The sequence below is a fragment of the Streptomyces capparidis genome (genome assembly GCF_054782095.1).
The window spans coordinates 1-56103 of the sequence record NZ_BAAGTD010000008.1 but is presented as its reverse complement, the minus strand read 5'-3'; the positions used below and the strand labels follow the sequence as shown (position 1 = coordinate 56103).

Genomic DNA, 56103 nt, shown 5'->3' with positions numbered 1-56103 from the left:
TGCCGCGGGCGGGCCCCCGGGACGGCACCGCGGGCGGGCCGGCCGGGGGCGCCCGGGCGGGCCTCGATGCCCGCCCGCGCCGGCCCTCCTCCCGCGCCGCCGGAGCGCCGCCGGAGCGCCGCGGGCCGGTCGCCGTCCCGCGGTCGGCTCGTTCCCTTCCCCTTCCCTCCTCTCCACCCGGTGTTCACCGGTGCCCCAGCACCGCTCAACCGTCCCGCCGGTGTCCCGCCGCGTCGTGCGGCGCGCCACGGCGCGTGGAGTGGGAGGCCTCGCGCGCTACAGTCTGTATACGGAGGGGGCGTCTGTCCCGTCGCCCAGTTGGACCGGCCAGGGAGCCATCCGTGCTGATCACCCACGACACCCGGTGCGCACTCGACTGCGTGGTCGAGCTCCTGGGCACGGCTCCGGAGTGCAACGGGTCGGAGGGGCTGCCCGACGTGGCGGCGCTGCGGGGCTTCGTCGAGCGGCACCGGGTCAGCGACGTCGGTGAGCTCGGCGCGGGGGACCTGGCGGCGGTGCACGCGGCGCGCGAGCGGTTCACCGCGGTCTTCCGGGCGGGCTCGGACCGGGACGCCGCCGAGCTGCTGAACTCGATGGTGGCCGAGGCGGGCACCACTCCCCGGCTCACCGACCACGACGGCCACGACTGGCACATGCACTACTTCGCGCCGGGCTCGACCCTGGCCGAGCACCTGGCGGCGGACGGCGGGATGGCGCTGGCGCTGCTGATCGTCGCCGGGGAGCGGGAGCGGCTGCGCTTCTGCGACGCGCCGGACTGCCGCAGGGCGTTCGTGGACCTGTCCCGGAACCGGTCGCGCCGCTACTGCGACAGCCGCACCTGCGGCAACCGGCTGCACGTCGCCGCCTACCGGGCGCGGCGGCGCGAGGCGGCCGTGCCCGCGCCCGGGGGCCCGTCCGACTGATTCCGGCGGGCCCGCCGCCCGCGGCCCCGCGCGCCGCCCTCCCGGAATTCCGCCCTCCCCTCGGAAGGGGTAATTCCGCGCGCCCGGAAATGTTCCGGGATGAAACTCCGCGGGTGCGCGGAGCGCATACGGAAGGAATGGATGACGGCCGTCCGGAGCAAAACCGCTAATGACGTTTCATCAGACCACAGAATTCCGAACTGAGGACCGGTCAGTCGCGAAGCGGTTACGGCACCGGCCGGTCGGCGTATCGTCAGATACCCCGACGGCGCAGGATTTCCTCGATCTCCCGGAAATCGGACAGGCCGTCATCGGACGACGAGCCGCGGCCCTTGCGGCCCCCGCCGAGGGCGGACCTGCCGCCCGCAGCCGGCGCCGCGGGCGCCGTGCCCGGCTCCGGCAGCGCGGTGCCCTTGCCCCGCCGGCCGGCGACCCTGGCCACCACGAACAGCACCGCGGACAGCGCGAGGACCGCGAACCCGGTCCACACGGTCGGATCGAACACCAGGTCCTTCGCCCAGTCGGCGACCGCCTCGGCGACGTCCTGGCCGAGCGGGAGCAGCCCGCTCATCCACAGTCCGATGGGCAGCAGCGACCACGCGGCGATCCGCACGGCCCGCAGGAAGCGGCGCCGGTACACGTGCAGGAAGCAGATCGCGAGTCCGGCCCCGGACAGCGCCACGCACACCGTCAGCGTCAGCACGGCGACCACCTCGCCCTCTCGTTCGCCGTGGCCCCGGGCGAGCCGCCCCCGGAGCCGTCCCACCTGATCATCCGGTCTGTGGACATCGCGCCTCCCGCCCGGCCGCCTTCGTCCCCATCCTGCCTCGCGGTGCGGGCGGGATGCCAGGATCAGGCCGTTTACCGGGGAAATCTCAGGGGACGGCTCCTCCCTGGGCGCGAGGGCCGCGCCGGGAAGTGCCACACTGCACGGCATGAGTGATGTTCCGCCCCGCCGCGCCGCGCTCGACGTCTGGTGCGACTTGCAGTGCCCCGACTGCCGCTCCTGCCTGGAGGACCTCCGCGCGCTGCGCGCCCGCTACGGTGACGCCCTGGCCGTGGAGCTGCGGCACTTCCCGCTGGACAAGCACCAGTACGCCATCGCGGCGGCCCAGGCGGCCGAGGAGGCCATGGTCCAGGGCAAGGGCTGGCCGTACATCGAGGCGGTGCTCGACCGCGTCGAGGAGCTGGGCAGGAAGGGCGAGAAGCTGCTGGTGGAGATCGCCGGGGAGCTGGGCCTGGACGCGGCCGAGGTGGACACCGCGCTGATCGACGGACGGCACTTCCTGGTGGTGGACACCGACCTCGCCGAGGGCCGGGCGATCGGGGTGACCGGCACGCCGACCTATGTCATCGACGGGCAGCGGCTGGACGGCGGCAAGAGCCGGGAAGGGCTGCGCGAGCGGGTCGAGGAGATCGCCGACCGACTGCTCGGACGCGCGTAGCCCCGCGGGCGGGCGCCGCCTCACAGCAGGTTCTTGCCCAGGTGGTGCATGGTGACCTGGTAGCCGAGCGAGGTGTACAGGCGCCGGGCGGCGGTGTTGGCCGTGAAGACGTTGAGGCCGAGCTCGAACACCCCGGCCGCCCGGCACTCGGCCTCGGCGAGCCGCATCAGGGCGCGCCCGTGGCCCCGCCCGCGGTGCGGCGGCTCCACCTCGACGGAGAACACCCAGGCCTGCTGCGGCCGGTCGGGGCCGCGCAGCCCCACCCACAGGGTGCCGACGGGTTCGCCGTGCGCGCGCAGCACCCGCAGCACCGCGCCCGGGGTGTGCGGGCCCTGCGGCAGGGACGCGCGGTGGTCGGCGTCCGACTTGGCCCTGGCCTGCTCCTCGGTCATGCCCGCTGCGACCAGCTCGCGGATGTAGCCCTCCTGCTGCACCGCGAGCCACGCGTCGTACTCGGCGTCGGCGAGCGGGTGCACGGAGCAGCCGGGCGGCAGCGGGGGCGGCTCCGTGTGGTCCCAGCGCGACTCCAGCCAGCTCGCCATGGTGAGGCTGCGCTCGGTGTAGCCGAGGGCGGACGCCAGGCGCAGGGCCTGCTCCCCGCCCTCGGGCACGGCGATGTCCACCCGGTCGCAGCCCCACTGCCGCAGCACCTCCTCCGCGGCGAGCGCGGCCACGGTGCCCCGGCCGCGGCGGCGCTCCGGTTCGTCCACGCGCAGCCCGGACAGGCGGCCCGTCCGCACGCCGCCGCGTTCCCGGCAGGAGACGGTGATCTCGCCGACGGGGCGGCTGTTGACGCAGACGGCGAAGGTGCGGGCGCGGGTGCCGTCGGGCTCGTGCCGCTCCGGTCCGCCGGGTCGGAGTGTGGTGGTCATGTCCTGCTTCCCCCCGGTCCTCGCGTGGCTGTCCCTGGCCGGGGCGCCGGTCAGGGGTGGTGCGCCGCCGCGGCGGCCCGGGTCAGGGGTCGATGTCGGCGGCGGCGCGCTCGTCGAACACGGACATGGCCTTGGCGGTGACCGGTCCCGGGGCGCCCGGCAGGTCCCGGCCGTCGATCCGGTGCAGCGCCTGCACGTCGCGCAGGGTGGAGGTGAGCAGGATCTCGTCCGCCTCCGCCAGGACGTCGAGCGGCAGGTCGGCCTCCTCGGCGCCCGTCCACTCCAGCAGCAGTTGCCGGGTGATGCCGGCCAGGCAGCCGGACTCCAGCGGCGGGGTGAGCAGCCGCCCGCCGAGCACGACGAAGACGTTGGACCCGGTGCCCTCGCACAGCCGTCCCGCGGTGTTGCCGAACAGCGCCTCGGAGGCGCCGTGCTGCCGGGCGCGGGCCAGGGCGACGACGTTCTCGCCGTAGGAGGTGGTCTTCAGACCGGTGAGGGCGCCGCGCTCGTTGCGGGTCCAGGGCACGGTGACGGCGGCGGTGGTGTCGGGGCGGCGGGTGGTGCCGTCCACGGCGACGACGAGGGTGGGCGGGGCGTCGCCGCGCACCGAGCCGAGCGGGCCGAGGCCGCCGGTGAAGGTGATCCGCAGGCGGCCGAGCGGTACGGGTGCCGCGTCGAGGACCGCGGCGCAGGCCCGGCGGATCTCGTCCCGGTCCGGCTCGGGCAGGCCGAGGCCGCGGGCGGAGCGGGCGAGCCGGTCCAGGTGGCGGGTGAGCGCGAACGGCCTGCCGTGCACGGCCTTGACCGTCTCGAAGACACCGTCGCCGACCGTGAGCCCGTGGTCCAGCACGGACACCGTCGCGCTGTCGGCGTCCCGCAGTCCGCCGTCCACCCAGATCCTCACCGACCGCTCCCTCCTCGGCTCCCGGGACCCGCGGGGTCCGTCCCCGTGCCTGCCGCCCGTGGGGTCAGTACCCCTGTGCGGGACGACGCTACCGCCAGCAGGCGCTCGGCCTTCAGCGCGGTCTCGTCCCACTCCCGCTTCGGCTCCGAGCCCCAGGTGATGCCGGCGCCGGTGCCGAAGCGCAGGCGGGCGCCGCGCGGCCCGGAGCGGTCGATCCAGAAGGTGCGGATGCCGACGGCGAGCACGCCCTCGCGCCGGTCGGCGTCGACCCAGCCGACGCCGCCGCAGTAGGGGCCGCGGGGGGCGGTCTCCAGGTCGCGGATGATCCGCAGGGCGCTGGACTTGGGGGCGCCGGTGACCGAGCCGGGCGGGAAGGTGGCCGCGAGCAGCTCGGCCCACCCGGCGCCGGGGCGCAGCCGCCCGCGGACGGTGGAGACCAGGTGCACCAGACCGGGGTGGCGCTGCACGGCGCACAGCTCGGGGACGGTGACGGAGCCGGTGTCGCAGACGCGCCCGAGGTCGTTGCGGACCAGGTCGACGATCATGACGTTCTCGGCGCGGTCCTTGTCCAGCAGGTCCTCCGGGGTGCGCCCGGTGCCCTTGATGGGGCCGGAGCGGACGGTGTCCCCGGTGCGGCGCAGGTACAGCTCGGGTGAGGCGGTGGCCACCTCGACGCCGTGGCCGGGCAGGCGGACGGTGCCGGCGTAGGGGGCGGGGTTGCCGCGGGCGAGCACCGCGGTGAGGGCGTCCACGTCGGCGGCCGCGTCGGGCAGGGGCGCGGTCAGGACGCGGCAGAGGTTGGCCTGGTAGACCTCGCCCGCGGCGATGTGCTCGCGTATGCGGCGCACCCCGCGCGCATAGGCGGCCTCGTCCAGGGAGGAGGTCCAGGCCGCGGGGTCGGGGCCGGTCCAGGGGGCGCGGGCGGGGGCGGCGGGGCGGACGGTGCCGAAGCGCGCGCACAGCACCGGGCCCTCGAAGTCGGCGACGACGGCCCAGAAGCCGCGGGAGTCCAGGGCGGCCGGGTCGGTGGTCACGTCGCGCAGGTCGGTGGCGACGCGGCCGCCGAAGCGGGCCATGGGGGCGAGCTTGCTCACGGTGGTTCCTGGTGCAGGTGTGGTGGCCGGGGCCGGGGTCGCCCGGTGGTGCGAACGCGCGGCCGGTTCCCGCCACGTGGGGGTGATGCGAGTGTAGGTCGGCGCGGGGCGCGCCGGGCGGGCGCGGGGGCCGGGCGGAGCGCGTGGGCGGCGGTACGGGGAGCGGTACCTGAGCCGTACGCGGCGGAAACGGAATTTGAGCTGGCCGGGGAATCCGCTAGAGTTCAACACGTCGCCGGGACGGGCAAGCGCCCCGGAGGGTGACACAGGCGGACGTGGCTCAGTTGGTAGAGCATCACCTTGCCAAGGTGAGGGTCGCGGGTTCGAATCCCGTCGTCCGCTCGATGGGGGGCCGCTCGGCGCGAGCCGGGGGTCCCGCTCGGTGGAGTGGCCGAGAGGCGAGGCAACGGCCTGCAAAGCCGTCTACACGGGTTCAAATCCCGTCTCCACCTCTGCGGAGTCGGCGGCGCTGTTGCGGCGCTCCGGCTTCATGAGGGCGATTAGCTCAGTGGGAGAGCGCTACCTTGACACGGTAGAGGTCACTGGTTCAATCCCAGTATCGCCCACCGGGTCCCCTGCCATGGGGGCCCTGTGGTCGGCGGGGGCCGTGAGGCCGACGTCGCCGAGGACGATTAGCTCAGCGGGAGAGCGCTACCTTGACACGGTAGAGGTCACTGGTTCAATCCCAGTATCGTCCACAAGTGCGAGGGTGAAACGTGTCCGCGGAAAGCGCGGACGGTTTCGCCCTCGTTGTTTTTTGCTCGGCTTCGCCTCGCGGCGGGGGCTTCGCCACCCGCGGCCCCCCATGACGCCGGGGCGCAGGGGCCGCGGTGGCGCGGGAGATGCGGACCGGTCCCGGGCCGCCGGGTGCGGGCGCCGGGCCGTGGGGTCCGGCGCTCCCCGGAGGGGGCCGGACCCCGAAGTGGGGTGCTCAGGAGGAGAAGAGCATCCGGCCCAGGCTGCGCTGGTGGCCGTGGTGACCGCGGTGGCCGCCGTGCGGCGCGCCCCAGGCCGGGGCGCCGTGGACCGGGGCGCCGTGGACCGGGGCGCCGTGGGCCGGGTAGCTGGGCGGCGGGGCGGCGGCGGGAGGCGCCTGGGGGGTCCACTGCGACTCCAGGCGGGTCAGGGCCTCGAGCTCCCCGTAGTCCAGGAAGATCCCCCGGCAGTTGCCGCACTGCTCGATGTGCACACCGCTCCGGTTGTAGGTCTGCATCATCCCATGACACTTCGGGCACTGCACGCGACATCACTCCTCAGCGCATCGAACGCCGCCGGATTCGCCCGGTCGGCGGTACGCCTCACAATACGGTGGACCCGCGGGCCAGTCCGGCGATCCTCGCGCACGTGTCCACCAGGGTGAGATCCACGTCGTCGAGCGGCCGCCCCTCGCGCCCGGCCCTGGCCACGGCCAGGGCCGCGGTCTGCACCGTCAGGGCGCGTGCGGGCAGGTCGAGGGCGGTCCACGGGTCGCCGTCCGGCGGCACCGCGGGGCCGCCCGCGGCCCGGTAGGCGGCCAGGAAGCGGTGCCAGGCCACGGCGGGCAGCAGTCCCGTCGCGAACCAGGCGGCGGGGCGCGCCAGGTCCCACGACGGGTCGCCGAGCCCGAGGTCGTCCACGTCGATGAGCAGCCAGTGCCCGGCGGGGACGCGGACGAGCTGGCCCAGGTGGAAGTCCCCGTGCGTGAGCGCCGCCGCGGACGGCGCCGGCTCCTCGCCGCGCACCCACCCGGGCAGGCCCGCGGCGGCGGCGAGCACCTCGGACGCCGCGGGGGACGGGCCCGCCGCCCGCAGCCGCGTCAGCGCCCGCGCCACCTTGGCGGGGCCGCGCATCGGCGGGACCGGGCCCGGCAGCGCGTCCGGCGCCACCCGGTGCAGGTGGGCCAGCAGCCGGCCCGCCTCCTCCCAGGGGACGGCGTCCGGGGCGTCCTCGGCGACGGGTTCGCCGTACGGCCAGAGCGTGACCGGGCGGCCGCGCAGCGGGGGCCGCTGCCGCGGCAGGGGGGCGAGCAGGACTCCGCGCAGCGGCTCCGCGGCGGCAATCCGCAGCCGCGCCCGGAGCGCGGGAACGTCGGTGTCGGCGGCGTGCGCCTTGGCCACGAGGCGGCCGGCGCGGACCACGACCCCGTCGGGGCGGTCGGCCAGCACCGCGGCCCGGCCACCCGCCTCCCCCAGCTCCCGGGCCAGCTCGGCCGCCAGTTCACCGCTCATCACGTCACCGTACAAGGACGGCCCGGCACCTGTGTCCAGATGCCGGGCCGCCCGCCGTCCGTCGCACCCCCGTCCCCACGGGGCCTACCGGTTTCGCCGTGCCCGGTCCGCTCCACCGGGCTCGGGGGCGTCTGTCAGCGCCCCATCATCCCGGCGACGGACGACGCCTGAGTGACCACCTGTTCCCAGCCTCCGAACATGACGGCCATGAGCACCGCGAGCGGCAGGACCATCGCGGTCGCCACCAGTGGGTGCCGGGTGCCGGAGGAACTGTCACCGAACGCGGCGGCGGTCCTGCTCCGCGTTCGGTTCGCGGTCCGTCCGGTCATATCCGTCGGTTCTCCTTCTTTCCGTCTCGTGCGGTTTCAGTCCGCGCGGATCCGGCCTGGACGCGGCGGGCGGGAACCCGGGGGACGAGTGCCGCCCACCGCGTGGCCACAAGGCTAGGGCGGGCGCCGCGGGCGGCACGTCATGCCCTCGTACCGCTTCACGGCCTCCCGTGGGATGACCGGCGGGCCCCGCGCGTACTCCCCTGGGTGGAGACGGCGGCCCGGCTCCCGGGGATCTCCCCGAGAGGGCGCCCGACATGCCCGGATCCGGCCGGTGGCGGGGCGGACACCGGGACCGGTGGCGCCGGTGTCCGCCGGCGCGGCGCGCCACTCCTCGGTGTGGGCTCGGGGGCGTGGGTTCGAGGCTTGGCCAGGGCCTGTTATTCATATGACCCACCGATCGCCCGATGATCCGACTGATCGCCGCCTCGGGTCACCGTTTCGGGTGGCCCGGGGTGCGGCCCGGTCCCCCGTCCCGCGCCGCACCCCGCCCCCCGGGCCCGCCGGGGCGTCAGGCCGCCCCGGCCGCCTCCTCCTCGTCGGCCGGCCCGCCCGGGATCGGCTGCTCCACCAGCGCCAGCACCCGGTTCGCCATGAACCTCGCGGTCCGCACCACCGTGCCGCTGCGCGTGACTTCGCTCACCTCCACGACCCCTCTGCGCACCGCCGTCTCCACCCGGCGCCCCGCCTTGGTCGCCACCACCTCGTAGGTCCTCGTCGTGTCGCCGGCGTCCACCACTATCTCGACGCGGTCACCCTTCACTCCGTCAAACCCCCTTAGGCGACGGGCCGATGGGCACGGATCGGCCTGCCGGAAGCGGTTGCCCGTCCGGTGTGCCCAGCCCTTTCAGGATCCCACCCGGCACTGACAATCCCCGTGCCGAGCGGGCGTTGCGTATCAGCACACCGGGCGGAGCAGTCCGTAAGCTGTGGCTCGTCAGACGTACGGGCAGGAAGGGGCCTACCCAGCCGCAGGTGTGCCGGAGGCAGGGGGCGGGCCATGCCACCGGAGGTAGGGGACGGACATGGCGATGATGCGGCTCCGGCGCGAGGATCCGCGTGTCGTCGGCTCCTTCCGGCTGCACCGGCGCCTCGGGGCTGGCGGCATGGGCGTGGTGTACCTCGGCTCCGACCGGCGCGGGCAGCGGGTGGCGCTCAAGCTGATCCGCGCCGAGCTCGCCGAGGACCCGGAGTTCAGAACCAGGTTCGCCCGCGAGGTGTCGGCGGCCTCCCGGATCCGCGGCGGCTGCACCGCCCGCCTGGTGGCCGCGGACATCGACGCCGAGCGCCCGTGGCTGGCCACCCAGTACGTCCCCGGCCCCTCCCTGTACGACAAGGTGGGCGAGGACGGGCCGCTGCCCGCCGCAGAGGTGGCCGGCATCGGCGCGGCCCTGGCCGAGGGCCTGCTCGCCGTGCACGAGGCCGGGGTGGTGCACCGCGACCTGAAGCCGTCGAACATCCTGCTGTCCCCCAAGGGCCCGCGGATCATCGACTTCGGCATCGCCTGGGCGACCGGCGCCAGCACGCTCACCCACGTGGGCACCGCCGTGGGCTCGCCCGGGTTCCTCGCGCCCGAGCAGGTGCGCGGGGCCGCCGTCACCCCGGCGACGGACGTGTTCGCGCTCGGGGCGACGCTGGCGTACGCGGCAACCGCCGACTCGCCGTTCGGCCACGGCAGTTCCGAGGTCATGCTGTACCGGGTGGTGCACGAGGAGCCCGATCTGCGCCGGGTGCCGGAGTCCCTGGCGCTGGTGATCGCCTCCTGCCTGGCCAAGGACCCCAAGGAGCGGCCGAGCACCGCCTCACTGCACGAGCGGCTCAGCGAGATCCACGCGCGCGAGGCCCGGGGCCTTGACCCGGTGCGCGGCCTCCCGTCACCGCCGGAGCGCCCCACCGGGCGCCGGGCGGACGGGTACGCGCGCCAGCGCACCGAGGAGCGGCGCGCCACTCCCCCGCCGACGCGCGGCGCTTCCGGCCCCCGCACGGCGCCCGGCACCGTGCCGTCCCGCCCGTCCGCGCGCACCCCCGCCCCGAACCGCGGCACCGGCCAGGGCAGGCCGCGCGCCGGGCAGGAGCGGCGGCGGCCGGGGCCCGCCCGCCCGCGGGGCCGGAACAGCAGGATGATGCGCCAGCGCCTGGTGGTGTTCGTCACCGTCACCCTGCTCGCCGCGCTGGGGATCGCCCTGGCGCAGGGCTGCCAGGGCCCCGACGGGGGCAACGGCCTCGGGCCGCCCGCCTCGCCCGGCCGCACCCCCTCCCCCGAGGGCGGGTCCGCGCCGGCCAGCCCCGCGCCGCAGGGCAACGTGGCGCCGCCCGCCGAGGCCAGGCGCGCCGGGGCCACGCCCACGCTCACGCTCACCCGCCCCGTGGCGAAGGCGCCGCGCGTGGACTGGTACAACCACCGCTACGCCGACCCGGACGGCGGCTCGCCGCTGCCGCTGCGCGAGGGCCGGATGAAGGGCCCGGAGGGCGACCGGGTCATCCTGGACCGCGTGCTGCCCGCCGCCCACGAGGGCGCCCCCGCCCAGGTGGTGGTGCTGACCCGGGGCGCGGGGCCGGTGCGGGAGCACCTGGTGGAGCTGTTCGCGTTCCGGCGCGGCCGTCCGGTGCTGGTCGCCTCGCACGTGGTGCCGGCGACGCCGGGGGCGGAGTACCGGTGGCGGATCGCGCGGGGCGCGGTGGTGCGGGAGCAGCGCCCGGAGCGCGGCTCGCCGGGCGCGGCGCGGTTGACGGCGTACGTGCCGCTGGCCGACGGCACGTTCGAGGAGCTCGACGCGGCGGACTCCTGACCGCCTCCCGGCAGCTTCCCTGCCGCCTCCCGGTGGACTCCCGGCCGTGCGGGACGCGGGTCCCCTGGTGCCGGGGCCGGACCCGCGAGTAGGTTTCCCATCGGTAACGTGCCCCGACCCACGCCGGAGACCGCCATGCGCATCTTCAACGGACTGGACGAGCTCGCCCGCGCCAAGGGAGAGACGTTCGGGCCGACCGAATGGCACACCGTCACGCAGGAGCAGGTGGACGGCTTCGCGGAGGCCACCGGTGACCACCAGTGGATCCATGTGGACCCGGAGCGGGCCGCCGGGGGGCCGTTCGGCGGCACCATCGCGCACGGGTACCTGACGCTGTCCCTGATCCCCCGCTTCTCCGAGCAACTGCTCCGGGTGGACGGGATCAGCATGGGCGTCAACTACGGCACCAACAAGGTCCGCTTCCCGGCCCCCGTCCGGGTGGGCTCCCGGGTGCGCGACGTGGCGGAGCTGGTGGAGGTGCGGGACGTGCCGCAGGGCAAGCAGGCGGTCGTGCGGCACACCGTGGAGATCGAGGGCAGCGCCAAGCCCGCGTGCGTGGCGGAGACGGTGGTGCTGCTGGTGCCCTGAGCACCGGCTCACGCCGGGGGCGCGCGGCCGGGCGCGGCCTCAGGCGCCGCCGTGCGCCACCGCGTAGAAGGCGACGGCCGCCGCGGCGCCCACGTTCAGCGAGTCCACGTCGTGCGCCATGGGGATGCGCACCCACTCGTCGGCGGCGACCAGGGCGCGGGTGCTCAGGCCCTCGCCCTCGGCGCCCAGCATCAGGGCGCAGCGCCGGTAGCGGTGCGGGGCGGCCTGGTCGATGGGGGCGGCCTTCTCGCTGGGGGTGAGCGCGAGCAGGGTGAACCCGGCGTCGCGCACCGTCTCCAGTTCGCGCGGCCAGTCCTCCAGGCGGGCGTAGGGGACGGCGAACACCGCGCCCATGGAGACCTTCACCGAGCGGCGGTACAGCGGGTCGGCGCAGTTCGGGGAGAGCAGCACCGCGTCCATGCCGAGGGCGGCGGCGCTGCGGAAGATCGCGCCCAGGTTGGTGTGGTCGTTCACGCCCTCCAGGACGACGACGCGCCGGGCGTCCACCAGCAGCTCGGCGGCGGCCGGCAGGGGCCGGCGGCGCATGGACGCCAGTGCGCCGCGGTGCACGTGGTAGCCGGTGACCTGCTCGGCGACCTCGGGGGTGACCGCGTACACCGGGGCGGGGACCTCGTCGATGACGTCCCGCATGACGTCCACCCACTTGGCCGAGAGCAGCATCGACCGCATCTGGTACCCGGCGATCCTGGCGCGTCTGATCACCTTCTCGCCCTCGGCGATGAACAGGCCCTCAGCGGGTTCGCGGCGGCGCCGCAGCTCCACGTCGGTCAGCCGGGTGTAGTCGCCAAGGCGCGGGTCGTCCGGGTCATCGATCTCAATCAACTCGGCCACGCCGCCCATCCTGCCGTGCCCCACCGCCACTGCCAATGCCGGGATACCCGCCGGTAGCGATCGCCGCGTCGGGCCCGGTCAGGGCCCGACGGCGACCACGTCGCCCACGACCACCACCGCGGGCGGCCGCACCCCGTGCTCGGCGACGGCGTCCGCGACGGTGGCCAGGGTGGCGTCCACGCGGCGCTGGCCGGCGGTGGTGCCCTCCTGCACCACGGCCACCGGGGTGTCCGCGGGGCGGCCGTGCTCCACCAGGGCGGCGGCGATGGCGCCGATCCGCTCCACCGCCATCAGCAGCACCAGGGTGCCGCGCAGTCGGGCCAGCGCCGCCCAGTCCACCAGCGAGCGGGGGTCGCCGGGCGCGACGTGTCCCGAGACGACGGTGAACTCGTGGGCGACGCCGCGGTGGGTGACCGGGACGCCGGCGGCGCCGGGGACGCTGACGGCGCTGGTCACACCGGGCACCACGGTGCACGGCACGCCCGCCTCGGCGCAGGCCAGGGCCTCCTCCATGCCCCGGCCGAAGACGAACGGGTCGCCGCCCTTGTACCGAACCACGAACTTCCCGGCCTTGGCGTGCTCGATCAGCGCCTGGTTGATGGCCTCCTGCGCCATCGCCCGCCCGTACGGGATCTTGGAGGCGTCGACGACCTCGACGCCGGGGGGCAGCTCCTCGAGCAGCTCGCGGGGGGCGAGCCGGTCGGCGATGACGACGTCGGCCTCGGCGAGCAGCCTGCGGCCGCGCACCGTGATCAGGTCGGGGTCGCCGGGGCCGCCGCCGACGAGGGCCACGCCCGGGGGGCGGACGCGGTGGTGGCGGGCGGCGATGGTGCCGTCGCGCAGGCCCTCGACGACGGCGTCGCGCACGGCGGCGGAGCGGCGCGGGTCGCGGCCGGTGAGCACGGCGACGGTGACGCCCTCGCTGCGCCCGGTGGCCGGGGTCCAGGCGGTGGCCGCGTCCGCGTCGTCGCTGCGCACGCACCACACGCGCTCCCGCTCGGCCTCGGCGGAGGCGGCGGCGTTGGCCTCGGGGTCGTCGGTGGCGATCAGCGCGTACCAGGCGTCGGCGAGGTCGCCGGGGCGGTAGCGGCGCCGCTCCCAGGCCAGTTCGCCCGCGTCCGCCATGGCCTCGACGGCGGCCGTCGCGGACGGCGAGACCAGGAGCACGTCGGCGCCCGCGGCGAGCAGCCCGGGCAGGCGGCGCTGGGCGACCTGGCCGCCGCCGAGCACGACGACCCGGCGGCCGGACAGGCGCAGCCCGACCGGGTAGGCGGGCGGCTCACCGGACGGGGGCGGGGACCCTGCGGGGCGTTCGGGCATGGTGGTGCTCCTTGCCTGGTGGACGGGCGGGTGAGGGTTTCCTGCGCGGCCGCGGGCGGGCCGGTGCGGCCCGGTCCGCCGGCACCCGGGCCCCCGCCCAGCCCGACGTCGCTGGGCTCGCCCTGGGGTGGTGGGTGGGGCGACGGGCGGGCGGGTGGGGCGACGGGCGGGCGGGTGGGGCGACGGGCGGGCGGCTCGCCGTCCGAGTCGGTGTGGCGGCGCCGGCAACCGTGTGACGTCGCTGTCGAACGTCAACGGTAGGCAACGCCGGGGCCCCGCGCGCACGGGGCCCCGGGAAATGGCCGGTCGCGGTCCCTTTCGGGCCGCTTCCGAGCGGTTTACGACTTCTCGGTGACCCCGGCCGAGTCGAACGTGGCGACCTCGTGCATGGCGCGGGCCGCGCTCTGCACCACGGGCAGGGCCAGCAGGGCGCCCGTGCCCTCGCCGAGGCGCAGGTCGAGGTCTATCAGCGGACGCAGGCCCAGCTTGGTCAGGGCCGCGACATGGCCGGGCTCGGCGCTGCGGTGCCCGGCGATGCAGGCCGCCAGCACCTCGGGCGCGACGGCCCGGGCCACCAGGGCCGCGGCGCCGGCGCTGACGCCGTCCAGGATCACCGGGGTGCGCAGCGAGGCCGCGCCCAGCATCAGGCCCACCATGGCGGCGTGCTCCAGGCCGCCGACCGCGGCGAGCACCCCGATGGGGTCGGCCGGGTCCGGCTGGTGCAGCTCCAGGGCGCGGCGCACCACCTCGATCTTGCGGGAGTGCGTCTCGTCGTTGGCGCCGGTGCCGCGCCCGGTCACCTCGGCCGGGTCGGCGCCGGTGTAGACGGCGATGAGCGCGGCCGACACCGTGGTGTTGGCGATGCCCATCTCGCCGGTGAGCAGCGCCTTGTTCCCGGCCGCCACCAGGTCGCGGGCGGTCTCCACGCCGACCTCGATCGCGCGCAGCGCCTCGTCGCGGGTCATGGCGGGCTCGACGGTGATGTCCGCGGTGCCCGCCCTGACCTTGCGCGGCAGCAGCCCGGCGACGGTCGGCAGGTCGGCGGCGACACCGACGTCCACCACGCACACCTCGGCGCCGACCTGGGTGGCGAACGCGTTGACGACCGCGCCGCCGCCGAGGAAGTTCAGCACCATCTGGGCGGTGACCTCCTGCGCCCAGGCGGTGACGCCCTGGGCGTGCACGCCGTGGTCGCCGGCGAACACCGCGACCGCGGCGGGCTCGGGGATCGGCGGGGGGCACTGCCGGGACAGGCCGCACAACTGCGCGGAGATGATCTCCAGCATGCCGAGCGCGCCGGACGGCTTGGTCATCCGCTTCTGCCGCTCCCACGCCTCGCCGAGCGCCTTGGCGTCCAGCGGGCGGATGCCGCGCAGCGTCTCGTCGAGCAGGCTGCGCGGGGCCTCGCCGGGCAGGGCGCGGCGGCCGTACTCCTCCTCGTGCACCACCCACGACAGCGGGCGGCGCTTGGACCAGCCCGCCTGCATCAGCTCGGGCTCCTCGGGGAACTCGTCGACGTACCCGACGCACAGGTACGCCACGACCTCCAGGTGCTCGGGCAGGCCGAGCTCGCGCACCATCTCGCGCTCGTCGAAGAAGCTGACCCAGCCGACGCCCAGGCCCTCGGCGCGGGCGGCGAGCCACAGGTTCTCCACGGCCAGCGCCGAGGAGTACGGCGCCATCTGCGGCTGGGTGTGCCTGCCGAGGGTGTGGCGCCCGCCGCGGGTGGGGTCGGCGGTGACCACGATGTTGACGGGCGTGTCGAGGATGGCCTCGATCTTCAGTTCCTTGAACTGCTTGGCCCGGCCCTTGGGCAGCGACGCCTCGTACTCGGCGCGCTGGCGCGCGGCCAGCTCGTGCATCTTCTGCCGGGTCTCAGGCGAGCGGATCACCACGAAGTCCCAGGGCTGCGAGTGGCCGACGCTGGGCGCGGTGTGCGCGGCCTCCAGGACGCGCAGCAGCACCTCGTGCGGGATCGGGTCCTGGCGGAAGCCGTTGCGGATGTCCCGGCGCTCCCGGATGACGCGGTGCACGGCCTCGCGCACCTCCGGGTCGTAGCCCTGTGCGGGCGGGCCCTTGGGCTCCTGGGGCTCCTCGGCGTCCTCGGCCTGCTCCTGCGCCGCCGCGGGCTGCTCCTGGACGGGCTCCTCGGCGGGCCCTTCCTGCGCGGGCTGCTGCTCCGCCACCGGCGGCTCCGGGGCGGGCTGCTCCGCCACCGGCGGCTCGGGCGCGGGCTGCTCGGGCGCGGGCTGCTCGGACGCGGGCTGCTCCTGCGCCGCCTGCTCCGGCGCGGGCTGCGGCTCGGGAGCGGCCGCGGCGGGCTCCGGCTGGGGCCGGGCGGCTTCGGGCTGCTCGGGCTCGGGCTGCTCGGGGGCAGCGGCGGCCGGCTCCGCGGGGGCGGGCTCCGGCTCGGGGACGGCGGCGGCCTGCGGCTGGGGCTGCGGCTCGACCTCGGCCTCGACGGCGGGCTGGGGCGGTGCGGGGGCCTCGGCGGACGTTTCCGGCTCCTGGTGCTCTGCCGTCACGGGCTGGCCTGCTGACGGTTCTTCGACGGACGGCTGCCCCTCGGGGGACGGGCCGGGGACGGGCTGCCCGGGCGCCGCCTGCTCCACCGCGGCCTGCTCCACCGCGGGCTGCTCCACCGGGGCCTGCCCGGCGGGCGCCGCCTCGGCGGCCGGGGCCGCGAGGGCCTCGGGGTCGTGGTCGGCGAGGAAGGAGTCCGTCCGGGACGAAGGCGGCTGGACGGCCGCCGGCGCCGGGACCTGCTCCGCGGCGGGCGCGGGCACCGGCTCGGGGGCGGGCGGCACCGGCACGGCACCGGCGGCGGGCACGGGCTGCTCGGGGGCGGGCTGCTCGGCCTGCTCGGGCGCGGGGGCGGGCTGCTCCGGCTCGGTGGGCGGCGCCTGCGCCGGCTGCTCCTGGGCGGCGGGCACCTCGGCGGGCACCTCGTCCACCGCCGCGGGCTGCTCCGGCTGCACCGGTGCCTCGGCGGGCGCGGCAGCGGGCGCGGCCTGCTCGGGAGCGACCGCCTCGGCGACGGCCTGCTCCGGGGCGGCGGCCTCGGGGGCGGCGGCCTCGGGCGCGGCCTGCTCCGGCGCGGCCTGCTCCGGCGCGGGCTGCTCCGCGGGCACGGCAGGCTCCACGGGCTGGGCCGCCCCGGCCTGGACCTGCTCCGCCGCCTGGACCTGCTCCGCGGGTGGCGCCTGCTCCACCAACGGCGCCTGCTCCGCGGGCTGGGCCGGCTCGGCCTGGACCTGCGCCACCGGAACCGCGACCTCAACCGGAATCGCGGCCTCCGCCGGCGGAGCGGGCTCCACCTGCTGGACGGGCTCCGCCTGCTGGACCTCCACCGGCGCCACGGCCTCCGCCGGCGGCACCGGCTCCGTCTGCTGAACCGGTTCCTCCGGTTGGACCTGCACCGGAGCCGGCTCGGGCGCGGGTGCCTGCGGGGCGGGGGGCGGCGGAGCCTGGCGGCCCGTCACCGTGCCCTGCTGGGCGGGGATCGGCACGACCCGCACCGGCTCGGCCCTGGACTGCGGCGGCACCTGCGCGGAAGCCGGGACGGCGTACTCGGCCGCCGGGGGCGCCGCGTGCTGCGGACCGCGGTCGGCGAGCGAGCGCACGGAGACGGTGGTGGTCGCCGGGCCCTCGCCCGGCGCCGGGCCGCCGCCGCCGCGCAGCGGACGCCTGGGCGGCTGCGGCTGCGCGGCGGCGGGCTCGGCCACCGGGGCCTGCGGGACCGCCTGGTGCGGGACGTGGACCGCGGGCTGCTCGTACCCGGCGGGCTCGGGCACCACGGGCCCGGGCGCGTGCGGCATGGGCCCCATGGGGGCGGCCTCGTGCGGCAGTACGGCCTCGGGTGCGGGCGCCACCGGCGGCGGGGTGTGGGTGCGCAGCGGGACGGACTCCGTCCAGGAGCCCTGCGGGCCCGGCATGAGCAGCAGGTCGTCGTCCTCGTCCGTCACCGCGGTCTGGTCGAGGTACGCGTAGGGGGAGGCGGGGGGCTCGGCTCCCCAGCCGGTTGCCACGGAGTCGGGCTGCTCGTCGATACGCGCTCCCGCGTCGCCGCCCGCGCTCTCCGGCATCGCTCCGTCCGGGACGTGGCCGGTGTCAGTCATGCGTACCCCTCGCCCATCCGTTCTACTCCCTCCAACCCCCGTGCACCGGCGGCGCACGTCCGTGGCGCGATCAGCGGCACGCCGCCCTATGGAAGAACGATCGCGCACGGCAACCGGCACGACCGGCCCGGCGACGTACCGCATTCTCGCGGCGGGACAGGGGCGGTGGCCAACCGCGCACCGCCGGCGGCGACACCGACCGCGCGCCGCCGGCGCCGGTGTCGATCGCGCCGCCGGCACCGTGTCGATCGCGCCGCCGGCGCGGTGCCGACCGCGCCACCCGCTCGCCTCCGCTCCCGCGGAGCGGAGAGCTCACGGAACCACCCGCATCACGCCACAACGGTCTGCCAGCCTACCCGGCCACCCGGGACCGCGTTCGCCAGCCTGATCGAACCCCGTCCGGATTCCCGGGGCGACGCCGCCCGCCGCGGTCAGTCGCGTTCGCCGCAGACCGCGAACGACGCGGCGGCGCCCGCCCGTTCGCCGCTGGGCAGCACCCGGGCGGACTGGAGCAGCTCGGTCTCGACGACGTACCCGGCGCTCTCCAGCACCCCGCGCAGCCCGGCGGCCTCCTCCTGGGTGGCGGCCAGCGCGACGATGCGCTCCGGCCTGCGGGACGCGCACGCGGCCACGACCGGCGCTCCCCCGGCGCCGACGCGCACCACGTCGGGCTCGGGCAGGTCCTCCAGCGCCTGCGGCGCGCGGCCGTGCACCACCTGCACCTGCACGCCGTGGCGGCGGGCGTTGCCGTCGATGCGGCCGCAGGCGGCCTCGTCGCGTTCGACGGCGATGACGGCGGCGCCGAACCTGGCCGACTCCACCGCGACCGCGCCGCTGCCCGCGCCGACGTCCCACAGCAGGTCGCCCGCGCGCGGGCCGAGCCTGGCCAGCACCAGGGCCCGCTCCAGGGAGCCGCCGCCCGCCCCGGGGCCGCGCCGGTCCGGCACGCCGTAGTGCTCGTCGTGCCACGCCCAGCCGCGCGGCCCGGGGAAGTCGGTGGACTGCCCGGCCAGCCAGCCGCCGGTCGCCGAGCCGGTCTGCGGCACGTTGCCGCCGATGACGATGGCCACGTTGGGGTCGCGCCAGATGTGGTCGGCGACCTTGTCGGAGGTGAGCACGGACACCTCCTCCCGCTCGGTGCCCAGCGCCTCGCAGATGACGAAGGTGCGGTGCACTCCGTCGAGGAGCAGGGCCAGTTCGGTGGGGCCGGCGCCGGGGGCGGTGAGGACCGCGACCTTGTGGTGGGCGCGGCAGACGTTGACGGCGCGGCGCAGGGTGCGCTGGTGGGCGACGACGACCTTGGCGTCGTCCCAGGGCATCCCGGCGCGGGCGAAGGCGGCGGCGACGGAGGACACGGCGGGCACGACCTCCACCTCGAGGCCGTACTCGGGGCGGCGCAGCGCGCGGACGACGCCGAAGAACCCCGGGTCGCCGTCGGCGAGCACCACGGCGGCGCCCCGGTGCTCGGCGATCCTGCGGGCGGCGAGCGGCAGGCTGCCGACGAGGACGCGCTCCGCGGCGGGGGGTATGCCGGGCAGGGCGAGGTGGTGGCGGGCTCCGGCCACGAGGGTGGCGGCGCCGAGCGCGGAGCGGGCCGCGGCGGACAGCGGGGAGCCGTCCCACCCGATCACTGTGACCCGGTCGGCCATGTCGCTTCGCTTCTCCCCTGGTCCTGGTCCTGGTCCTGGCGTCAGGTGCGGGCGGCCGGGCCCGGATGGGTCACCCGGGGGCCGCCCCGGGAGACTACCGGGAGCGCGCCGGGGTCCGCGCGGGTGCCTCCCCGGCCGAGGGCGGGCGGGCCCGCCGGGTCACGGCCATTCGCCGCCGGTGGCGCAGCCGACGGACGCGCCGGTCCTGGTGACGCCCTCCAGGTCCTCCGGGAGCAGGCTCCAGACGATGAGGTCGGTGCGCGGCCCCGAGCAGGCGCGGCGCAGGCCGGGCCCGGAGGCGCCCGACGCGCCGTCCTCCCCGGCCGGGCCGTCCGCGGACTCCTGCCCGCGCAGCGGCCAGGCGCTGCGCAGCACGCCCTCGCTGATGCAGCCGATCTTCTGGGCGACCTGCTGGGAGGCGGTGTTGCCCGCGGCGGTGCGCAGTTCGAGGCGCTCGAACCCCTGCTCCTCGAACAGCCAGTGCGCGACGGCGAGGACGGCCTCGGGGGCGTAGCCCTCGCCGCGCGCCCAGGACGCGGTGACGTAGGAGACCTCGGTGTTGCGGCACCGCCAGTCGGTGTGGCTGAGGTGCACGGTGCCGACCAGGCGGCCGGTGAGGTGCTCGGCCACGGCGAACACGATGCCCCTGCCCTCCGTGCGTTCCGCCGGTGCGCCTCTGGTGACCCAGTCGCGGGCGTGCGCCTCGGTGTAGGGGGCGGGGACGCTCGTCCAGGCGCGCACCAGTTCGTCGTTCATCATGTCCACGAGCGCGGGGACGTCCTCCTCCTCGAACGGGCGCAGCACGATGCGTTCGGTGCTGAGGGAGGTCTCCGGGAACGTGGCAGCCATCGCTTCTCTCCTTGCCGGGTTCGTGGCACCGGTGGTCCGGGCCGGGCGTCCCTCATGCAGCATGCAGCATTGGCCAGCGCGTGCGCAGCGCAGGGGTTGCGCGAAAGTGACGCGCACTCTGCCACGGACGGGCGGAAAATCCACCTTCGGGCGACGTGAGGTTGACGTAGTCGCCTGACGTTTCCGCTGTGTCCATCCGATCCTGCTACCGTCAGCGCGCGTGACGGTCCACCAGGCAGCAAGCGTCGGTTACCAGCGGGCCGCGGGCGAGTACGAGCGGTCCCGTCCCTCCTACCCCATGTCCGTGCTGGCCGAGCTCACGCGGGCGCTGGGACTCGAACAGGGCCGCACGGTGGTGGACATCGGCGCGGGAACGGGCAAGTTCACCAGGCTGCTGGCGCTGACGGGGGCGCGCGTGGTGGCGGTGGAGCCGGTGGCGGCGATGCGCGAGAGCCTGGCGGAGCTGCTGCCGCAGGTGGCGGTCACGGACGGCACGGCGGAGCGCACGGGCCTGCCGGACGCGTCGGTGGACGCGGTGGTGGCGGCGCAGTCGTGGCACTGGTTCCGGCAGGACGCGGCGCTGGACGAGGTGGAGCGGATCCTGCGGCCCGGCGGGGCGCTGGCCCTGGTGTGGAACACCTACGACACGTCCGTGCCGTGGGTGCGCGACTTCGAGGCGATCTACTCGCGGCGGGCGCCCAGCGGGCTGCCGAGCCACCAGGACGGGCGGTGGCGCCGGGCGCTCCAGGGACGGCCGGGCTGGTCGGCGGTGCAGGAGCGGCACCTGCCCAACCCGCACACCATGACGCGGGAGGGCGTGGTGGAGCGGATGCTGTCCTCCAGCCACATCGCGGCGCTGGACGCGCGGGAGCGGGACGCGGTGCGGGCCGAGGTGGAGGCGGTGCTGTCCCGGCACGAGGCCACGCGGGGCCGGGAGCGGGTGGAGCTGCCGTACACGACGGACGTGTACTGGACGCGGCGGGACTGAGCACGGCGGGGCTGGGCGCGGCGGGGACCGGGCGGGGCGGGCCGCGGCGCCCGAGCCGCGCGGGACGGGCCGGGCCGGCCGCCGCGCGGGGCCGCGGTTCCGCGGCGGGTGCGGTTCCGCGGCCGTGCGCGACGTCGGCCGGTTGCGGGGGTGGGCCCGGGCCGCGGGGCCGGCCGGTGGGGGGCCGGGGGTGCGGGGTCGGTCAGAAGGCGGGGACGACGGCGCCCTCGTACTCGTCCTCGATGAACTTCTTCACCTCGGGGGACTGGAGCAGCTCGGCCAGCTTCTTCACCTGCGGGTCGGACTCGTCGCCCTTCTTCACCGCGAGGAAGTTCGCGTACGGGTTGCCCTTGGCCCGCTCGGCGGCCAGCGCGTCCTTCGCCGGGTTGAGGTCGGCCTCCAGGGCGTAGTTGCCGTTGACCACGGAGGCGTCGGTGTCCTCCAGGGAGCGCGGCAGCAGGGCCGCCTCCAGCTCCTTGAACTTGAGCTTCCTGGGGTTGGCGGTGATGTCCTTGGGGGTCGCGGCCTGGCCGACGCCCTCCTTCAGGGTGAGCAGCCCGTTGTCGGCGAGCAGGGCGAGGGCGCGGCCCTCGTTGGTGGCGTCGTTGGGCAGGGCGATGGTCGCGCCGTCCTCGAGGTCCTTCAGCGAGTCGACCTTCTTGGAGTACAGCGCGAGCGGCTCCACGTGCACGTCGGCCACGGGGACGATCGTGGTGCCCTGCTTGGCGTTGAAGTCGTCGAGGAAGGGGCGGTGCTGGAAGAAGTTGGCGTCCACGTCGCCGTCCTGGGTGGCCCGGTTGGGCTGGTTGTAGTCGGTGAACTCCTTCACCTCCAGCTTCAGCCCTTCCTTGTCCGCGAGGTTGTCCTTGATGTACTTCAGGATCTCCCCGTGCGGGGTGGGGGTGGCGGCGACGACCAGGGCGCCGTCCTCGCCGGAGTCGGAGCCGCAGGCGGACAGGGAGAGCGCGAGGGCGCCCGCGGCGAGTCCGGTGACGGTGGCGGTGATGACGTTGCGCACGAAAAGTGCCTTTCGTTCGTTGTGGTGCAGATGACCGGTGGTCCCCGGGCGGGGGCCGGTCGGTCAGGAGGTCTTGGGTTCCGCGGTGCGCGGGGGCCTGGGGCGCAGCAGACGCAGCCTGGGCCGGACGGCGGTGGCCCGGCCGCGGTGGCTCAGCGCCCGCGCGGCGAGGTCCCCGGCGAGCTGGACGAGGGTGACCAGGACGACGAGGAGCACGATCGTGGCGTTCATCAGGTCTTCCTCGAACCGCTGGTAGCCGTAGCGGATGGCCACGTCGCCCAGGCCCTCGGCGCCGACCGCGCCGGCCATCGCGGAGTAGCCGATGAGCGCGATGACGGTGGTGGTCAGGCCGGAGACCACCGAGGGCAGGGACTCGGGGAGCAGCACCTTGCGGACCACGGTCCAGGTGCCGCCGCCCATGGACTGCACGGCTTCCACGAGACCGTGGTCCACCTCGCGCACGGCGGTCTCCACCAGCCGGGCGAAGAAGGGGATGGCGCCGACGGCGAGCGGCACGATGGCGGCGTCGGTGCCGATGCTGGTGCCGACGATCGAGCGGGTGAACGGCATCAGCCAGACCATCAGGATGATGAACGGCAATGAGCGGCCGATGTTGACGACCACGCCGATGACCTTGTTCACCACGGTGTTCTGGAGCAGGCCGCCGCGGTCGGTGAGCACGAGCAGCACCCCGAGCGGCAGTCCGCCCGCCACGGCGATCAGCGCGGAGACGCCGACCATGTAGAGGGTGTCGTAACAGCCGTCGGTGAGCAGGGGGCGCATCTCGTCCCAGGTCACTTGGCGGTCTCCTTCACGGCGGCGGTCGCGGCCGGGGCGGCGGCGGTCGGGGCGGCGGACAGGGTCGCGGAGGGGCGTTCGGGTTCGGCCACGTCCACCGTCAGGCCCTGCTCGCGCAGGTAGCCGATGGGGACGACGTTGTCCTCGAAGCGGCCGGGCAGCTCGATGCGCATCCGGCCGACCTGGAGGCCGCCGATGGTCTCGACGGCGGCGCCGAGGATGGAGACGTCCACGTTGTAGGAGCGGGCGAGCTGCGAGATGACGGGCCTGGCGGTGGTGTCGCCGTGGAAGGTGAGGTCGATCACGGTGCGGTCCTCGGAGGAGGGCACGCCGCCGACGGGGAACAGCTCCCGGGCCAGCTCGGAGCCGGGGGTGGCGAGCAGCTCCGCGACGGTGCCGGACTCCACGACGCGCCCGCCCTCCATCAGCGCCGCCGAGTCGCACACGGCCTTGATGACGTCCATCTCGTGGGTGATGAGCAGGACGGTCAGGCCCAGGCGCCGGTTGAGGTCGCGCAGGAGCTGGAGGATGGAGCGGGTGGTCTCCGGGTCCAGGGCGGAGGTGGCCTCGTCGGAGAGCAGCACCTTCGGGTCGCCGGCGAGCGCGCGGGCGATGCCGACGCGCTGCTTCTGGCCGCCGGAGAGCTGGGCGGGGTAGGCCCTGGCCTTGTCGGCGAGGCCGACGAGGTCGAGCAGCTCCATGGCCTTGCGGGTGCGCTCGGCGCCGCTGACGCCGAGGATCTCCAGCGGCAGCTCCACGTTGCCGCGCACGGTCCTGGAGGACAGCAGGTTGAAGTGCTGGAAGACCATGCCGATGCGGCTGCGGGCCGCCCGCAGGTCGCGGTTGCCGAGCGCGGTCAGCTCCTGGCCGTCCACGGTCACGGTGCCCGAGGTGGGGCGCTCCAGGAGGTTGACGCAGCGGATGAGGGTGCTCTTGCCGGCGCCGCTTCGGCCGACGACGCCGAAGACCTCGCCCTCGCGCACATGGAGGTCCACCCCGTCGAGCGCGACGACGTCGCGCCCTCGCGAGCGGTAGACCTTCTTCAGGTCGGCGGTGGTGATCACGAGTAGTCCATCACTGTCGAGTGCGCGGCGCGGATCACCGCACACGTGGGCACATCACTGCGTTTCACTGGGGATCGGGGCATGTCGGCGCAACGTCGGCCCCGGTGGCGGGGCGGCGGCAGGGGGTGCGGTCAGCGGCGGGCGCCGGGCGGCTGCGGGAGGTGCGCCAGGCGGCAGCGGCGGATGGCCGCGGGGATCATGGGCTGCATGGACTGCATGGACTCACTACCGTGACGTTGCGTGCCGGGGACGGGCGTCGGCGCTCGCCGTGGGGCGTGGCGCGACGGTCTCGCTTCGGGGCGCGAGGCTGGAGCAGGGGCCCTCAGCGGTCACACATTCGGCACATCGGACACGTACGACACATGCCGTGGACACCGGGCGTCTTCGCCTCGGTCGCACAGGTGCATGTCGTCGTCGCGGTCATGACCCCTAGTAAACCAGACAGGTGATCCAGTCCCAAAAAGCGGCACGTACTGTCCGGATGGCGGACGGAGGGCTTGGGGGGACCGGGTTGCGCCGGGTTCGGGGTGAGGGGACGGGGAGCCCGGCCGGGGGCGGGCCCGGGGCGCGGGGGGTTTGCGGGGGGTGCGGTGAGGGTCGGCGGGGGTGCGGTCGTCGCCGGCCGGGCGCGGGCGGCGGAACGCGGCGGCCGGGCGCCGGGAGTGCTCCCGCCGCCCGGCCGGTGCCGGACTCGCGCCGCCCCGCCGTCGCGGGGCGGGTCTCAGGTGCCGGGGGTCGGCTTGGCCTCGCTCGGCTGGACGATGACGAAACCCTCGCCCTGGAGCGCGAGCTGGTACACCTCGCCGGAGCCGCCCCTGAGCATCGACTTCACGCTCTGCGAGCGGCGGATGGAGGTGTGCAACTGGCTGGACCAGCCCACCACGGCGTCGGTGTCCACGTACACCGGGTTGTCGTGCGTGACGGGGATGATGATCGGTGAGCCGTCGCAGGTCAGCCCGATCCGGCCCTGCCCGGCGAACACGCAGTTGAACAGGCCGCCGCCGGTCATCCCGGCGCCGCTCACCATCTTGATCTCGTAGGACAGGGTGGGGTCGAAGCACAGCACGTTGCGGCCGTTGATGGTCAGCGAGTCGTGCGGCTCCAGATCCACCACGAAGCAGTTCTCCGCCCGGTTGGCGAACCACACCTCGCCCTGGCCGCGCACCGCCATCAGCGCGAGCCCCTCGCCGGTGACGGCGCGCTTGAGGAAGTTGCCGACGCCCTGCGCCTTCACCTCGAACTGGAGGTTGCCGCGGTAGGCGACCATGGCGCCCTGCCGGGCGTGGCACTCCCCGTTGACGACGTACTTGATCGCCTTGGAGTGCTGCAAGGTCATCCCGGGCGCGGTGGGGGCCTGGGCCTGGTACTCGGTCTTGAACAGGTCGCTGCGCACGAAGCGATCGTAGGGGTGGCCGGGTGGGAGTGACAGGGGTGGTCCCCGGCGCGCCGCGCGTTTCCGGCCGCGCCGGGCCGCGCGAGCCCGCACGGCCCGCCCCCGGCCGGCTCAGCCGCCCAGGGCCAGCCGCACTCCCCCGGCGCCGGGCAGCGCTCGCACCTGGTGCAGCCCGTCGAGCACCGCGTCCGCCGCCAGCTCCTCGCGGCGGTGGGTGGTGACGACGGCGACGCCGGTCATCCCGGCCGCGCGGGCGGCGGCGAGCCCGACGGGGGCGTCCTCGAAGACCACGCAGCGTCCCGGCGCGACCCCGAGCTTCCCCGCGGCCAGCAGGAACGGCTCCGGGTCCGGCTTGCCCCGGGTGACGTCGTCCGCGGCCACGATCAGCGGCGGGTGGATGCCCACCGCGGCCAGCCGCCGCTCCGCCAGGGCCCGGGTCGCCGAGGTGACGACGGCCCAGCGGTCCGCGGGAAGGGAGGCGACCAGCTCGGCGGCGCCGGGCAGCGCCCGCACCCCTTCGGTGTCGGCGAGCTCCAGCTCCTCGATGCGGCGCACCGCCTCCGGCACCCGGGAGGCCGGCAGCAGGTCGGCGACGATCTCGGCGGCCGGCCGGCCGTGCAGCTCCACCGCGGCGAAACGCTCGGGGGTGACCCGGTACTCCTCGGCCCAGCGGGTCCAACAGCGGGCGACAGCGCCCAGCGAGTCGATGAGGGTGCCGTCGTTGTCGAACAGGACGCCTTCACAGAGAAGGTCGTCGAACGTGTGTCCTTCGGCCGGAAGAGTGTGCATGATCGGTCAGCCTACGTCGATGACCCCGCCGCGGGGCGGCGGGGTCATCGACGGGAGCTGCCGCCGCGCGGCCGCGCTCGGTCAGGCGCTGGCCGCCAGGGCGGTGCCGGCCGCCCCGGCCGCGAAAACCGGCTTCTCGAGCGTGATGACGTCGAGGCTGCGGCTGATCCGGTCGGTGCCGACGGTCTCGTAGCCGAACCGCCGGTACAGGCGCAGATTGCCTTCACTGCGGTGACCGGTGCTCAGCCGGTAGCGCTTGACCTGCGCCTCCTCGGCGAGACGGGCCTCGATGGCGCGCAGCAGCCGCCCGCCGAGGCCGTGCCGCTGCATCCGGGGGTGGACGATCAGCTTGCCGATGGCGGCGGAGCCGTCCTCCTCCACGGTGCCGCGCACCGAGCCGACGACCTCGCTGCCCAGCCGTGCCACCAGCACGCGGGCCGAGGCGAGCTCGGCGCGCAGCTCGTCGAGGGTCTGGGTGAGCGGCTCGATGCTGTAGTCGCCGTACAGCTCGGCCTCGCTCTGGAAGCACAGATACTGGAGTTTGAGGATCGATTCGGCGTCGCCGTCGGCCGCCGGAGAGATGGTCACGCTCATGCCCATGTGCGCAGGCCTCCCTGAGTCCGTCCGGGCAGTGAGGATGAGGGTTGCCTGCCCGGAACGTGTGCCCTGACCGGATCCGACACGGTTGGCGCCGGTCCGTGGCGCTGATCTTCGCACAGCAGTCCGACGAGGTGGAGCCCGACGCACAGCGCCGGACCCCGCACCCGCAGGACATCGTCGGCAGCGCCGTCATCGGGTGTTTACCGGGGATTACCCAGCTCACCCGAGATCAACCCCGCGACACCAGCATTCTGCGCAGGCAGGCCAGGCAGCGCGAGCGCACGGGCCCGATGCTGCCCTGTGAGATTCCCAACTCCGCCGCCAGCTCCCGGTACGTGGGCACGGGCCGGCCGAGCAGCGCGGCCAGCAGGCGGGGGCAGCGGCCGGGCAGGCGGGGCAGGGCGCGGCGCAGGTCCCAGGCCCGCTCGTCGGGCGCGGGCGGGAGCGCGGAGGCGGGCGGGGGGAGCGCGGGGGTGGGCACCGGGGCGGAGCGGCGGGCGTCCGCGGCCCGCCGCGCCTCCTGCCGGGCGACACGGCGCAGCCACGGCACCGGGCGCTGCGGGCCGCCGCCGGCGGCGAGGTGTTCGAGCATGCGCAGCCAGACGGTCTGCTCCAGGTCGTCCCGCTCGTCCGGCCCGTGCGGGCGGGCGTCCGGCGGGAGCGCGGCCAGCTCGGCGAGCAGCGCGCGGCGCAGCCGGGCCAGCGCCGCCGGGCTGCCGAGCGCGGCGGCGAGCAGCACGGCGGAGTCCTCGTCCGACGGGTCGTCACGGCGGGGCCCGGCGGCGGAGTCGGGGCCAGGGGTCGTCACACGGGGACCGACGGCGCCGGGGGCGGCGCGGTCACGGGCCGGCGTGCGCCGTCACCCGGACGGGGCAGGCGTGCGGCGCGCCGCACCGCACGCCCCCCGCGGGGGGGCGGCTCACGGGGGCGCGCGGCGGGGTGCCGGGCCGGGGCGGGCGCCCCGCCCCGGCGCGGGGGTGGTCAGGCCAGGTCGTCGCGGGCCAGCAGGGCGGTGTCGGGGTGGTCGGAGAAGACACCGTCGATGCCGAGGCCGTAGTACAGCCGGTACGCGGCGAAGACGTCGCCGAAGGCGTTGCCGTCGGTGCCGCGGCGGAAGTCCGCGGGGAGGAACTGGTTCTCGTTGCGCAGGGTGTACGGGTGGACGAGCAGGCCGGCGCGGTGGGCGTCGCGGACCAGGGTGGTCGGCTCGCCCAGACGGCCGGTCGCCGGGTCGGTGGGCACCAGCAGCGCGGTGGTGGGCCCGATGCCGGAGGCGTACCGGGCGGTCCACGCCAGGCCCTCGGGCGTGACCAGGTCGGCGACGGTGCGCGGGTCGCCGGCCTCCTGGAAGTCCCAGGGCCGGGAGCTCGCCGAGGACAGCAACTGCACCAGCGGGTTGCCGACCAGGCGGGAGAGCCGCTGGAGGCTGCCGGGCTCGAAGGACTGGAGGAAGACCGGCGCGTTCCGGCCCGCCTTGCCGTGGCGGCGCAGCAGCTTCGCCAGCGGCTCCTCCAGGCCCAGGCCCAGCTTGCGGAAGTAGGTGGGGTGCTTGGTCTCGACGTGGAGCCACACCGGGCGGCCCGAGGCGGTGCGGCGGTTCCTGGCCCAGCGCAGCACCTCCTCGAAGGTGGGCACCTCCCAGCGCCCGTCGTAGAGGGTGTTGTTCCTGCGGACGGCGGGGATGCGCTCCTTGGCGCGCAGGGTCTTCAGCTCGGCGAGGGTGAAGTCCTCGGTGAACCAGCCGGTGTAGCGGACGCCGTCGACGGTCTTGGTGGTCCTCCGGTCCGCGAACTCGGGGTGGTCGGCGACGTCGGTGGTGCCGGTGATGTCGTTCTCGTGACGGCACACCAGGTGGCCGTCCTTGGTGGGCACCAGGTCCTGCTCGATGACGTCCGCGCCCATGTCGAGGGCGAGCTGGTAGGCGCCGAGGGTGTGCTCGGGACGGTAGCCGCTGGCGCCGCGGTGGGCGATGACGGCGGGCCGGGGCAGCCCGCCCCCGGCCCCGGCGGCCGCCGCGCCGTCCTCGGCCGCGGCCCGGTCCGGCAGCCCGAGCACGGCGCCGCCCGCGCCGAGCGCCCCCGCGCCGAGGACCGCTCTGCGGCCCACTCCCCGCCTTCCGCCCTGCGTCATGAGCACTCCCGGTGTGGTTCGTGTGTTACGGACCTGACAAGGTCCCGCGCATCGTAGAGCCGCCCCGGTGTCCCGTGGCCGTCCTGCGCGGGAACTCCCCCCGAACACCGGCCGACACCACCGGCCGACACGACCGACCGACGCAGGCCGCGCCCGCCGGCGCCGGGCCGCCTGCGGGCGCGGGCGCCGCCCGGTCCTGTTCGCCCCGCTCGGCAAATATCCGGTAAAACATGGTTTCAAGGTCGTCAAGCACGCGAACCCGGCGAGGCGGACAGCGGCCGGCGCAAGTATCGTCGGCCTTCGACGCGGTGTCCGCCGCGCCGTCGCACCACGGAGGGCTCGTTGTTCCAGACCTTGGCCAAGGCACTGCTCGGCACGCTGCTGCGCGTGCTGTTCCGTCCCCGGGTGGAGGGGGCCGGGAACATCCCGGCGCAGGGCCCGGTGATCCTGGCGGGCAACCATCTGGCCTTCACCGACTCGCTGTTCATGGGCATGGCGGTCAAGCGGCCGGTGTACTTCATCGGCAAGGCGGAGTACGTCACCGGGCGCGGTCTGCGCGGCCGGCTGAAGGCCGCGTTCTTCCGCGGGCTCGGCATGATCCCGGTGGAGCGCGACGGCGCGCACGGCGGGGTCGCCGCCCTGGAGACCGGGCGGCGCGTGCTGGAGCGCGGCGACGTGTTCGGCATCCACCCGGAGGGCACCCGCTCCCCCGACGGCCGCCTGTACCGGGGCCGCACCGGGCTGGCCCGGCTGGCGCTGACCACCGGCGCGGTGGTGGTGCCGTGCGCCCTGATCGACACCGACCGGGTGCAGCCGCCCGGCGCCCGGCTGCCGCGGCCGCGCCGGGTCGGCGTCCGCTTCGGCGCTCCGCTGGACTTCTCCCGGTACGAGGGCATGGAGCGGGACCGCTATGTGCTGCGCGCCGTCACCGACGAGGTGATGCACCAGGTGATGCTGCTGTCCGGGCAGGAGTACGTGGACATGTACGCCACCAAGGCGAAGGCGGCCTGAGCCGCCCCCTCGGCGCCCGCCGGCGCGGCGGGTGGGCGCCGGGCGGGTGAGAGGGAAATGCCGCGGCGGTCGCCCGTCGTTGACCGGGCATGAGCGAATCCACAGCGAACGTCGCCACCCGGACCCCGGTGCGCCTGGAGCGGGGCGCCAAGCGGGTGCGTGTCTACCTGGGCGGCCATCTGGTGGCCGACTCCACCCGGCCGGTCCTGGTGTGGGAGAACCCGCACTACCCGGCCTACTACCTGCCCCTCGCCGACGTCCACACGGAGCTGCTCACCCCCACCGACCGCACCAGGCGCTCGCCCAGCCGCGGTGAGGGGCGGCTGTTCGACGTCGCGGTGCCGGGGAAGAGCGCCGTGGACGCGGCGTGCGTCTACGAGGACTCCCCGGTGGAGGAGCTGCGGGACCTGGTGCGCCTGGAGTGGGCGGCCATGGACTCCTGGTTCGAGGAGGACGAGGAGGTGTTCACCCACCCGCGCAGCCCGTACACCAGGATCGACGTGCTGGCCTCCTCCCGGCACGTCCGGGTGGAGCTGGACGGGGTGGTGCTCGCCGAGTCGCGGGCGCCGCGGGTGCTGTTCGAGACGGGGCTGCCGCCGCGCTTCTACCTGGCGCAGACGGATGTGCGCCTGGACCTGCTGGAGCCCAGCGACACCGTCACGCACTGCCCGTACAAGGGCCGGGCGCGGCACCTGTCGGCCCGGGTCGGGGACCGGGTGGTGCGGGACATCGCCTGGAGCTACCCCTCCCCGCTGCCGGAGAGCTCCGGGATCACCGGTCTGGTCTGCTTCTACGACGACCGGGCGGAGGTGTACGTGGACGGCGAGCGCCAGGGCCGCCGCCGCTGAACGCGCCGGTCCCGGGGGCGGGCCGCCGCCCCCGGGAACCGCGGGTGCCCGGGCCGGGGCGCCGCCCGGCCCGCCGCGCTACCGCTTCGCCTCGGCCCAGGCCCGCTGCGCCGCCAGGTCCTGCCTGACCTCGGCGAGCTGCTCGGCGACCCGCACCGGGGCGGTGCCGCCGCGGCCGTCGCGGGAGGCGAGCGCGCCGGGCACATTGAGCACCGAGCGCACCTCGGGCGTCAGGTGCGGGGAGATCCGCGCGAACTGCTCGTCGGTGAGCTGGTCGAGCTCGATGCCGTGCGCCTCGCACTCCTTGACGCACGCGCCGGCGACCTCGTGCGCCACCCGGAACGGCACGCCCTGCTTGACCAGCCACTCGGCCACGTCGGTGGCGAGGGAGAACCCGGCGGGCGCCAGCTCCTCCATGCGCTCCCGGTTGACGGTGAGCGTGGCCACCATCCCGGTGAACGCGGGCAGCAGCACCTCCAGGGTGTCGCAGGAGTCGAAGACGGGCTCCTTGTCCTCCTGGAGGTCCCGGTTGTAGGCCAGCGGCAGCGCCTTGAGGGTGGCCAGCAGCCCGGTCAGGTTGCCGATCAGCCGCCCGGCCTTGCCGCGTGCCAGCTCGGCGATGTCGGGGTTCTTCTTCTGCGGCATGATCGACGAGCCGGTGGAGAACGCGTCGTGCAGGGTGACGAAGGAGAACTCCTTGGTCGCCCAGAGGATGATCTCCTCGGCGATGCGGGAGACGTCCACGCCGATCATCGCGGTGACGAACGCGAACTCGGCGACGAAGTCGCGCGAGGCCGTGCCGTCGATGGAGTTCGCCACCGAGCCGCGCTCGAAGCCGAGGTCCTCGGCGACGGCCCGCGGGTCGAGGCCGAGCGAGGAGCCGGCCAGCGCCCCCGAGCCGTACGGCGAGACGGCGGTGCGCTCGTCCCACTGGCGCAGCCGCTCCGCGTCCCGGCCCAGCGCTTGGGCGTGGGCGAGCACATGGTGCGCGAACAGCACCGGCTGGGCGTGCTGGAGGTGGGTGCGGCCGGGCATGGCCACGTCCGGGTGGGCCTCGGCGAGCCCCACCAGGGCCTCCCCGAGGTCGGTCAGCAGCCCGCCGATGATCCTGGCGTGGTCGCGCAGGTACATCCGGAACAGGGTGGCGACCTGGTCGTTGCGCGACCGCCCGGCCCGCAGCTTGCCCCCGAGGTCGGGGCCGATCCGCTCCAGCAGGCCCCGCTCCAGGGCGGTGTGCACGTCCTCGTCGGCGACGGTGGCGGTGAACGAGCCGTCGGCGACGTCGCGCTCCAGGTGGTCCAGCCCGGCCAGCATCCGCACCAGCTCGTCGTCGTCGAGCAGCCCGGCGCGGTGCAGCACCCGGGCGTGGGCGCGGGAGCCGGCGATGTCGTAGGGGGCGAGCCGCCAGTCGAAGTGCACCGAGGCGGAGAGCCGCACCAGCGCCTCGGCCGGTCCGTCGGCGAAGCGGCCGCCCCACAGGCGGACCTGGTCGTCGCTGTTCATCCCGTTGCCCGTCACTTGCCCAGCTCCCGCCGTGCCGCGATCTTGCTGGACATGCCGAAGATCTCGATGAAGCCCTTGGACAGGGACTGGTCGAAGGTGTCGCCGGTGTCGTAGGTGGCGAGGTTGAAGTCGTACAGGGACTCCTCGCTGCGCCGGCCGGTGACGACGGCCCTGCCGCCGTGCAGGGTCATCCGGATGTCGCCGCTGACGTGCTGGTTGGCCTCCTGGACGAAGCCGTCCAGGGCCCGCTTGAGCGGGGAGAACCACAGGCCGTCGTAGACCAGCTCGCCCCACCGCTGGTCCACGGTCCGCTTGAAGCGGGCCAGCTCGCGCTCGACGGTGACGTTCTCCAGCTCCTGGTGGGCGGTGATCAGCGCGATCGCGCCCGGGGCCTCGTAGACCTCGCGGGACTTGATGCCGACCAGCCGGTCCTCGACCATGTCGATCCGCCCGACGCCCTGGGCGCCGGCCCGCCGGTTCAGCTCCTCGATCGCCTGGAGGACCGTCACCGGGCGGCCGTCGATCGCCACGGGCACCCCGGCCCGGAAGGTGATGACGACCTCGTCGGGCTCGCGCGGGGTGGCCGGGTTCTGCGTGTACTCGTACACGTCCTCGACGGGGCCGTTCCAGATGTCCTCCAGGAACCCGGTCTCCACGGCCCGGCCGAAGACGTTCTGGTCGATGGAGTAGGGGGACTTCTTGGTGGTGGCGATCGGCAGGTTCTTGGACTCGGCGAAGGCGATGGCCTTGTCCCGGGTCATCGCGTAGTCCCGGACCGGGGCGATGCACTTCAGGTCGGGCGCCAGGGAGGAGATGCCCGCCTCGAACCGGACCTGGTCGTTGCCCTTGCCGGTGCAGCCGTGGGCGACGGTGCCGGCGCCGTGCTTGCGGGCGGCGGCGACCAGGTGCTTGACGATGACGGGGCGGGACAGCGCGGAGACCAGCGGGTACCGGTCCATGTAGAGGGCGTTGGCCTTCAGCGCGGGCAGGCAGTACTCGTCGGCGAACTCGTCCCTGGCGTCGGCGACCTCCGCCTCGACCGCGCCGCAGGCCAGGGCCCGCTTGCGGATGATCTCCAGGTCCTCGCCGCCCTGGCCGACGTCCACGGCGACGGCGACGACCTCGGCCCCGGTCTCCTCCGTGATCCACCCGATGCAGACGGACGTGTCAAGGCCGCCCGAGTAGGCGAGGACGACGCGCTCGGTCACGGGTTTCTCCTTCGGTTCGCGGAGCTGTGCGCTGTGCGCTGTGCGGAACGCGCGGGGCCGGAGTGCCGCCATGCGCTGGTTGGTATAAGTATGCAGCCGTCCGTATGTTTCGTCAAAAGGAGGATGGGAGGGAGAGGGGAGCGGGGTGGGGCCCGGTTCATTCCGCCAGGCCAGGTGGCGGAGACCCCCCCGGCCCCGCCGAGGGCTGCGCCCCCGAGGCCCGCCGCTAGCGGGACTTCTCGGCGAGGGAGAGCAGGTGGGCGGCCAGGGCCTGGCCGCCCTCGGGGTCGCGGCTGACCAGCAGGAGGGTGTCGTCGCCCGCGATGGTGCCCAGGATGTCGTGCACCTCCGCCTGGTCGATGGCCGAGGCGAAGAACTGGGCCGCGCCCGGCGGGGTGCGCAGCACCACGAGGTTGGCCGACGCCTCGGCGGAGATCAGCAGCTCTCCGGCGAGGCGGGCCATCCGCTCCTCCTTCACCGACTCCCCCAGCGGCGCCATGGGCGTGCGGAAGCCGCCCTCGGACGGCACCGCGTAGATCAGGTCGCCGTCGCTGTTGCGGATCTTCACGGCGCCCAGCTCGTCCAGGTCCCGGGACAGCGTGGCCTGCGTGACCTGCAACCCGTCGTCCGCGAGCAGCTTGGCGAGCTGGCTCTGCGAGCGCACCGGCTGCCGGTTCAGGATGTCCACGATCCTGCGGTGGCGCGCCGTGCGGGTCTGCGGGACCGCCGGTCCCTGGTGAGCGTCGGGCATCGTCGTCAGTCCTCGGTTCGTCGCACCCCGTCGAGGACCCCGGGCAGCGCCTGGAGGAACGCGTCCACCTCGTCATCGGTGACGATCAGCGGGGGCGCCAGCCGCACCGTGTCCGGCACGGCGGCGTTCACCAGGAACCCGGAGTCCTGAGCCGCTTGCTGCACCAACGGTGCCACCGGCTCGGTGAGCACGATACCCAGCAGCAGCCCGGCGCCCCGCACGTGGCTCACCAGGGGGTGGCCCAGCGCCTCCACGCCCTGCCGCAGCCGCTCGCCCGCGCGCTTGGCGCGGTCCAGCAGGCCGTCGGAGGCGATGGTGTCCAGCACGGCGAGCGCGGCGGCGCACGCCACGGGGTTGCCGCCGAACGTGGTGCCGTGCCGGCCCGGCGTCAGGGCCAGCGCGGCCTCGCCGAACGCGACGGTGGCGCCGATCGGCAGGCCGCCGCCGAGCCCCTTGGCGAGGGTGACCACGTCCGGCTCCACGCCCGCGGCCTGGTGGGCGAACCAGTGCCCGGTGCGGCCGATCCCGGTCTGCACCTCGTCCAGGACCAGCAGCGCGCCGGCCTCGCGGGTGATCTCCCGGGCCGCCGCCAGGTAGCCGTCCGGCGGCACCACCACGCCGTTCTCGCCCTGGATCGGCTCGACGACCACGGCGGCGGTCGCGTCGGTGACGGCGGCGCGCAGCGCCCGCGCGTCGCCGAACGGCACATGGGTGACGTCGCCGGGCAGCGGGTGGAAGCCGGCCTGCTTGCCGGGCTGCCCGGTCAGCGCGAGCGCGCCCATGGTGCGGCCGTGGAAGCCGCCCTCGGTGGCGACCATGGCGGTGCGCCCGGTGAGGCGGGCGATCTTGAAGGCGGCCTCGTTGGCCTCGGCGCCGGAGTTGGCGAAGAACACCCGGCCCGGGCGCCCGAGCAGGTGCAGCAGCCGCTCGGCGAGCGCGACCGGGGGTTCGGCGACGAAGAGGTTGGACACGTGGCCGAGGCGGGCGATCTGCTCGCCGACGGCCCGCACCACCGCGGGGTGGCCGTGGCCGAGGAGGTTGACGGCGATGCCGCCGACGAAGTCGGTGTACGCCCTGCCGTCGGCGTCCCAGACGGTGCTGCCCTCGCCGCGCACCAGCGGCAGGCGGGGGGTGCCGTAGTTGTCCATCATGGACCGCTGCCAGCGGTCGGTCAGCGCGGCGTTGCCCGCGCCGTCGGCGGCGGGCGCGGCGCCGGCGCCGCTCCGGGTGTCGCTCATGCGGTCCCCTCCTCGTCCGGGACGACCTGGGTCCCGATCCCCTCGTCCGTGAACACCTCGAGCAGCAGGGCGTGCGGCACCCGCCCGTCGAGCACATGGGCCTTGCCCACCCCGGCGCGCACGGCGCGCAGGCAGCCCTCCATCTTCGGCACCATGCCGCTGGCCAGGTCGGGGAGCAGCTTCTCCAACTGGCTCACCGTCAACTGGCTGATGACCTCGTCGCTGCTGGGCCAGTCGGCGTACAGGCCCTCGACGTCGGTGAGGACGACGAGCTTCTCGGCCTTCAGCGCGGCGGCCAGGGTGGCGGCGGCGGTGTCGGCGTTGATGTTGTACACGTGGCCGTCGGCGCCGCGGGCGATGCTGGACACCACCGGGATGCGGCCGTCGTCCAGCAGGGCCCGCACGGCGCCGGTGTCCACCTCGGTGATGTCGCCGACCAGGCCGATGTCGACCAGTTCGCCGTCCACCTCGGCCATGCGCTTGACCGCGGTCATGGTGTGCGCGTCCTCGCCGGTCATGCCGACGGCGAACGGGCCGTGGGCGTTGAGCAGCCCGACGAGTTCGCGCTGCACCTGCCCGGCGAGCACCATCCGCACCACGTCCATGGTCTCGGGCGTGGTGACGCGCAGGCCCGCGGTGAACGAGGACGTCAGGCCCAGGCGGTCCAGGTGGGCGCTGATCTGCGGGCCGCCGCCGTGCACGACGACGGGCTTGAGGCCCGCGTAGCGCAGGAAGACCACGTCCTGGGCGAACGCCTTCTTCAGCTCCTCGTCCACCATGGCGTTGCCGCCGAACTTGATGACGACGCAGGTGCCGTGGAAGCGCTGGAGCCAGGGCAGCGCCTCTATCAGGGTGTGTGCCTTGGGCAGCGCGGTGTGGCCGCGGGCGGCGCCGGGGCGGGGCGCGGGCTGGGGGCTGGTGGCGGCCGTCATGACGAGTACGCGCTGTTCTCGTGGACGTAGTCGGCCGTGAGGTCGTTGGTCCAGATCACGGCGGACTCCCGGCCGGCGGCGAGGTCGGCGGTGATGCGGACCTCGCGGTAGCGCATGTCCACCTTGTCGCGGTCCTCCCCGATCGATCCCTCCTTGCACACCCACACGCCGTTGATGGCGACGGCGAGCCGGTCCGGCTCGAACGCGGCGGAGGTGGTGCCGATGGCGGACAGCACCCGGCCCCAGTTGGGGTCCTCGCCGTGGATGGCGCACTTGAGCAGGTTGTTGCGGGCGATGGAGCGGGCGACCTCGACCGCGTCGTCCTCGGTGGCGGCGCCGGTCACCTCGATCCTGATGTCCTTGGAGGCGCCCTCGGCGTCGCCGATGAGCTGCCGGGCGAGGTCGGCGCAGACCTCCTCGACGGCCCCGGCGAGCTCCGCCCGGTCCGGGGCGACGCCGGAGGCGCCGGAGGCCAGCAGCAGCACGGTGTCGTTGGTGGACATGCAGCCGTCGGAGTCGACGCGGTCGAAGGTGACGCGGGTGGCGGCGCGCAGCACCGCGTCGAGGGTGGCGGCGTCGGCCTCGGCGTCGGTGGTGAGGACCACCAGCATGGTGGCCAGGCCGGGGGCGAGCATCCCGGCGCCCTTGGCCATGCCGCCGACCGTCCAGCCCTCGCGGGAGGCCACGGCGGTCTTGTGGACGGTGTCGGTGGTCTTGATGGCGAGGGCGGCCTTCTCGCCGCCGTGCCCGGACAGCTCGGCCGCGGCCGTCTCCAGACCGGGCAGCAGCTTGTCCATGGGCAGGTAGGTGCCGATCAGGCCGGTGGAGCAGACGGCGATCTCGCCGGGGCTGTGGTCACCGCCGAGCGCGGCGGCGGCCTTCTCCGCGGTGGCGTGGGTGTCCTGGAAGCCGCGCGGCCCGGTGCAGGCGTTGGCGCCGCCGGAGTTGAGGACGACGGCGGAGACCCGGCCCCCCTTGAGGACCTGCTCGGACCACAGGACGGGGGCGGCCTTGACGCGGTTGGCGGTGAACACCCCGGCGGCGGCCAGGCCGGGGCCGTCGTTGACGACCAGGGCCAGGTCCGGCTGCCCGGACTCCTTGATCCCGGCTGCGACGCCCGAGGCCCGGAAGCCCTTGGCGGCCGTAACGCTCATGGTGCGACTCCGATCGTGGAAAGTCCCGTTTCCTCGGGGAGGCCGAGGGCGATGTTCATGCTCTGCACCGCACCGCCCGCGGTGCCCTTGGTCAGGTTGTCGATGGCGCTGATCGCCACCAGGCGCCCCGCGGCCTCGTCCAGCGCCACCTGCACCAGCGCGGCGTTGGAGCCGGTGACGGCGGCCGTGGTCGGCCACTGCCCCTCCGGCAGCAGGCGGACGAACGGCTCACCGGCGTACGCCTCGGCGTAGGCCTCGCGCAGCGCCCGCGCCGTCGTGCCGGGCCGCACCTTCGCCGAGCAGGTGGCGAGGATGCCGCGGACCATGGGGGCGAGGGTGGGGGTGAAGGAGACGGTGACCCGCTCGCCCGCCACGGCCGTGAGGTTCTGCACCATCTCCGGGGTGTGCCGGTGCGTGCCGCCGACGCCGTAGGGGCTCATCGCGCCCATGACCTCGGAACCCAGCAGGTGCGGCTTGAGGGCCTTGCCCGCGCCGGAGGTGCCGGAGGCGGCCACCACCACGGCCTCGGGCTCGGCGAGACGGGCGGCGTAGGCGGGGAACAGGGCCAGGGTGACGGCGGTGGGGTAGCAGCCGGGGACGGCCAGGCGGCGGGCGCCCTTGAGCGCGTCGCGGGCGCCGGGCAGCTCGGGCAGGCCGTAGGGCCAGGTGCCGGCGTGGGGGGAGCCGTAGAAGGCGGTCCAGTCGGCGGGGTCCTTCAGCCGGAAGTCCGCGCCGCAGTCCACCACCAGCACGTCCTCGCCCAGGGCCGCGGCGACGGCCGCGGACCGGCCGTGCGGCAGCGCGAGGAACACCACGTCGTGCCCGGCGAGCGCCCCGGGCTCGGTGGGCTCCAGGACCCGGTCGGCCAGCGGCGCCAGGTGAAGCTGGAGCGCGCCGAGCCGCTGCCCCGCGTTGCTGTTGCCGGTCAGCGTGCCGATCTCGATCCCGGGGTGCCCCAGCAGCAGGCGCAGGACCTCGCCGCCCGCGTACCCGCTCGCCCCGGCGACCGCCGCCCTCCATGCCATGCTGGTTCCTCCTCCGACCGATGGCATGACTATACGTATGGTCGCACTTTTATGCAAAGGGCTTCCGACGGGGCGCCCGGTGGCACGGGCCGGGGTTCCGGGTGCTCGCCGGGGCGCACGGGCGGCGGGGCGGGGCGGCGGCGGGCGGGGCCGGGCCTGCGGAACCGGTCGTCGCCGGCCACGGATCGCCCGGGTGGCCCAACTTGGCGTGATGGCGCGGATGAGCGGAATGCCCCGAGCCGACTAGAATGCCCTTGTCCGACCCTCGCTCCCTCCAGACGACGGAGGCACCCTTTATGCACGCGAATGTGGGCGACAAGCTGCGGACGCACGGCAGGATCGTCGGCCAGCAGGACAGGGTCGGCGAGATCGTCGAAGTCCTCGGGCCGGACGGCACCCCGCCGTACCGGGTGCGGTTCGACGACGGCCACGAGACGGTGGTGTTCCCCGGGCCCGACTCCGTGGTCCAGCATCTGGAGGACTTCCGGTAGCAGGCCCGACCGCACGCCTCCGGGACCGGGGAGGGCCTCCCTCCCCGGTCCTCGCACGCCCGCCTCGCCGAGCCTCGCCGAGCCCGCCGGGGCGGCGGGCTACGGCGGGAAGGCGGGCCCCTGGTAGTGGTCGGCGACGACCCGGCCCATGGCCCCGATCGGGTCGGCGACCACCTCCCTCGCCGCGAAGTACACGTTCCCCTTCACCAGCGGGTACCGCTCGCACAGCGTCAGGTGGCGGGACAGCTCGGCCGGGTCCTGCCAGGCGGCGGGCTGCGCCGGGTCGCCGGCCTTGTACAGCGCCTCGCCCACGTACAGGTGCACGCCGGTGCCGGTCACCGTGTCGGCCCACCACGGCACCAGCTTGGCGTAGTCGGCCGCCGCGAACCCGATGTTCCAGTACAACTGCGGCACGACGTAGTCGATCCACTCCTCGCGCACCCACTTGCGCACGTCCGCGTACAGGTCGTCGTACGTCTGCACGCCCGCCCGGGTGTCGGAGCCCTCCGGGTCGGTGGCCCGGTTGCGCCAGACGCCGAACGGGCTGACGCCGAACACCGCCGACGGCCGGACCGACCGCAGCCGCGTCGCCGTCTCCCGCACCAGCCGGTCGATGTTGTCGCGCCGCCAGGACGCCAGGTCGGGGAAGTCGCCCCCGTACGCCCGGTACGTCTCCTCGTCGTCGAAGACCTGCCCGGCCACCGGGTACGGGTAGAAGTAGTCGTCGAAGTGGACGCCGTCCACGTCGTAGCGGGCGACGGCGTCCAGCATCGCGTCCTGCACGAAGCGGCGCACCTGCGGCAGCCCCGGGTTGTAGTAGAGCCTGCCGCCGTAGGGCACCACCCAGCCGGGGTTGCGGCGCGCCGGGTGGTCGGCGGCGAGCCGGGCCGGGTCGGTGTGGTTCGCCACCCGGTACGGGTTGAACCAGGCGTGCAACCGGAGCCCGCGCCGGTGCGCCTCGGCGACGGCGAACCCCAGCGGGTCCCAGCCGGGGTCGCGGCCCTGGGTGCCGGTGAGGTACTCCGACCACGGCTCGAACGGGGACGGCCAGAAGGCGTCGGCGGTCGGGCGGACCTGGAGGATCACGGTGTTCAGCCTGCGGTGCACGGCGCTGTCGAGCAGGCGGAGCAGCTCGGCGCGCTGGTCGGCCGCGGACAGGCCGCGGGCGGAGGGCCAGTCCCGGTTGGTGACGGTGGCGATCCACACGCCGCGGAACTCCGCCGTCACCCTGGCCCACTCCGGGTCCGGGCGCCGGGCGGCCGGGCGGGCGGCGGCGCCGTCCGCGGCGAGCAGCGCGGCCGAGAGCACGGCGGCGGCGGTGCCGAATCCCCGGCGGCTCAGTCCCCGGTGACCCGGTCCTGCTGCGCGGTGTCGCATGGGGCTCCCCCCGTTCGGTGTCGGCCTGGGGGCCACCCGCCCGGGCGGCTCCCCTCCGTCATAGTGACAACGCGGAGCGTGACCGGCAAGCACCCCGGCAGGACGGGCGCGGAACACGCGGGACGGGCGGGCGGCAGGCGCCCCCGCGCGAAGCGGCGCGAGTCGGGCGCGCGACGGGGTCCCGGCGCGGCCCGCTCCCGGGCCACCGGTCTCCCGTTCGAGCGGGCCGGGGTAACGTCGGCTCGAAGACGGGCCGGAACCATGCGGTCACCGTCTGATCCACGACCAGCGAAAGGCACGTGCGTGACCGACATCGAACGCGTCGGAGTGGTGGGCTGCGGGCAGATGGGCGCAGGTATCGCGGAGGTCTGCGCCCGCTCGGGCCTCGACGTCCGGGTCGCGGAGACCACCGGCGAGACGCTGGAGTTCGGCCGTACCCGGCTGACGAACTCCCTGGACCGGGCCGTCAGGCGCGGCAAGCTCACCGAGGAGGAGCGCGACGCCGCGCTGTCCCGCCTGACCTTCACCACCGACCTCGGCGAATTCGCCGACCGCGATCTGACGATCGAGGCCGTGGTGGAGAACGAGCAGGTCAAGACCGATATCTTCCGGGTGCTCGACCGGGTGGTGACCCGGCAGGACGCCATCCTGGCCTCCAACACCTCCTCCATCCCCGTGGTGAAGCTGGCCGTCGCCACCTCGCGGCCCGAGCAGGTGCTCGGCGTCCACTTCTTCAACCCCGCCCCGGTGCAGCGCCTGGTGGAGCTGATCCCCGCGCTGACCACGGCGGACGAGACCGTCAAGCGCGCCGAGGCGCTGGCCGTGGACGTGCTGGGCAAGCACGCGATCAAGGCGCGGGACCGCTCCGGCTTCGTGGTCAACGCGCTGCTGGTGCCGTATGTGCTCTCGGCCGTGCGGATGTACGAGTCCGGGGTGGCGGGCCGGGACGACATCGACAGCGGCATGGAGCTGGGCTGCGCCCACCCGATGGGCCCGCTGAAGCTGGCCGACCTCATCGGCCTGGACACGGTGGTCTCCATCGCCGAGTCGATGTACGCCGAGTACAAGGAGCCCCTGTACGCCGCTCCCCCGCTGCTGCACCGGATGGTGGAGGCGGGACGGCTCGGCCGGAAGTCGGGGAGCGGGTTCTACGACTACTGACCGTTGCTGACGACCGCGGACGCGGAGGGGCGCGGCGGCAGCGGCCACGCCGCCCCGCCCGCCCCAGGTGCGCCCCGCCCGTGCCGACCGCGCCCGCCGTCCCGCGCTTGACCTCAAGGTCCATTGAGGTTCTACGTTCGAACACGCCGCCGGTGAAGGTCACCGGCGGCGTGTCCTTCGCCCTCCGCCAGGCCCGGGAAGGTCCGCTTGCTGATCCGACTGCTGCGCGCGCACCTGCGCCGCTACTCCAGACCCCTCGCGCTCGTCGTGGCGCTCCAGTTGACCCAGACGCTCGCGGCCCTGTACCTGCCGACCCTCAACGCCGACATCATCGACAACGGCGTGGTCACCGGCGACACGGGCCACATCGTGCGCACCGGCGGGATCATGCTCGCGGTGACCCTGGCGCAGATCGTGTGCACCGCGGCCGCCGTGTACGTCGGGTCGCGCACCGCGATGGCGATGGGGCGCGACGTGCGCGCCGCGCTGTTCTCGCGCGTGCAGGAGTTCTCCGTCCGGGAGGTGGGCCGCTTCGGCGCCCCCTCGCTGATCACCCGCACCACCAACGACGTCCAGCAGGTGCAGACGCTGGTGGTGATGGGCCTGACACTGATGATGGCGGCGCCCGTCATGGCCGTCGGCAGCATCCTGCTGGCGCTGTACCAGGACGTCCCGCTGTCGCTGCTCCTGCTGGTGGTCCTGCCGGTGCTGGCGGGCGCCATCGCCCTGATCGTGCGCCGGATGGGGCCGCTGTTCCGCTCGATGCAGGACCACATCGACCAGGTCAACCGGGTGATGCGGGAGCAGATCACCGGTATCCGCGTGGTGCGGGCGTTCGTCCGGGACCGCTATGAGCAGCAGCGCTTCGCCGTCGCCAACGACCAGTTGTTCGGGGTCTCCCTCGGGGTGGGGCGGCTGATGGCGCTGCTGTGGCCCACCACCATGCTGGTGATGAACGTCGCGAGCGTCGCCGTGGTGTGGCTGGGCGGGTACCGCATCGACGACGGCGGGATGCAGGTCGGGGCGCTGACGGCGTTCCTGAACTATCTGATGCAGATCGTCATGGCCGTGATGATGGCGACGTTCATGCTGGTCATGGTGCCCCGGGCGGAGGTGTGCGCCGAGCGGATCCAGGAGGTGCTGGACACCCCCACCAGCGTCGTCCCGCCCGCGCGGCCGGTCGCCGAGCAGCCGCGCCGCGGCCACCTGGACATCCGCGGCGCCGACTTCCACTACCCGGGCGCCGAGCAGCCGGTGCTGCGCGGGGTGGACCTGATCGCCCGGCCCGGCAGCACCACGGCCGTGATCGGCTCCACCGGCAGCGGCAAGACGACCCTGCTGAACCTGGTGCCCCGGCTGTTCGACGCCACCGGCGGCACGGTGGAGGTCGGCGGGGTGGACGTGCGCGACCTGTCCCCGGAGGCGCTGGCCCGGACGGTGGCGATGGTGCCGCAGAAGCCGTACCTGTTCTCCGGCACGATCGCCTCCAACCTGCGCTACGGCAACCCCGACGCCACCGACGAGGAGCTGTGGCGGGCGCTGGAGATCGCCCAGGCGCGGGACTTCGTCGAGGCGATGCCGCAGGGGCTCGACTCGCCGATCGGGCAGGGCGGCGGCAACGTCTCCGGCGGCCAGCGCCAGCGCCTGGCGATAGCCAGGGCCCTGGTGGCCCGCCCCGACATCTACCTGTTCGACGACTCCTTCTCCGCCCTGGACTACGCCACCGACGCCGCGCTGCGCGCCGCCCTGGCCGAGGCCACGGACGACGCCACCGTCGTCATCGTCGCCCAGCGGGTGTCCACCATCCGCGACGCCGACCGGATCGTGGTGCTGGAGCAGGGCCGCGTGGTCGGCACCGGCACCCACGCCGAGCTGATGGAGTCCAACCCCACCTACCGGGAGATCGTGCTCTCCCAACTCACCGAGCGGGAGGCGGCGTGAGCGAGGCGAAGACGAACGGGACGCGACCGCCGTCCGGTCCGCCGCAGCGCCGCCCCGGCCCGCCTCCCGGACCTGGCCCCGCCATGATGCGCGGCGGCATGCCCACCGAGCGGTCGATGGACTTCCGCGGCTCGAGCAGGCGGCTGCTGCGGATGATGGCGCCCGAGCGCGCGCTGCTCGTCGCGGTGCTGCTGTGCGGGGTGTGCTCCGTGGCCCTCGCCGTCCTGGGGCCGAAGCTGCTCGGCCACGCCACCGACCTGATCTTCGAGGGCGTCGTCGGCCGCGGCCTGTCCCCGGACACCACCAAGGAGCAGGCGGTGGCGGACCTGCGGGCGGACGGCGAGGACAACCTGGCCGACATGCTCGCCTCCATGGACGTGGTGCCCGGGCACGGCGTGGACTTCGCCGCCGTCGGCCGGGTGCTGGGGTTCGCGCTGGCGGTGTTCGCGGTGGCGTCGCTGTTCGCGCTGGTGCAGGGGCGGCTCACGACGCTGATCGTGCAGCGCCTGGCGTTCCGGCTGCGCGAGCGGGCCGAGACCAAGCTGTCCCGGCTGCCGCTGGGCTACTTCGACCGGCAGTCGCGCGGCGAGGTGCTCTCGCGCACCACCAACGACATCGACAACATCGGGCAGACGCTCCAGCAGGCGTTCAGCCAGATGGTCACCTCGCTGCTGACGATCGTCGGCGTGGTGGTGATGATGGTGTGGATCTCGCCCCTGCTGGCGCTGGTCGCGCTGGTGACCGTGCCGGTGTCGATGCTGGTGGCCGCGGCGATCGGGAAGCGGGCGCAGCCGCAGTTCGTCCGGCAGTGGTCCACCACGGGGCGGCTGAACGCCCATGTGGAGGAGATGTACACCGGGCACGCCCTGGTGAAGGTCTTCGGCCGCCAGGAGGAGGCGGCCCGGATCTTCGACGAGCACAACGAGGCGCTGTACGAGTCGAGTTTCCGGGCGCAGTTCGTCTCCGGGCTGATCCAGCCCGCGATGATGTTCATCGGCAACCTCAACTACGTGCTGGTCGCCGTCATCGGCGGGCTGCGGGTCGCCTCGGGCTCGATGTCGCTGGGCGACGTGCAGGCGTTCATCCAGTACTCGCGCCAGTTCAGCCACCCGATCACCCAGGTGGCGTCCATGGCCAACCTGCTCCAGTCGGGCGTCGCCTCCGCCGAGCGGGTGTTCGACCTGCTGGACGCCGAGGAGCAGTCGCTCGACCCGGACCCGGCCCGCGCCGTGTCGCCGGGCGGGCCGGGCGCGGGGGGAGCGGTCGCGGGGCGGGTGGCGTTCGAGCGCGTCTCGTTCCGCTACCAGCCCGGCGAGCCGCTGATCGAGGACCTGTCGCTGACGGTGGAGCCGGGCCGGACCGTGGCCATCGTCGGACCGACCGGCGCGGGCAAGACCACGCTGGTCAACCTGCTGATGCGGTTCTACGAGGTGACCGGCGGGCGGATCACCCTGGACGGGGTGGACACCGCGGCGATGTCCCGGGAGGAGCTGCGGCGCAGGATCGGGATGGTGCTCCAGGACACCTGGCTGTTCCACGGCACGATCGCGGAGAACATCGCCTACGGGCTGGCCGGCCCGCCCCTGCCCGGCGGCGAGCGCCCGGCCCTGGACATGGACCGGATCGTGGAGGCGGCCCGCGCCACCCACGCCGACCACTTCATCCGCACCCTGCCCGACGGCTACGACACCCTGATCGACGAGGAGGGCGGCAACATCAGCGCGGGCGAGAAGCAGTTGATCACCATCGCCCGGGCGTTCCTGACCGACCCGGCGATCCTGGTGCTCGACGAGGCCACCAGCTCGGTGGACACCCGCACCGAGGTGCTGATCCAGCGCGCCATGTCCTCGCTGCGCGCCGGCCGCACCAGCTTCGTCATAGCGCACCGGCTGTCCACCGTCCGCGACGCGGACGTCATCCTGGTGATGGACTCCGGGCGGATCGTGGAGCAGGGCACGCACACCGAGCTGCTGGCCGCCGAGGGGGCCTACGCGCGGCTGTACGCGGCGCAGTTCGCGCAGCCGGTCGCCGAGCCGGGCTGAGCGGGACGCCCCCGCGCGGGCGCCGGGTGCGCGCCTACTGCGCGCCCGGCGGCGGGCGGTACCGTCTGCGCATGGACGCGGGATGGCCTGTGGGCGGCTGGTATCCGAAGCCGATCGACGCGCTGGACGGCAGGAAGCGCTCCTGGGCGTGGCTGCTGGGCGCGAGAGAGATCGACGAGGCGGAGGACGCGCCGAGCAGGTTCACCCCGTTCCTGAAGGACTGGGACGCCCAGTTCGCCGTGTGCGAGAAGTGGGCGGCCCGCCGGGGGTACGCCAAGCCGGGCTGCACCGTGTGGTCGGTGCTGCGGCCGGGCGACGCGGAGGACCTGCTGGGGCACCTGCGGCACAAGCGGGTGGAGGTGCTGATCGTCCCGGGGCCGCGGGCGCGGGAGCGGATGCGCGAGTGCTGGGACGGCTTCGACGGCATCGTGGCGGCGCTCGGGGCCGCCGGGATCGCGGTGGAGACCGCGGACCCGATGGGCGCGGACGAGCGCTAGCGGGCCACCGACGCGGACGAGCGCCGGCGGGCCACCGACCGGCGGCGGGCCGGTCCGCGGCGACGGATCGGGCCGCGCGCGACGGGGGCGGATCAGGCGGCGGGCGGCGCGTGCCCGTGTCCGCGCGCCCCGTGGTGCTCCCGCTGCCGCTCCCGCGGGCCGGCGCCCTCCTCCTCGTGGGTGTGGCGCCCGTACGCGCGGCACTCGGGGTTCTCGCACGGCCCCGCGCCCCAGACGGGCACGAAGGCCCCCAGCACCTTGCGGCGGCCCACCACTGCGTCCCTGACCGGCCGGCCGCACTCCGGGCACACGAACGTGCCCCGGGGCACCGGCACGGTCCGCTCCTCCCTGGTCATACCTCGACGGTACGACCGGCAGGGCGGCCCCGCCACAGCAAAGCGCCGCCGGCCGCGGACGCGCACCGCCCCGGGGCGGGCGGCCCCGAGGTGAGGCATTCGTGAAGCCGCCGCGCGGGGCCGCGGGATGCGGCAGAGTGCTCGACGTGCGGGAGTGGACTCCTCCACTCTGGAGCCACACCGCGCACCGAACGCCCCCGCGCCGCGGCGGGACACGGCACCTTCAGCCGAGGGAGGTCGGGCAATGGCCTGGTATCCAGGCGCCGACAAGATGGAGTTGCAGCCGGAGAGCGACGCCCAGCCCGCGATCCGGCCCACACAGATGATCGTGCACAGCATGGCCGCGCCGTGGACCCCGCGCCGCCTCTACGAGTACTGGCGTGACTCCACCGGCCTGGAGTCCCACTTCGGGCTCGGCTACGACGGCACCCTGGCCCAGTACATCGGCACCGAGACCCGCGCCGACGCCAACGCCCAGGCCAACCGCCGCCCCGACGGCACCGGCGCCGTCTCCGTGGAGACCTCGTCCAACACCACCTCGACCGACAAGTGGACCGCCGCCCAGATCGAGAAGCTGGTCGCGCTCGGGGTGTGGCTGCACCGCCACCACGGCGTCCCGCTGCGGATCTGCCGCAGCCACTCCGATCCCGGGTACGGCCACCACCGCATGTTCAGCCAGTGGTCGGCCGGCGGCACCTCGTGCCCCGGCGACGCCAGGGTCAAGCAGTTCCGCGAGGTGGTGTTCCCGAGGATCGTCGCCCGCGCCACCGGCAAGGAAGAGGAGGACGACATGCCCGAAGCGCTCGGGGAGTTCCGCACCGCCAACATCACCGTCAAGCCCGCCACCTGGACGACGCTGGACATCGGCGGCAAGGACCTGATCACCGGTGCCAGGCGCTACACCGTCACCGTCCTGCTCAGCATCACCTCGGCGCTGGCGTCCGGCACCACCGTGCAGGGCCGCTTCTACCACCTGCGCAAGGACAACACCCGCTGGCTCGGCGGCATCATCGAGCGGGTGTCCACCGGCGGCAGCAGCTTCCTGGACTTCACCCACCTGGGCTCCATCGCCGCCGACGAGCGGCTCCGCTTCGAGGTCCAGGTCAACCCCGCCGACGGCGCGTCCATGGTGATCGAGACCGCGAGGGCGCGCGGCCTGTACTGGAAGTGACCCGCACCCGACGGGTGCCCCGCGGACGGCTCGAACACCGTCCGCGGGGCACCCGTCGTCGCGTCCGCGGTCAGGCGCCGCGCAGCACCGCGCCGGTGCGCTCCGCCGCCCTGGCCACCGCCGCGTCGCGGGCCGCGGTGGCCTCCTCCACGGTCAGCGTCCGGTCGGGGGCGCGGAAGCGCAGCGCGTAGGCCAGCGACTTCCTGCCCTCGCCGAGCTGCTCGCCGGTGAAGACGTCGAACAGGCGCAGCGACTCCAGCAGCTCGCCCGCGCCGTCCCGCAGCGCCGCCTCCACCTCGGCGGAAGGCACCCCCGCGTCCACCACCAGCGCCACGTCCTGGGTGGCCACCGGGTACGCGGACACGTGCGGGGCCTGCACCGCGCCGCCGCCCGCCGCCGCCAGGGCGTCCAGGTCCAGCTCCATGGCGCAGGTGCGCTCCGGCAGGTGCAGCGCCTTGGTCACGCGCGGGTGCAGCTCTCCGGCGTGGCCCACCACGGCCCCGCCCGCCAGCAGCTCGGCGCAGCGGCCCGGGTGCCAGGGCGCCCGCTGCCCCTGGCGCACGGTGAGCTCCGCGCCCGCGGCGGCGGCCACCAGGCGGGCGGCCTCCACGGCGTCCGCCCAGGTCGCGGGGCGGCCCTTGCCCCACCAGCCGGAGCGCTCCCTGGCCCCGGCGAGCACCGCCGCCACATGGCGGGGCTGCCCGGGCAGGGCGGCCTCCAGGGCGGCGAGCTCCTCCGCGGAGGGGCGGCGGTCCACCGGCAGCCGGGGCGCGGTGACCGGGGCGCCCTCGCGCGGCAGGAACACCAGGCCCGTCTCGAACAGCGCCAGGTCGTGCAGGCCGCGCCCCTCGTTGCGGCGCAGCGCGGCCAGCAGCCCCGGCAGCAGGGTGGTGCGCAGCGCGGGTTCCTCGTCGGAGAGCGGGTTGGCCAGGCGCACGGTGAGACGGCGCGGGTCGTCCCGCTCCAGGCCGAGCGCGTCGAACGCGGCCTCGCCGAGGAACGGGTAGCAGGGCGCCTCGACGTACCCGGCGCCGGCCAGCGCCCGGCCGACCCTGCGGTGCACCCGCTGCGTCTCGGTCAGGCCCCGGCCCGCGGGCGGCTTGGGCAGCGTGGCGGGCAGCTTCGCGTAGCCCTCGAGCCGGATGACCTCCTCGGCGAGGTCGTTGGGGTCGGTGAGGTCGGGCCGCCAACTGGGCACGGTGACGATCAGCTCGTCGGTGCCGTACACGTCGCAGCCGACCTCCTGGAGGCGGCGCACCACGGTCTCGCGGTCGTACTCGGTGCCGGCCACCCGGCCCGGGTGGGTCGCTGGCATGGCGACGGTGTGCGGGGCGGACGGCGCGATGACCTCGGTGACGCCGGGCTCCGCGGTGCCGCGGCCGAGCAGCACCAGCAGGTCGGCGGCGCGCTGGGCGGCGGCCGAGGTGGCCTGCGGGTCCACGCCGCGCTCGAACCGGCGCGACGCCTCGCTGGACAGGCGGTGGCGGCGCGCGGTGCGGGCGATGGCCACCGGGTCGAAGTGGGCGGCCTCGATGACGACGTCCACGGTGCCGACGGCCGCGCCGGTCTCCGGGTCGCGCACCGTCTCGGCGATCTCGGTGGAGGCGCCGCCCATCACGCCGGCCAGGCCGATCGGCCCGGAGTCGTCGACGATGAGCAGGTCCTCCTGGTCGAGGGCGCGCTGCACCCCGTCGAGGGTGGTGAGCTTCTCGCCCGGCTCGGCCCGGCGCACACCGATCGCGCCGGCCACGCGGTGCCGGTCGTAGGCGTGCAGGGGCTGGCCGATCTCCAGCATCACGTAGTTGGTGATGTCCACGGTCAGCGAGACGGTCCGCATCCCGGCCTTCTGGAGCCGCCGCTGGAGCCACAGCGGGGAGACGGCCTCGGGGTCGATCCCGGTGACGGTGCGGGCGGTGAAGCGGTCGCAGCCGCGGGGGTCGGCGACGCGGACGGGGTGGCCGTCCTGGTTGGGCGGGGGCACGTCCAGCAGCGCCGGGTCGCGCAGCGGCACCCCGTAGGCGATGGCCGCCTCGCGGGCGACGCCGCGCATCGACAGCGCGTAGCCCCGGTCCGGGGTGACGGCGATGTCGAGCACCTCGTCGACCAGCTCCAGCAGCTCCATGGCGTCGGTGCCGGGCTCGTGCCCGGGCGGGAGCACCAGGATGCCCGCGTGCTCGTCGCTCAGGCCCAGCTCGCGGGCCGAGCAGATCATGCCCTCGGACAGCTTGCCGTAGGTCTTGCGCGCGCCGATCTCGAAGCCGCCGGGCAGCACGCCGCCGGGCAGGATCACCACGACGCTGTCGCCGACGGCGAAGTTGGTGGCGCCGCAGACGATGTTCTGCGGCTCGCCGGTGCCGTTGGCGTGCCCGACGTCCACCTGGCACCAGCGGATGGGCTTCTTGAAGCCGCCGAGCTCCTCGAACGCCAGCACCCGGCCGACGACCAGCGGCCCCTTCAGGCCCGCGCCGAGCCGTTCGACCGTCTCGACCTCGAGACCGGCCTCGATGAGCCTGGCCGCGACGCCGCGCCCGGTCTCACCGGCGGGCAGCTCGACGTACTCCCGCAGCCACGAAAGCGGGACCCGCATCAGATCTCCATCCCGAAAGGCAGGGTGAACCTGACGTCACCCTCGACCATGTCTCGCATGTCCTCGACGCTGTGCCGGAACATCAGCATCCGCTCGATCCCGAAGCCGAACGCGAAACCGCTGTAGCGCTCCGGGTCGATGCCGCAGGCCACCAGCACCCGCGGGTTGACCATGCCGCAGCCGCCAAGCTCGATCCAGCCCTCGCTGCCGCAGGTGCGGCAGGGCCGGGACGGGTCGCCCACCGAGGCGCCGCGGCAGGCGAAGCACACCATGTCCATCTCGGCGGACGGCTCGGTGAACGGGAAGTACGACGGGCGCAGCCGCGTGGCCAGCCCCTCCCCGAACAGGGCGGTGACCATGTGGTCCAGGGTGCCCTTGAGGTCGGCCATGGTCAGGCCCTCGTCCACGGCGAGCAGCTCCACCTGGCCGAAGACCGGGGTGTGGGTGGCGTCCAGCTCGTCCGTGCGGTACACGCGGCCGGGGCAGATCACGTAGACGGGCAGCTCGCGCTCGAGCAGGGAGCGGATCTGCACCGGGGAGGTGTGGGTGCGCAGGACCACCCCGGTGCCCTCGGTGTCGGCGGCGCCCTCCGCGCGGGCCGCGCCGGGGCCGCGCACGAAGAAGGTGTCCTGCATGGTGCGGGCCGGGTGGTCGGGCCCGATGTTCAGCGCGTCGAAGTTGAACCACTCCGCCTCGACCTCGGGGCCCTCGGCGACCTCGTAGCCCATGGCGACGAAGACGTCGGCGATCCGCTCCGAGAGGGTGGTCAGCGGGTGGCGGGCCCCGGCGGGGACGCGGTCGTGCGGCAGCGTGACGTCCACCGCCTCCTCGACCAGCACCCGCGCGTCGCGCTCCGCCTCCAGCTCGGCCTGGCGGGCGGCGAGCGCCCGGTTCACCTCGCCGCGGGCGCCGCCGACGCGCTTGCCCGCGTCGGCCTTGGCGTGCGGCGGCAGCGCGCCGATCTCCCGGTTGGCCAGCGCGAGCGGGGAGCGGTCCCCGGCGTGCGCCGCCTTGACCTCGCGCAGGTCGTCCAGGCTCGCGGCGGCGGCGATCGCCGCCAGCGCCTCGTCGCGCATCCGGGCGACGTTCTCCGGTTTCAGCGCCTCGACCTCGACAGGGTCGTAGGACTTGTTTGGTGCGGACATCTCTTCCCGTGCTCCCGATTGGCTGTGCTCGATCACCTGGGCACCGCCCGACACCGGCCGGGCGCCGCCGGGTCCCGGCACGCCGCGCTGGTCGGCGCGCGTAAGGCGCAGGCGTCGAGTCTACTGACGATTCCGGTGGCGGCGGCCTCCCGGCCTCCCGGCGGGGCCCGGCGGGCGGGCCGTGCGGCGGGGTGCGGCGGGCGGCGCGGCGCCGGCGGCAGGGGGCGGCCCGCCGGGCGGCTCAGACCAGGGCGGCCGGAGTCCCGACGGGCAGGGTAAATCGGAACTGGGCGCCGCCGCCGGGCGCCCGCCCCACCGCGATCTGGCCGCCGTGCGCCTCGATGAGCCCCTTGACGATGTACAGGCCGAGCCCGGTGCCGCCGCGCTTGCTGCCGCGCCAGAAGCGGGTGAAGACGCGCTTCATCGACTCCTCGGGGATGCCCGGCCCTTCGTCGCTCACGGTGACGGCGGTCCCTTCGACGAGCGGCCCCGCCACGGCCGGTCCCCCGCCGGGCGGGAGGTCGGTGCGCGGGTGGTCGGTGTGCGGGGCCCGGGGCGCGCGGCCCTGCGGCACCTCCACGACCGGGTCCACGTCAATGGTGACGCGGCCCTCGCCGTGGCGCACCGCGTTTTCCAGCAGGTTGCCGAGGATCTGGTCGATCTTGTCGGCGTCCGCCCACAGGTCGGGCAGCTCGGGGTCCACCCGCACCACGAACCGCTCGGTGCGCTGGCCCGCGGCGATGTGGCCCTCCACATGGCGCCGCACCGCGGCGGCGATGTCCACCTTCTGGCGCCGCACCTCCAGGCGGCCCGCGTCGATGCGGGAGATGTCCAGCAGCTCGGCGATGAGCCGGGTGACCCGGTTGGCGTCCGCGTCCACCGTCTCCAGCATCAGCCGCTTCTGGTCGTCGGTGAACCGCTCCCACTTGGCGAGCAGGGTGGCGGTGAAGCCCTTGACGCTGGTGAGCGGGGAGCGCAGCTCGTGGGCGACCGTGGCGATCAGCTCGGCGTGGCTGCGCTCGGTGCGGCGGCGGGCCTCGGTGCCGCGCAGGGTGACGACCAGACGGTGCAGGGGGCCCCTGGGCCGGGTGCGCACATAGCGGGCCGCGACCAGGATCTCGCGGCCGCCCGGCAGCAGCAGATAGCGCTCCGGCTGGCCGACGCGGGTGGCCAGGCCCCCGTAGGGGTCGGTCAGGGCCCACCAGCGGCGGCCCTCCAGGTCCTCCAGCGGGAGGGCCTCGGTGACGTGGCGGCCCAGCACGTCCTCGGGGCGCAGCCCGGTGAGCCGGGCCGCGGCGGCGTTGAAGCAGGTGACGCGGCCCTCGCCGTCGGCGATCACCAGGCCGTCGGGGAGGTCGTCGGCGGTGATGCCGCAGGCGTCCAGGGGCTGCCGCATCGACTGCGGCACCGGCTGGGGCACCGACTGGGGCGCTGGCTCCGGTGCCGACTGCGGGTGCGTGCGCGCGGACGCGCCGGGGCGCACGCCGCCGTCGTCTCGTCCGCCCACGTCCCGCACCCCCTGACCCGGCTCCCGGGACCGTCACCTTACCGGGTGGACGCGACGCCGCGGCACCCGCCGGGAGCGCGCTGGGCGCGCGCGGAGGCGTACAGGCACACGGCGGCCGCCGTCGCCAGGTTGAGGCTCTCGGCCCGGCCGTGGATGGGCACGCGCACCACCTCGTCGGCCAGCGCGCGGGTCTCCTCGGGCAGCCCCCACGCCTCGTTGCCGAACACCCACGCGGTGGGGGCGCCCAGGGCCCCCTCGTCCAGCTCGGTGTCCAGGTCGCGCTCGCCCGCGCCGTCGGCGGCCAGCACCCGCACCCCGGCGGCGCGCAGCTCGGCGACGGCCTGCTCCACGGGCACGCCCACCGTGGTGGGCAGGTGGAACAGGCTGCCCGCCGAGGCGCGCACGGCCTTGGGGTTGTACAGGTCCACCGAGGCGTCGGTGAGCACGACGGCGTCGGCGCCCGCGGCGTCCGCGCAGCGCAGCACCGTCCCCGCGTTCCCCGGGTCGCGGACGTGCGCGAGGACGGCCACCAGGCGGGGGCGGGCGGCCAGCACCTCGTCGAACGGGGTGTCCACGAAGCGGCACACGCCGACCAGGCCCTGCGGGGTGACGGTCTGCGACAGCGCGGCGATCACCTCGTCGGTGGCCAGGTGCACCGGGGCGCCCGCGGCGCGGGCCTCGGCGACGATGCCGGGGTGCCGCTCGGCCGCCTCGGGGGTGGCGAACAGCTCCACCAGGGTGCGCTCGCGACCGCCCCGGCCGTGCACCGCGGCCTCCCGCACGGCCTGCGGGCCCTCGGCGAGGAAGCGGCGCTCCCGGCCACGCGCGTTCCGCTTGGCCAGCCTGCGGGCGACCAGGACACGGGAGGAGCGCGGGGAGGTCAGCTCGGGCGACGCCATGGACTCGCTTCCGGACGGCCGGCGCGCGCGGAAGCGGCCGGGAGGGGCGGGGACTGCGGCCGGGACCCGGGGCGAGGGCCCCGCCCGGGACGGGGTGAGCGGTGGTCCGGGGGGAGCCGTCCCCCACCGGGCCGGGCCCGCAACGAGCCGGACCCGCAGGCTCGGCGAGCGGCTGCGGGTCCGGTGGGGAAGACGGCGTGCCAGTCCGGCGGGAGGACTAGGCGGCCGACTTCGGGGCGTTCACATCGCTCGGCAGCGCCTTCTGGGCGACCTCGACCAGGGAGGCGAAGGCGTTGGGGTCGTTCACCGCGAGCTCGGCCAGGATCTTCCGGTCGATCTCGATGTTCGCGGCCTTGAGCCCCTGGATGAAGCGGTTGTAGGTGATCCCGTTCGCCCGCGCGGCCGCGTTGATCCGCTGGATCCAGAGCTGGCGGAAGTCGCCCTTCCGCTTCTTGCGGTCGTTGTAGTTGTAGACGAGGGAGTGGGTGACCTGCTCCTTCGCCTTGCGGTACAGGCGGGAGCGCTGGCCCCGGTAGCCGCTGGCCTGCTCGAGGATCGCCCGGCGCTTCTTGTGGGCGTTGACTGCCCGCTTGACGCGTGCCACTGATGTAACTCCTTGACGAGGACCGCGGCCACTGCTCACGCGGTCCGGATGGATGGGTCCCGGTCGGATGCCTGCCCCCGGCTGCGGGGGCCGGCCTCACTTGCCGAGGAGCTTCTTGACCTTCTTGGCGTCGGCGGGGGCCATCTCCACCTTGCCGGCCAGGCGGCGCGTCAGCGTGGACGGCTTGTGCTCGAGCAGGTGACGGCGGTTGGCGCGCTGGCGCACCACCTTGCCGGAGCCGGTCAGGCGGAAGCGCTTGCTCGCACCACTGTGCGTCTTGTTCTTCGGCATGTCGCCGCAACTCTCCTCGTCGTGGCGCTTCCGCCGCGCCCCGGCGGGGCGCTGCGCGGAAGCGTCAGCCATTTCTTTCGGTCGTTCTCCGCGGGCGCCCACCGGGCGGGCACCCCGGACGGGCCCGTCGGGCGCCGGGGCTCACTCCTGGTCGGAGACCTCGGCGACGTCGTCGTCGTCGGCCCTGGGCGCGACACCCTGCCGCTCGGCCTTGCGGGCCGCCGCGGCCTCGCGGGCCTCGGCCATGGCTTCGGTCTTCTTCTTGTGCGGGCCGAGAACCATGATCATGTTCCGGCCGTCCTGCTTGGGGTTGGACTCGACGAAGCCCAGGTCCTGGACGTCCTCGGCCAGCCGCTGCAACAGCCGGTACCCGAGCTCGGGCCTGGACTGCTCACGTCCGCGGAACATGATCGTGATCTTGACCTTGTCCCCCTGCTTGAGGAACCGGACGACGTGACCCTTCTTGGTGTCGTAGTCGTGCGGGTCGATCTTCGGCCGGAGCTTCATCTCCTTGATGACCGTGTGCGCCTGGTTCTTGCGCGCCTCACGGGCCTTCATGGCCGACTCGTACTTGAACTTGCCGTAGTCCATGAGCTTGCAGACCGGCGGCCTCGCGTTCGCCGCGACCTCGACCAGGTCCAGGTCGTACTCCTGGGCCAGTTCCAGGGCCTTGGCAAGCGGCACGATACCGACCTGTTCACCGCTGGGACCGACGAGTCGCACCTCGGGGACGCGAATCCGGTCGTTGATGCGGGGCTCGGCGCTGATGGGGCCTCCTAGGTTGCACCGACGCGACCGCCTGGCGGACAGCCGCGTGAGAATGACGTCTTCCTGCTCTCTCCTGCCCGGGGCCGGACCGGAGAGTCGTCTTCCTCACCCGGGCTCCGGGCGGACCCGGACCGGACGAGGGAGTCCCTTCGACACCGCACCCTGGCCACGCAAGAAGCCCCGGAACGGTCGCTGGCGGGGCTCCGTTTTCCGTACCGGGAGCACCGCCGCGAGCGCGTCGCGGGGCACATGGGCAGGGAGCGCGCACGGCGCCCACTGCCGGACCGGACCCGCCGGCCCGGGGGCCGACCAGGTGGGAGTGCGGAGCCTCCACTTGCGGACCGGGCGTTTCGCCGCGTTCTCGTTTCACCACGTTCTTCGGCACATGTCGAGGTGTGGCACATGTCGAAGTGTGTCGAGGCGCGTCGAGGCCCGGCCGGTCGCTCACCAGCGTAACACCTGATCCGCCACGGCGGCTCCCTGGGCGGGGCCGGCGCGGCGGGCGGGGGCGCGGGGCCAGGACGGGGCGCGGTGGCGCCGCCGCGGAACGCGGGAGGGCCGGCCGGGCGCCGTGGCGCCCGGCCGGCCCCGCGGGCGGGTTCCCGCCCCCCGCCGCCGCGCTAGAAGATCTTCTTGCCGGCCAGGAAGTGCTTCACCGTCTCCACCGAGGTGCCGACCATGTACTCCCGCATGTGGTCGGGCGCCTTGCGGACGGACCAGCCCAGCACCCGGATCAGCGCCTTCGGGTTCGGGTTGATGAACCGGGTCTCGGGGTCCTGCACGCCGAGGGACGGCGGGATCCAGTCGGCCTCCTGGAGCTGCCGGTACAGGCGCTTGGTGGCCGCCTCCACCGTCATGGTCCCGGCCTCGACCGACT

Annotated in this window: 49 protein-coding genes, 4 tRNA genes and 2 pseudogenes; 17 read left to right on the top strand and 38 right to left on the bottom strand. The window is 74.9% G+C overall.

Features of this window, described 5'->3' with window-relative positions:
- Positions 1–341 precede the first annotated feature (341 nt).
- Positions 342–923, top strand: coding sequence for a CGNR zinc finger domain-containing protein (locus tag ACYVO2_RS09165; protein WP_461007135.1), 582 nt, complete (start codon positions 342–344; stop codon positions 921–923).
- 253 nt (positions 924–1176) lie between these two features.
- Here the strand turns inward: ACYVO2_RS09165 and ACYVO2_RS09160 are convergent, their stop codons facing one another.
- Complete coding sequence (locus tag ACYVO2_RS09160; RefSeq protein ID WP_461007134.1) at positions 1177–1689, bottom strand: hypothetical protein; 513 nt, start codon at positions 1687–1689, stop codon at positions 1177–1179.
- A 169-nt stretch (positions 1690–1858) separates the two neighbouring features.
- Here ACYVO2_RS09160 and ACYVO2_RS09155 point away from each other — a divergent pair, with 169 nt between their 5' ends.
- Positions 1859–2368, top strand: coding sequence for a DsbA family protein (locus ACYVO2_RS09155; RefSeq protein WP_461007133.1), 510 nt, complete (start codon positions 1859–1861; stop codon positions 2366–2368).
- Between the two features lie 20 nt (positions 2369–2388).
- On the opposite strand, the gene ACYVO2_RS09150 is transcribed toward ACYVO2_RS09155, so the two are convergent.
- The 3 genes from ACYVO2_RS09150 to ACYVO2_RS09140 all read right to left on the bottom strand — a co-directional run bounded on the left by ACYVO2_RS09150 (position 2389) and on the right by ACYVO2_RS09140 (position 5238).
- Entirely contained in the window at positions 2389–3240 is an 852-nt protein-coding gene (locus tag ACYVO2_RS09150) for a GNAT family N-acetyltransferase (protein WP_461007132.1), read from the bottom strand.
- 82 nt (positions 3241–3322) lie between these two features.
- Entirely contained in the window at positions 3323–4144 is an 822-nt protein-coding gene (locus ACYVO2_RS09145) for an aminotransferase class IV (protein ID WP_461007131.1), read from the bottom strand.
- Positions 4141–5238, bottom strand: coding sequence for a chorismate-binding protein (locus ACYVO2_RS09140; RefSeq protein WP_461007130.1), 1098 nt, complete (start codon positions 5236–5238; stop codon positions 4141–4143). Before ACYVO2_RS09140 ends, ACYVO2_RS09145 begins: the two co-directional genes overlap by 4 nt.
- A gap of 269 nt (positions 5239–5507) precedes the next feature.
- On the opposite strand from ACYVO2_RS09140, the gene ACYVO2_RS09135 reads away from it, so the two are divergent.
- The 4 genes from ACYVO2_RS09135 (at position 5508) to ACYVO2_RS09120 (ending at position 5936) form a co-directional block, all read left to right on the top strand.
- Positions 5508–5580: transfer RNA gene (locus ACYVO2_RS09135), tRNA-Gly, on the top strand.
- A gap of 39 nt (positions 5581–5619) precedes the next feature.
- Positions 5620–5690: transfer RNA gene (locus ACYVO2_RS09130), tRNA-Cys, on the top strand.
- A 42-nt stretch (positions 5691–5732) separates the two neighbouring features.
- Positions 5733–5804 (top strand) — tRNA-Val (locus tag ACYVO2_RS09125).
- Between the two features lie 60 nt (positions 5805–5864).
- Positions 5865–5936: transfer RNA gene (locus ACYVO2_RS09120), tRNA-Val, on the top strand.
- A gap of 233 nt (positions 5937–6169) precedes the next feature.
- Here ACYVO2_RS09120 and ACYVO2_RS09115 read toward each other — a convergent pair.
- The 4 genes from ACYVO2_RS09115 to ACYVO2_RS09100 form a co-directional block, all read right to left on the bottom strand.
- Entirely contained in the window at positions 6170–6478 is a 309-nt protein-coding gene (locus ACYVO2_RS09115) for a TFIIB-type zinc ribbon-containing protein (RefSeq protein ID WP_461007129.1), read from the bottom strand.
- 58 nt (positions 6479–6536) lie between these two features.
- Entirely contained in the window at positions 6537–7445 is a 909-nt protein-coding gene (locus tag ACYVO2_RS09110) for a phosphotransferase family protein (protein WP_461007128.1), read from the bottom strand.
- A 134-nt stretch (positions 7446–7579) separates the two neighbouring features.
- Positions 7580–7774 carry a hypothetical protein gene (locus ACYVO2_RS09105; protein ID WP_461007127.1) on the bottom strand — a complete coding sequence of 65 codons (195 nt, stop codon included), beginning with the start codon at positions 7772–7774 and terminating at the stop codon, positions 7580–7582.
- Between the two features lie 511 nt (positions 7775–8285).
- On the bottom strand, positions 8286–8537 hold the full coding sequence (locus ACYVO2_RS09100) for a hypothetical protein (protein ID WP_461007126.1): 252 nt from the start codon (positions 8535–8537) through the stop codon (positions 8286–8288).
- A gap of 262 nt (positions 8538–8799) precedes the next feature.
- Between ACYVO2_RS09100 and ACYVO2_RS09095 the strand changes: the two are divergent.
- Positions 8800–10029 (top strand): annotated as a pseudogene (locus ACYVO2_RS09095) (serine/threonine-protein kinase); the annotation flags it as partial.
- A gap of 669 nt (positions 10030–10698) precedes the next feature.
- Entirely contained in the window at positions 10699–11151 is a 453-nt protein-coding gene (locus ACYVO2_RS09090; protein ID WP_461007254.1) for a MaoC family dehydratase, read from the top strand.
- Positions 11152–11190: 39 nt separating this feature from the next.
- Here the strand turns inward: ACYVO2_RS09090 and ACYVO2_RS09085 are convergent, their stop codons facing one another.
- The 5 genes from ACYVO2_RS09085 to ACYVO2_RS09065 all read right to left on the bottom strand — a co-directional run bounded on the left by ACYVO2_RS09085 (position 11191) and on the right by ACYVO2_RS09065 (position 19939).
- Positions 11191–12003 carry a TrmH family RNA methyltransferase gene (locus tag ACYVO2_RS09085; protein WP_461007125.1) on the bottom strand — a complete coding sequence of 271 codons (813 nt, stop codon included), beginning with the start codon at positions 12001–12003 and terminating at the stop codon, positions 11191–11193.
- Positions 12004–12081: 78 nt separating this feature from the next.
- Entirely contained in the window at positions 12082–13323 is a 1242-nt protein-coding gene (gene cobA / locus ACYVO2_RS09080; RefSeq protein WP_461007124.1) for a uroporphyrinogen-III C-methyltransferase, read from the bottom strand.
- A 338-nt stretch (positions 13324–13661) separates the two neighbouring features.
- Positions 13662–17441: a nicotinate-nucleotide--dimethylbenzimidazole phosphoribosyltransferase gene (gene cobT / locus ACYVO2_RS09075; RefSeq protein ID WP_461007123.1), complete on the bottom strand. Its 3780-nt coding sequence runs from the start codon at positions 17439–17441 to the stop codon at positions 13662–13664.
- Between the two features lie 431 nt (positions 17442–17872).
- Entirely contained in the window at positions 17873–19090 is a 1218-nt protein-coding gene (cbiE, locus tag ACYVO2_RS09070; RefSeq protein WP_461007122.1) for a precorrin-6y C5,15-methyltransferase (decarboxylating) subunit CbiE, read from the bottom strand.
- 159 nt (positions 19091–19249) lie between these two features.
- Entirely contained in the window at positions 19250–19939 is a 690-nt protein-coding gene (locus tag ACYVO2_RS09065; protein ID WP_461007121.1) for a GNAT family N-acetyltransferase, read from the bottom strand.
- Between the two features lie 220 nt (positions 19940–20159).
- Here ACYVO2_RS09065 and ACYVO2_RS09060 point away from each other — a divergent pair, with 220 nt between their 5' ends.
- Positions 20160–20927, top strand: coding sequence for a class I SAM-dependent methyltransferase (locus ACYVO2_RS09060; protein WP_461007120.1), 768 nt, complete (start codon positions 20160–20162; stop codon positions 20925–20927).
- 202 nt (positions 20928–21129) lie between these two features.
- On the opposite strand, the gene ACYVO2_RS09055 is transcribed toward ACYVO2_RS09060, so the two are convergent.
- The 8 genes from ACYVO2_RS09055 to ACYVO2_RS09020 all read right to left on the bottom strand — a co-directional run bounded on the left by ACYVO2_RS09055 (position 21130) and on the right by ACYVO2_RS09020 (position 28719).
- Positions 21130–21945 (bottom strand): MetQ/NlpA family ABC transporter substrate-binding protein, encoded by an 816-nt coding sequence (locus ACYVO2_RS09055; RefSeq protein ID WP_461007119.1) that lies wholly within the window; start codon positions 21943–21945, stop codon positions 21130–21132.
- Between the two features lie 63 nt (positions 21946–22008).
- Positions 22009–22743 carry a methionine ABC transporter permease gene (locus ACYVO2_RS09050; RefSeq protein WP_461007118.1) on the bottom strand — a complete coding sequence of 245 codons (735 nt, stop codon included), beginning with the start codon at positions 22741–22743 and terminating at the stop codon, positions 22009–22011.
- A complete protein-coding gene (locus ACYVO2_RS09045) occupies positions 22740–23807 on the bottom strand; it encodes a methionine ABC transporter ATP-binding protein (RefSeq protein WP_461007117.1) in 1068 nt (355 codons plus the stop codon). Before ACYVO2_RS09045 ends, ACYVO2_RS09050 begins: the two co-directional genes overlap by 4 nt.
- Before the next feature lie 721 nt (positions 23808–24528).
- Positions 24529–25200 carry an AIM24 family protein gene (locus tag ACYVO2_RS09040; RefSeq protein WP_461007116.1) on the bottom strand — a complete coding sequence of 224 codons (672 nt, stop codon included), beginning with the start codon at positions 25198–25200 and terminating at the stop codon, positions 24529–24531.
- A gap of 111 nt (positions 25201–25311) precedes the next feature.
- Positions 25312–25989: an HAD-IA family hydrolase gene (locus ACYVO2_RS09035; RefSeq protein WP_461007115.1), complete on the bottom strand. Its 678-nt coding sequence runs from the start codon at positions 25987–25989 to the stop codon at positions 25312–25314.
- An 81-nt stretch (positions 25990–26070) separates the two neighbouring features.
- Complete coding sequence (locus ACYVO2_RS09030) at positions 26071–26589, bottom strand: GNAT family N-acetyltransferase (RefSeq protein WP_461007114.1); 519 nt, start codon at positions 26587–26589, stop codon at positions 26071–26073.
- Positions 26590–26818: 229 nt separating this feature from the next.
- The gene (locus ACYVO2_RS09025; RefSeq protein WP_461007113.1) at positions 26819–27397 is read right to left on the bottom strand and encodes a sigma-70 RNA polymerase sigma factor region 4 domain-containing protein; all 579 of its coding nucleotides are present in this window, start codon (positions 27395–27397) and stop codon (positions 26819–26821) included.
- 173 nt (positions 27398–27570) lie between these two features.
- The gene (locus ACYVO2_RS09020; protein WP_461007112.1) at positions 27571–28719 is read right to left on the bottom strand and encodes a glycerophosphodiester phosphodiesterase; all 1149 of its coding nucleotides are present in this window, start codon (positions 28717–28719) and stop codon (positions 27571–27573) included.
- Positions 28720–29061: 342 nt separating this feature from the next.
- Between ACYVO2_RS09020 and ACYVO2_RS09015 the strand changes: the two genes are divergently transcribed.
- Positions 29062–29730, top strand: coding sequence for a lysophospholipid acyltransferase family protein (locus ACYVO2_RS09015; protein ID WP_461007111.1), 669 nt, complete (start codon positions 29062–29064; stop codon positions 29728–29730).
- Between the two features lie 89 nt (positions 29731–29819).
- A complete protein-coding gene (locus ACYVO2_RS09010) occupies positions 29820–30578 on the top strand; it encodes a DUF427 domain-containing protein (RefSeq protein WP_461007110.1) in 759 nt (252 codons plus the stop codon).
- A gap of 78 nt (positions 30579–30656) precedes the next feature.
- Here ACYVO2_RS09010 and argH read toward each other — a convergent pair whose 3' ends face one another.
- The 7 genes from argH to argC all read right to left on the bottom strand — a co-directional run bounded on the left by argH (position 30657) and on the right by argC (position 38389).
- Positions 30657–32081, bottom strand: a complete 1425-nt coding sequence (gene argH / locus ACYVO2_RS09005; protein ID WP_461007253.1) for an argininosuccinate lyase — start codon at positions 32079–32081, stop codon at positions 30657–30659.
- Between the two features lie 11 nt (positions 32082–32092).
- Complete coding sequence (locus ACYVO2_RS09000; RefSeq protein WP_461007109.1) at positions 32093–33289, bottom strand: argininosuccinate synthase; 1197 nt, start codon at positions 33287–33289, stop codon at positions 32093–32095.
- 226 nt (positions 33290–33515) lie between these two features.
- Positions 33516–34040 (bottom strand): arginine repressor, encoded by a 525-nt coding sequence (locus ACYVO2_RS08995; RefSeq protein WP_461007108.1) that lies wholly within the window; start codon positions 34038–34040, stop codon positions 33516–33518.
- 5 nt (positions 34041–34045) lie between these two features.
- The gene (locus tag ACYVO2_RS08990) at positions 34046–35278 is read right to left on the bottom strand and encodes an acetylornithine transaminase (RefSeq protein ID WP_461007107.1); all 1233 of its coding nucleotides are present in this window, start codon (positions 35276–35278) and stop codon (positions 34046–34048) included.
- A complete protein-coding gene (argB, locus tag ACYVO2_RS08985) occupies positions 35275–36210 on the bottom strand; it encodes an acetylglutamate kinase (protein ID WP_461007106.1) in 936 nt (311 codons plus the stop codon). Before argB ends, ACYVO2_RS08990 begins: the two co-directional genes overlap by 4 nt.
- Positions 36207–37364, bottom strand: coding sequence for a bifunctional glutamate N-acetyltransferase/amino-acid acetyltransferase ArgJ (gene argJ, locus ACYVO2_RS08980; RefSeq protein ID WP_461007105.1), 1158 nt, complete (start codon positions 37362–37364; stop codon positions 36207–36209). The genes argB and argJ overlap by 4 nt, the downstream gene beginning before the upstream one ends.
- The gene (gene argC / locus ACYVO2_RS08975) at positions 37361–38389 is read right to left on the bottom strand and encodes an N-acetyl-gamma-glutamyl-phosphate reductase (RefSeq protein ID WP_461007104.1); all 1029 of its coding nucleotides are present in this window, start codon (positions 38387–38389) and stop codon (positions 37361–37363) included. The genes argJ and argC overlap by 4 nt, the downstream gene beginning before the upstream one ends.
- A 296-nt stretch (positions 38390–38685) precedes the next feature.
- Here argC and ACYVO2_RS08970 point away from each other — a divergent pair, with 296 nt between their 5' ends.
- Positions 38686–38880, top strand: a complete 195-nt coding sequence (locus ACYVO2_RS08970) for a DUF1918 domain-containing protein (protein WP_461007103.1) — start codon at positions 38686–38688, stop codon at positions 38878–38880.
- Between the two features lie 99 nt (positions 38881–38979).
- On the opposite strand, the gene ACYVO2_RS08965 is transcribed toward ACYVO2_RS08970, so the two are convergent.
- Positions 38980–40257 carry a glycoside hydrolase family 10 protein gene (locus tag ACYVO2_RS08965; RefSeq protein WP_461007102.1) on the bottom strand — a complete coding sequence of 426 codons (1278 nt, stop codon included), beginning with the start codon at positions 40255–40257 and terminating at the stop codon, positions 38980–38982.
- 303 nt (positions 40258–40560) lie between these two features.
- Here ACYVO2_RS08965 and ACYVO2_RS08960 point away from each other — a divergent pair, with 303 nt between their 5' ends.
- From ACYVO2_RS08960 to ACYVO2_RS08945, 4 genes are all read left to right on the top strand, one after another.
- Positions 40561–41418 (top strand): 3-hydroxybutyryl-CoA dehydrogenase, encoded by an 858-nt coding sequence (locus ACYVO2_RS08960; RefSeq protein WP_461007101.1) that lies wholly within the window; start codon positions 40561–40563, stop codon positions 41416–41418.
- 207 nt (positions 41419–41625) lie between these two features.
- A complete protein-coding gene (locus ACYVO2_RS08955; protein ID WP_461007100.1) occupies positions 41626–43359 on the top strand; it encodes an ABC transporter ATP-binding protein in 1734 nt (577 codons plus the stop codon).
- Between the two features lie 98 nt (positions 43360–43457).
- The gene (locus ACYVO2_RS08950) at positions 43458–45401 is read left to right on the top strand and encodes an ABC transporter ATP-binding protein (protein ID WP_461007099.1); all 1944 of its coding nucleotides are present in this window, start codon (positions 43458–43460) and stop codon (positions 45399–45401) included.
- A gap of 71 nt (positions 45402–45472) precedes the next feature.
- On the top strand, positions 45473–45898 hold the full coding sequence (locus tag ACYVO2_RS08945; RefSeq protein ID WP_461007098.1) for a hypothetical protein: 426 nt from the start codon (positions 45473–45475) through the stop codon (positions 45896–45898).
- A gap of 92 nt (positions 45899–45990) precedes the next feature.
- Here the strand turns inward: ACYVO2_RS08945 and ACYVO2_RS08940 are convergent, their stop codons facing one another.
- Entirely contained in the window at positions 45991–46254 is a 264-nt protein-coding gene (locus tag ACYVO2_RS08940; RefSeq protein WP_461007097.1) for a hypothetical protein, read from the bottom strand.
- Between the two features lie 244 nt (positions 46255–46498).
- On the opposite strand from ACYVO2_RS08940, the gene ACYVO2_RS08935 reads away from it, so the two are divergent.
- Positions 46499–47425 (top strand): peptidoglycan recognition protein family protein, encoded by a 927-nt coding sequence (locus ACYVO2_RS08935; RefSeq protein WP_461007096.1) that lies wholly within the window; start codon positions 46499–46501, stop codon positions 47423–47425.
- A 70-nt stretch (positions 47426–47495) separates the two neighbouring features.
- Here the strand turns inward: ACYVO2_RS08935 and pheT are convergent, their stop codons facing one another.
- The 8 genes and pseudogenes from pheT to ACYVO2_RS08895 form a co-directional block, all read right to left on the bottom strand.
- A complete protein-coding gene (pheT, locus tag ACYVO2_RS08930) occupies positions 47496–50012 on the bottom strand; it encodes a phenylalanine--tRNA ligase subunit beta (RefSeq protein ID WP_461007095.1) in 2517 nt (838 codons plus the stop codon).
- A complete protein-coding gene (gene pheS / locus ACYVO2_RS08925; protein ID WP_461007094.1) occupies positions 50012–51157 on the bottom strand; it encodes a phenylalanine--tRNA ligase subunit alpha in 1146 nt (381 codons plus the stop codon). Before pheS ends, pheT begins: the two co-directional genes overlap by 1 nt.
- Positions 51158–51398: 241 nt before the next feature.
- Positions 51399–52553 carry a sensor histidine kinase gene (locus ACYVO2_RS08920; protein ID WP_461007252.1) on the bottom strand — a complete coding sequence of 385 codons (1155 nt, stop codon included), beginning with the start codon at positions 52551–52553 and terminating at the stop codon, positions 51399–51401.
- 149 nt (positions 52554–52702) lie between these two features.
- Positions 52703–53563 carry a TrmH family RNA methyltransferase gene (locus ACYVO2_RS08915; protein WP_461007093.1) on the bottom strand — a complete coding sequence of 287 codons (861 nt, stop codon included), beginning with the start codon at positions 53561–53563 and terminating at the stop codon, positions 52703–52705.
- Between the two features lie 217 nt (positions 53564–53780).
- Positions 53781–54167, bottom strand: coding sequence for a 50S ribosomal protein L20 (gene rplT, locus ACYVO2_RS08910; protein ID WP_461007092.1), 387 nt, complete (start codon positions 54165–54167; stop codon positions 53781–53783).
- Positions 54168–54263: 96 nt separating this feature from the next.
- Positions 54264–54458, bottom strand: coding sequence for a 50S ribosomal protein L35 (gene rpmI, locus ACYVO2_RS08905; protein WP_461007251.1), 195 nt, complete (start codon positions 54456–54458; stop codon positions 54264–54266).
- Between the two features lie 141 nt (positions 54459–54599).
- Positions 54600–55268: a translation initiation factor IF-3 gene (gene infC, locus ACYVO2_RS08900; protein ID WP_461007250.1), complete on the bottom strand. Its 669-nt coding sequence runs from the start codon at positions 55266–55268 to the stop codon at positions 54600–54602.
- A 578-nt stretch (positions 55269–55846) separates the two neighbouring features.
- A pseudogene (locus ACYVO2_RS08895) lies at positions 55847–56103 on the bottom strand (FAD-dependent oxidoreductase); the annotation flags it as partial.

Coding starts and splice junctions, on each gene's coding strand:
- ACYVO2_RS09155 (WP_461007133.1), top strand. CDS start 1,859: ATGAGTGATGTTCCGCCCCGCCGCGCCGCGCTCGACGTCTGGTGCGAC.
- ACYVO2_RS09150 (WP_461007132.1), bottom strand. CDS start 3,240: ATGACCACCACACTCCGACCCGGCGGACCGGAGCGGCACGAGCCCGAC.
- ACYVO2_RS09110 (WP_461007128.1), bottom strand. CDS start 7,445: ATGAGCGGTGAACTGGCGGCCGAGCTGGCCCGGGAGCTGGGGGAGGCG.
- ACYVO2_RS09105 (WP_461007127.1), bottom strand. CDS start 7,774: ATGACCGGACGGACCGCGAACCGAACGCGGAGCAGGACCGCCGCCGCG.
- ACYVO2_RS09090 (WP_461007254.1), top strand. CDS start 10,699: ATGCGCATCTTCAACGGACTGGACGAGCTCGCCCGCGCCAAGGGAGAG.
- cobA (WP_461007124.1), bottom strand. CDS start 13,323: ATGCCCGAACGCCCCGCAGGGTCCCCGCCCCCGTCCGGTGAGCCGCCC.
- cobT (WP_461007123.1), bottom strand. CDS start 17,441: ATGACTGACACCGGCCACGTCCCGGACGGAGCGATGCCGGAGAGCGCG.
- cbiE (WP_461007122.1), bottom strand. CDS start 19,090: ATGGCCGACCGGGTCACAGTGATCGGGTGGGACGGCTCCCCGCTGTCC.
- ACYVO2_RS09065 (WP_461007121.1), bottom strand. CDS start 19,939: ATGGCTGCCACGTTCCCGGAGACCTCCCTCAGCACCGAACGCATCGTG.
- ACYVO2_RS09035 (WP_461007115.1), bottom strand. CDS start 25,989: ATGCACACTCTTCCGGCCGAAGGACACACGTTCGACGACCTTCTCTGT.
- ACYVO2_RS09030 (WP_461007114.1), bottom strand. CDS start 26,589: ATGGGCATGAGCGTGACCATCTCTCCGGCGGCCGACGGCGACGCCGAA.
- ACYVO2_RS09020 (WP_461007112.1), bottom strand. CDS start 28,719: ATGACGCAGGGCGGAAGGCGGGGAGTGGGCCGCAGAGCGGTCCTCGGC.
- ACYVO2_RS09010 (WP_461007110.1), top strand. CDS start 29,820: ATGAGCGAATCCACAGCGAACGTCGCCACCCGGACCCCGGTGCGCCTG.
- argH (WP_461007253.1), bottom strand. CDS start 32,081: ATGAACAGCGACGACCAGGTCCGCCTGTGGGGCGGCCGCTTCGCCGAC.
- ACYVO2_RS08995 (WP_461007108.1), bottom strand. CDS start 34,040: ATGCCCGACGCTCACCAGGGACCGGCGGTCCCGCAGACCCGCACGGCG.
- ACYVO2_RS08990 (WP_461007107.1), bottom strand. CDS start 35,278: ATGAGCGACACCCGGAGCGGCGCCGGCGCCGCGCCCGCCGCCGACGGC.
- argB (WP_461007106.1), bottom strand. CDS start 36,210: ATGACGGCCGCCACCAGCCCCCAGCCCGCGCCCCGCCCCGGCGCCGCC.
- argJ (WP_461007105.1), bottom strand. CDS start 37,364: ATGAGCGTTACGGCCGCCAAGGGCTTCCGGGCCTCGGGCGTCGCAGCC.
- argC (WP_461007104.1), bottom strand. CDS start 38,389: ATGGCATGGAGGGCGGCGGTCGCCGGGGCGAGCGGGTACGCGGGCGGC.
- ACYVO2_RS08970 (WP_461007103.1), top strand. CDS start 38,686: ATGCACGCGAATGTGGGCGACAAGCTGCGGACGCACGGCAGGATCGTC.
- ACYVO2_RS08965 (WP_461007102.1), bottom strand. CDS start 40,257: ATGCGACACCGCGCAGCAGGACCGGGTCACCGGGGACTGAGCCGCCGG.
- ACYVO2_RS08950 (WP_461007099.1), top strand. CDS start 43,458: ATGCCCACCGAGCGGTCGATGGACTTCCGCGGCTCGAGCAGGCGGCTG.
- ACYVO2_RS08945 (WP_461007098.1), top strand. CDS start 45,473: ATGGACGCGGGATGGCCTGTGGGCGGCTGGTATCCGAAGCCGATCGAC.
- ACYVO2_RS08940 (WP_461007097.1), bottom strand. CDS start 46,254: ATGACCAGGGAGGAGCGGACCGTGCCGGTGCCCCGGGGCACGTTCGTG.
- ACYVO2_RS08935 (WP_461007096.1), top strand. CDS start 46,499: ATGGCCTGGTATCCAGGCGCCGACAAGATGGAGTTGCAGCCGGAGAGC.
- pheT (WP_461007095.1), bottom strand. CDS start 50,012: ATGCGGGTCCCGCTTTCGTGGCTGCGGGAGTACGTCGAGCTGCCCGCC.
- pheS (WP_461007094.1), bottom strand. CDS start 51,157: ATGTCCGCACCAAACAAGTCCTACGACCCTGTCGAGGTCGAGGCGCTG.
- ACYVO2_RS08920 (WP_461007252.1), bottom strand. CDS start 52,553: ATGCGGCAGCCCCTGGACGCCTGCGGCATCACCGCCGACGACCTCCCC.
- ACYVO2_RS08915 (WP_461007093.1), bottom strand. CDS start 53,563: ATGGCGTCGCCCGAGCTGACCTCCCCGCGCTCCTCCCGTGTCCTGGTC.
- rpmI (WP_461007251.1), bottom strand. CDS start 54,458: ATGCCGAAGAACAAGACGCACAGTGGTGCGAGCAAGCGCTTCCGCCTG.